Source organism: Pseudomaricurvus alcaniphilus, assembly GCF_011440395.1.
Lineage (GTDB): Bacteria > Pseudomonadota > Gammaproteobacteria > Pseudomonadales > Cellvibrionaceae > Pseudomaricurvus > Pseudomaricurvus alcaniphilus.
The window spans coordinates 1-45,108 of record NZ_JAAOIX010000017.1 but is presented as its reverse complement, the minus strand read 5'-3'; the positions used below and the strand labels follow the sequence as shown (position 1 = coordinate 45,108).

General features: G+C 56.5%; 33 protein-coding genes and 1 pseudogene. 23 read left to right on the top strand and 11 right to left on the bottom strand.

Going from position 1 to position 45,108, the window contains the following annotated elements:
• The 3 genes from G8764_RS21810 to G8764_RS21800 all read left to right on the top strand — a co-directional run.
• Positions 1 to 5,366 (top strand): beta strand repeat-containing protein (locus tag G8764_RS21810; RefSeq protein WP_166168367.1); only part of this gene is annotated, 5,366 nt, incomplete at its 5' end.
• Positions 5,363 to 8,299, top strand: a complete 2,937-nt coding sequence (locus tag G8764_RS21805; protein WP_166168364.1) for a response regulator — start codon at positions 5,363 to 5,365, stop codon at positions 8,297 to 8,299. The genes G8764_RS21810 and G8764_RS21805, both read left to right, overlap by 4 nt.
• Positions 8,300 to 8,373: 74 nt before the next feature.
• On the top strand, positions 8,374 to 10,161 hold the full coding sequence (locus tag G8764_RS21800) for a GGDEF/EAL domain-containing response regulator (protein WP_166168361.1): 1,788 nt from the start codon (positions 8,374 to 8,376) through the stop codon (positions 10,159 to 10,161).
• Between the two features lie 66 nt (positions 10,162 to 10,227).
• On the opposite strand, the gene G8764_RS21795 is transcribed toward G8764_RS21800, so the two are convergent.
• A complete protein-coding gene (locus tag G8764_RS21795; RefSeq protein ID WP_166168358.1) occupies positions 10,228 to 12,186 on the bottom strand; it encodes a S9 family peptidase in 1,959 nt (652 codons plus the stop codon).
• A 314-nt stretch (positions 12,187 to 12,500) separates the two neighbouring features.
• Here G8764_RS21795 and tilS point away from each other — a divergent pair, with 314 nt between their 5' ends.
• From tilS to G8764_RS21745, 10 genes are all read left to right on the top strand, one after another.
• Positions 12,501 to 13,859: a tRNA lysidine(34) synthetase TilS gene (tilS, locus tag G8764_RS21790; RefSeq protein WP_166168355.1), complete on the top strand. Its 1,359-nt coding sequence runs from the start codon at positions 12,501 to 12,503 to the stop codon at positions 13,857 to 13,859.
• 52 nt (positions 13,860 to 13,911) lie between these two features.
• On the top strand, positions 13,912 to 14,631 hold the full coding sequence (locus G8764_RS21785) for a dienelactone hydrolase family protein (protein WP_166168333.1): 720 nt from the start codon (positions 13,912 to 13,914) through the stop codon (positions 14,629 to 14,631).
• Positions 14,632 to 14,802: 171 nt separating this feature from the next.
• Positions 14,803 to 16,431 (top strand): CTP synthase, encoded by a 1,629-nt coding sequence (locus G8764_RS21780; protein ID WP_166168330.1) that lies wholly within the window; start codon positions 14,803 to 14,805, stop codon positions 16,429 to 16,431.
• 81 nt (positions 16,432 to 16,512) lie between these two features.
• Positions 16,513 to 17,364, top strand: coding sequence for a 3-deoxy-8-phosphooctulonate synthase (kdsA, locus tag G8764_RS21775; RefSeq protein WP_166168327.1), 852 nt, complete (start codon positions 16,513 to 16,515; stop codon positions 17,362 to 17,364).
• 167 nt (positions 17,365 to 17,531) lie between these two features.
• Positions 17,532 to 18,824 (top strand): phosphopyruvate hydratase, encoded by a 1,293-nt coding sequence (gene eno / locus G8764_RS21770; protein WP_166168324.1) that lies wholly within the window; start codon positions 17,532 to 17,534, stop codon positions 18,822 to 18,824.
• Positions 18,825 to 18,989: 165 nt separating this feature from the next.
• Entirely contained in the window at positions 18,990 to 19,268 is a 279-nt protein-coding gene (gene ftsB, locus G8764_RS21765; RefSeq protein ID WP_166168321.1) for a cell division protein FtsB, read from the top strand.
• Between the two features lie 15 nt (positions 19,269 to 19,283).
• Positions 19,284 to 20,000, top strand: coding sequence for a 2-C-methyl-D-erythritol 4-phosphate cytidylyltransferase (ispD, locus tag G8764_RS21760; protein WP_166168318.1), 717 nt, complete (start codon positions 19,284 to 19,286; stop codon positions 19,998 to 20,000).
• A 46-nt stretch (positions 20,001 to 20,046) separates the two neighbouring features.
• On the top strand, positions 20,047 to 20,520 hold the full coding sequence (gene ispF, locus G8764_RS21755) for a 2-C-methyl-D-erythritol 2,4-cyclodiphosphate synthase (RefSeq protein WP_166168315.1): 474 nt from the start codon (positions 20,047 to 20,049) through the stop codon (positions 20,518 to 20,520).
• A gap of 91 nt (positions 20,521 to 20,611) precedes the next feature.
• Entirely contained in the window at positions 20,612 to 20,920 is a 309-nt protein-coding gene (locus G8764_RS21750; RefSeq protein WP_166168312.1) for an ArsR/SmtB family transcription factor, read from the top strand.
• 5 nt (positions 20,921 to 20,925) lie between these two features.
• Complete coding sequence (locus G8764_RS21745; protein ID WP_166168309.1) at positions 20,926 to 21,258, top strand: rhodanese-like domain-containing protein; 333 nt, start codon at positions 20,926 to 20,928, stop codon at positions 21,256 to 21,258.
• Positions 21,259 to 21,322: 64 nt separating this feature from the next.
• Here the strand turns inward: G8764_RS21745 and xseA are convergent, their stop codons facing one another.
• Positions 21,323 to 22,678: an exodeoxyribonuclease VII large subunit gene (xseA, locus tag G8764_RS21740; RefSeq protein WP_166168306.1), complete on the bottom strand. Its 1,356-nt coding sequence runs from the start codon at positions 22,676 to 22,678 to the stop codon at positions 21,323 to 21,325.
• Between the two features lie 380 nt (positions 22,679 to 23,058).
• On the opposite strand from xseA, the gene guaB reads away from it, so the two are divergent.
• Positions 23,059 to 24,534: an IMP dehydrogenase gene (gene guaB / locus G8764_RS21735; protein ID WP_166168303.1), complete on the top strand. Its 1,476-nt coding sequence runs from the start codon at positions 23,059 to 23,061 to the stop codon at positions 24,532 to 24,534.
• A 167-nt stretch (positions 24,535 to 24,701) separates the two neighbouring features.
• On the top strand, positions 24,702 to 26,279 hold the full coding sequence (guaA, locus tag G8764_RS21730; protein ID WP_166168300.1) for a glutamine-hydrolyzing GMP synthase: 1,578 nt from the start codon (positions 24,702 to 24,704) through the stop codon (positions 26,277 to 26,279).
• A 229-nt stretch (positions 26,280 to 26,508) separates the two neighbouring features.
• On the opposite strand, the gene G8764_RS23110 is transcribed toward guaA, so the two are convergent.
• The 4 genes and pseudogenes from G8764_RS23110 to G8764_RS21715 form a co-directional block, all read right to left on the bottom strand.
• Positions 26,509 to 27,000 (bottom strand): DEAD/DEAH box helicase, encoded by a 492-nt coding sequence (locus tag G8764_RS23110; RefSeq protein ID WP_425049224.1) that lies wholly within the window; start codon positions 26,998 to 27,000, stop codon positions 26,509 to 26,511.
• A gap of 234 nt (positions 27,001 to 27,234) precedes the next feature.
• Positions 27,235 to 28,871, bottom strand: a pseudogene (locus tag G8764_RS23105) (TOTE conflict system archaeo-eukaryotic primase domain-containing protein); the annotation flags it as partial.
• Positions 28,872 to 28,897: 26 nt separating this feature from the next.
• A complete protein-coding gene (locus G8764_RS21720; RefSeq protein ID WP_166168297.1) occupies positions 28,898 to 29,434 on the bottom strand; it encodes a GNAT family N-acetyltransferase in 537 nt (178 codons plus the stop codon).
• On the bottom strand, positions 29,421 to 29,708 hold the full coding sequence (locus G8764_RS21715; RefSeq protein WP_166168294.1) for a type II toxin-antitoxin system TacA family antitoxin: 288 nt from the start codon (positions 29,706 to 29,708) through the stop codon (positions 29,421 to 29,423). Before G8764_RS21715 ends, G8764_RS21720 begins: the two co-directional genes overlap by 14 nt.
• A 174-nt stretch (positions 29,709 to 29,882) precedes the next feature.
• Between G8764_RS21715 and G8764_RS21710 the strand changes: the two genes are divergently transcribed.
• From G8764_RS21710 to G8764_RS21700, 3 genes are all read left to right on the top strand, one after another.
• Positions 29,883 to 30,281, top strand: a complete 399-nt coding sequence (locus tag G8764_RS21710; protein WP_166168291.1) for an antitoxin Xre-like helix-turn-helix domain-containing protein — start codon at positions 29,883 to 29,885, stop codon at positions 30,279 to 30,281.
• 16 nt (positions 30,282 to 30,297) lie between these two features.
• Positions 30,298 to 30,522: a hypothetical protein gene (locus tag G8764_RS21705; RefSeq protein WP_166168288.1), complete on the top strand. Its 225-nt coding sequence runs from the start codon at positions 30,298 to 30,300 to the stop codon at positions 30,520 to 30,522.
• A gap of 325 nt (positions 30,523 to 30,847) precedes the next feature.
• The gene (locus tag G8764_RS21700; RefSeq protein WP_166168285.1) at positions 30,848 to 31,993 is read left to right on the top strand and encodes a Fic family protein; all 1,146 of its coding nucleotides are present in this window, start codon (positions 30,848 to 30,850) and stop codon (positions 31,991 to 31,993) included.
• A gap of 121 nt (positions 31,994 to 32,114) precedes the next feature.
• On the opposite strand, the gene G8764_RS21695 is transcribed toward G8764_RS21700, so the two are convergent.
• The 5 genes from G8764_RS21695 to G8764_RS21675 form a co-directional block, all read right to left on the bottom strand.
• Complete coding sequence (locus G8764_RS21695) at positions 32,115 to 32,576, bottom strand: hypothetical protein (protein ID WP_166168282.1); 462 nt, start codon at positions 32,574 to 32,576, stop codon at positions 32,115 to 32,117.
• Positions 32,577 to 32,949: 373 nt separating this feature from the next.
• Positions 32,950 to 33,969, bottom strand: coding sequence for a hypothetical protein (locus tag G8764_RS21690; protein WP_207952037.1), 1,020 nt, complete (start codon positions 33,967 to 33,969; stop codon positions 32,950 to 32,952).
• Between the two features lie 63 nt (positions 33,970 to 34,032).
• Positions 34,033 to 36,765 carry a DEAD/DEAH box helicase gene (locus tag G8764_RS21685; RefSeq protein WP_166168276.1) on the bottom strand — a complete coding sequence of 911 codons (2,733 nt, stop codon included), beginning with the start codon at positions 36,763 to 36,765 and terminating at the stop codon, positions 34,033 to 34,035.
• Between the two features lie 116 nt (positions 36,766 to 36,881).
• On the bottom strand, positions 36,882 to 37,919 hold the full coding sequence (locus G8764_RS21680) for a YecA family protein (RefSeq protein ID WP_207952036.1): 1,038 nt from the start codon (positions 37,917 to 37,919) through the stop codon (positions 36,882 to 36,884).
• 89 nt (positions 37,920 to 38,008) lie between these two features.
• Positions 38,009 to 38,215 carry a hypothetical protein gene (locus tag G8764_RS21675; protein WP_166168273.1) on the bottom strand — a complete coding sequence of 69 codons (207 nt, stop codon included), beginning with the start codon at positions 38,213 to 38,215 and terminating at the stop codon, positions 38,009 to 38,011.
• Positions 38,216 to 38,860: 645 nt separating this feature from the next.
• Between G8764_RS21675 and G8764_RS23020 the strand changes: the two genes are divergently transcribed.
• The 5 genes from G8764_RS23020 (at position 38,861) to G8764_RS21650 (ending at position 44,425) form a co-directional block, all read left to right on the top strand.
• Positions 38,861 to 39,079: a hypothetical protein gene (locus G8764_RS23020; RefSeq protein WP_243748957.1), complete on the top strand. Its 219-nt coding sequence runs from the start codon at positions 38,861 to 38,863 to the stop codon at positions 39,077 to 39,079.
• Positions 39,079 to 40,314 carry a type II toxin-antitoxin system HipA family toxin gene (locus tag G8764_RS21665; protein WP_166168267.1) on the top strand — a complete coding sequence of 412 codons (1,236 nt, stop codon included), beginning with the start codon at positions 39,079 to 39,081 and terminating at the stop codon, positions 40,312 to 40,314. The genes G8764_RS23020 and G8764_RS21665 overlap by 1 nt, the downstream gene beginning before the upstream one ends.
• A gap of 157 nt (positions 40,315 to 40,471) precedes the next feature.
• Positions 40,472 to 42,844, top strand: coding sequence for a 2OG-Fe(II) oxygenase (locus tag G8764_RS21660; protein ID WP_166168264.1), 2,373 nt, complete (start codon positions 40,472 to 40,474; stop codon positions 42,842 to 42,844).
• A 783-nt stretch (positions 42,845 to 43,627) separates the two neighbouring features.
• A complete protein-coding gene (locus G8764_RS21655; RefSeq protein WP_166168261.1) occupies positions 43,628 to 43,897 on the top strand; it encodes a hypothetical protein in 270 nt (89 codons plus the stop codon).
• Between the two features lie 3 nt (positions 43,898 to 43,900).
• Positions 43,901 to 44,425, top strand: coding sequence for a helix-turn-helix transcriptional regulator (locus G8764_RS21650; protein WP_166168258.1), 525 nt, complete (start codon positions 43,901 to 43,903; stop codon positions 44,423 to 44,425).
• Positions 44,426 to 45,108 lie beyond the last annotated feature (683 nt).

Sequence of the window (45,108 nt, the reverse complement as noted above, 5' to 3'; positions counted from 1 at the left end):
GCGCGACGGTTGACGGCACTTTTGTCGTCGCGGGTGACGCCGATACCACCGACATCCACACCTTCGACATCACCAGCGCGCCTGCCGAGGGCAGCGTGGTCAACAACAACGACGGTACCTTTACCTTTGATCCCGGCAGTGATTTCCAGGACCTGGCCGACGGTGAAACCCGCGAAGTCAGCTTTACCTACACCGCGACGGATGATTCCGGCACCGGCAACGCCACCAGTGCTTCGGCCACGGTGACCGTCACCGTGACCGGCAGCAACGACCAGCCCACCGCCGGCGCGGTAGCCATCAGCGCCGATGAAGACGGCGCTACCGTCGACGGCACCTTCGTCGTCGCGGGCGACGCCGATACCACCGACAGTCACACCTTCGACATCACCAGCGCACCGTCTGAAGGCAGCGTGGTGAACAACAACGACGGCACCTTTACTTTTGATCCGGGCAGTGACTTCCAGGACCTGGCCGACGGTGAAACCCGCGATGTGACTTTTACCTACACCGCCATCGATGATTCCGGTACCGGCAATGCCACCAGTACGTCGGCCACGGTGACCGTCACCGTGACTGGCACCAATGACCAACCCACGGCCGGTGCCGTAGCCATCAGTGCGGACGAAGATGGCGCTACGGTTGACGGCACCTTTGTGCTGGCTGGCGACGCTGATACCAGCGACGGCCACACCTTTGATATCACCAGCGCGCCGGCTGAAGGCAGCGTGGTAAACAACAACGACGGCACCTTCACCTTCGATCCGGGCAGTGACTTCCAGGACCTGGCCGACGGTGAGACCCGCGATGTGACCTTTACCTACACCGCCATTGATGATTCCGGCACTGGCAACGCCACCAGTACGTCGGCGACCGTGACCGTCACGGTGACCGGCAGCAACGACCAGCCCACGGCCGGTGCCATAGCCATCACTGCCGATGAAGACGGCGCGACTGTCGACGGCACCTTTGTCGTAGCGGGTGACGCCGATACTACCGACAGCCACACCTTCGACATCACCAGCACGCCGGCTGAAGGCAGCGTGGTAAACAACAACGACGGCACCTTCACCTTCGATCCGGGCAGTGACTTCCAGGATCTGGCCGACGGTGAAACCCGCGATGTGACCTTTACCTACACCGCCATTGATGATTCCGGCACCGGCACTGCCACCAGTACGTCGGCGACAGTGACCGTCACCGTGACCGGTACCAATGACCAGCCGAGCGCCAGCGCTGTAGCCATCAGCGCCGATGAAGACGGTGCGACCGTCGACGGCACTTTTGTGCTGGCAGGCGACGCCGATACCACCGATAACCACACCTTCGACATCACCAGCGCACCCAGCGAGGGCAGCGTAGTCAACAACAACGACGGCACCTTCACCTTTGATCCCGGCAGTGATTTCCAGGACCTGGCCGACGGTGAAACCCGCGACGTGACCTTTACCTACACCGCGATTGACGACTCCGGCACCGGCAATGCCACCAGTACATCCGCGACAGTAACTGTCACTGTGACTGGTACCAACGACCAGCCCACCGCCAGCGCGGTCGCCATCAGTGCCGATGAAGACGGCAGCACCGTTGACGGCACCTTCGTCGTGGCCGGCGATGCCGATACCACCGACACTCACACCTTCAACATCACCAGCGCACCGTCGGAAGGCAGCGTGGTGAACAACAACGATGGCACCTTTACTTTTGATCCGGGCACCGACTTCCAGAATCTGGCCGACGGTGAAACCCGCGACGTGACCTTTACCTACACGGCCATTGACGACTCTGGCACTGGCAACGCGACCAGTGCTTCGGCCACGGTGACCGTCACGGTAACGGGGACCAACGACCAGCCGAGTGCCAGCGCGGTAGCCATCAGTGCCGATGAAGACGGCGCCACCGTCGACGGTACCTTTGTGCTGGCGGGCGACGCCGACAGCAGCGACGATCACACCTTCGATATCACCAGCGCGCCCAGCGAGGGCAGCGTGGTCAATAACAACGACGGCACCTTCACTTTTGATCCCGGCAGTGACTTCCAGGACCTGGCTGATGGAGAAACCCGTGACGTGACGTTTACCTACACGGCCATTGACGACTCTGGCACCGGCACTGCCACCAGTACATCGGCCACAGTGACCGTCACCGTGACCGGCAGCAACGATCAGCCCACCGCGGGTGCCGTAGCCATCAGTGCCGATGAAGACGGCGCGACTGTCGACGGCACCTTTGTCGTGGCCGGCGACGCCGATACCACCGACAGCCACACCTTCGATATCACCAGCGCGCCGGCTGAGGGCAGTGTGGTGAACAACAACGACGGTACCTTTACCTTCGATCCGGGCAGTGACTTCCAGGACCTGGCCGACGGTGAAACCCGCGATGTGACCTTTACCTACACCGCGATTGATGATTCCGGCACTGGCAATGCCACCAGTACTGCGGCCACGGTGACCGTCACCGTGACTGGCACCAATGACCAACCCACGGCCGGTGCGGTCGCCATCAGTGCGGACGAAGACGGCGCTACGGTTGACGGCACCTTTGTGCTGGCTGGCGACGCTGATACCAGCGACGGCCACACCTTTGATATCACCAGCGCGCCGTCTGAGGGCAGCGTGGTCAACAACAACGACGGCACCTTCACCTTCGATCCCGGCACCGACTTCCAGGACCTGGCCGACGGTGAAACCCGCGATGTGACCTTTACCTACACCGCGATTGATGATTCCGGCACTGGCAATGCCACCAGTACTGCGGCCACGGTGACCGTCACCGTGACTGGCACCAATGACCAACCCACGGCCGGTGCGGTCGCCATCAGTGCGGACGAAGACGGCGCTACGGTTGACGGCACCTTTGTGCTGGCTGGCGACGCTGATACCAGCGACGGCCACACCTTTGATATCACCAGCGCGCCCAGCGAGGGCAGTGTGGTCAACAACAACGACGGCACCTTTACCTTCGACCCGGGCAGTGACTTCCAGGACCTGGCCGAGGGTGAAACCCGCGATGTGACCTTTACCTACACCGTGATTGATGACTCCGGTACCGGCAATGCCACCAGCACCTCAGCCACAGTAACGGTGACAGTAACTGGCACCAACGACCAGCCCACCGCGGGTGCCGTAGCCATCAGCGCGGATGAAGATGGCGTTACGGTTGATGGCACCTTTGTTGTCGCTGGCGACGCCGATTCCAGCGACAGCCACACCTTCGATATCACCAGCGCGCCGGCTGAGGGCAGTGTGGTGAACAACAACGACGGCACCTTTACTTTTGATCCGGGCAGTGACTTCCAGGACCTGGCCGACGGTGAAACCCGCGATGTGACCTTTACCTACACGGCCATCGATGATTCCGGTACTGGCAACGCCACCAGTACTGCGGCCACCGTGACCATCACGGTAACGGGTACCAACGACCAACCCACGGCCAGCGCAGTAGCCATCAGTGCGGATGAGGACGGTGCGACCGTCGACGGCACCTTTGTTGTCGCGGGCGACGCCGATACCACCGACGGCCACACCTTCGATATCACCAGCGCGCCCGGCGAGGGCAGCGTGGTAAACAACAACGACGGAACCTTCACCTTCAACCCCGGCAGTGACTTCCAGGATCTGGCTGACGGTGAAACCCGCGATGTGACCTTTACCTTCACCGCGACGGATGATTCCGGCACTGGCAACGCCGCCAGTGCTTCAGCGACCGTGACCATCACGGTAACGGGTACCAACGACCAGCCGAGCGCCGGCGCGGTAGCCATCAGTGCCGATGAAGACGGCGCCACGGTTGACGGCACCTTCGTTGTCGCCGGCGACGCCGACACCACCGACAGCCATACCTTCGATATCACCAGCGCGCCCAGCGAGGGCAGTGTGGTGAACAACAACGACGGCACCTTCACCTTCGATCCCGGCAGTGACTTCCAGGACCTGGCCGACGGTGAAACCCGCGACGTGACCTTCACTTACATCGCCATCGATGATTCCGGTACTGGCAATGCGACCAGTACTTCAGCCACAGTGACTGTGACAGTCAGCGGTACCAACGACCAGCCGACCGCCGGCGCGGTAGCCATCAGTGCCGATGAAGACGGCGCGACCGTCGACGGCACCTTTGTCGTGACCGGCGACGCCGATACCACCGACAGCCACACCTTCAACATCACCAGCGCACCGTCGGAAGGCAGCGTGGTAAACAACAACGACGGCACCTTCACCTTCGATCCCGGCACCGATTTTCAGGACCTGGCCGACGGTGAAACCCGCGACGTGACCTTTACCTACACCGTTATTGATAATTCTGGTACGGCCAATAATGTCAGTACGTCTGAGGTTGTTACGGTAACAGTCACCGGCAGTAATGATCGGCCCCAGGTGTCGGCGCTAACCCTAAGCACGGAAGTTACTGCTAATAGCGTCAGTGGTACCTTTAACGTGACGGACGCGGACAGTTCGGATACCCACCAATTCCTGATTGTCAGCCAGCCTGCAGAAGGAATACTGGTCAATAATGGCGATGGCACTTTTACCTTTAATTTGAACGACGAGTTCAAGGATCTGGAACTCGGCGCTGAAAGGTCCGTGACATTTACCTATATCGCCATGGATGATTCGGGCAGTAACAACGACAGCGCCAATATTAAGACTGTGGTCATTACTGTTATCAACAACACCTACGTTGCGCCAACCGTAGAGCTTCCCACCGATACCGCTGCGACCAATGAAGATACCGGCACGGGGAAAAAGCCAGCCAATGACACTACGGATGATACCGATTCGCAGGAAGAGGGTGGCCCGGTCGATCAGGGGCCCACTATTGCTAATGAAACCATCATCGTTTCTGACCTGACACCCACCGATGGTGGCCCGGCATTGGCGCCAACCATTGATATTGATAACAACACCGACGGGTTGTTTGAGGCCGAGCGTGATGGGTTGCGCGAACTCAACGACAAGCTAAGTGTTTTTGTGCCGGCAGAACTGGCCGTAGTTGAGTCCATGCAAAAGCAGTTCATGTTATACAACGAACCGCTGGAGCTGGTGAAGTCCGATAACTTTATGCGGCAACTGGATCAAATGCGCGAAATGATTGATCAGCAAACCGGTAGTCGCGACAACCTGGTGGGCAGTGCCTTTGGAGTTTCCGCGGGCTTGACCGCCGGGTACGTTGTCTGGTTGGCTCGCAGCGGTGTGCTGCTCAGCAGCCTGATGTCATCGCTGCCTATCTGGCGCTTTATTGATCCCCTGCCAATACTGGGTGGCACGCCTGTGGCGACCGCCCAGGACGATGAAACACTGCAATCCATGGTGGCTTCCACCGAGCTCAGTGAACGTGATGCGATTCAAGAAGGAGAATCACAGTGAAAGCCTGGTTCAAAGCATTACCCAGTCCCAGTCCCAAGGCTCGAATCGCGCTGGGTTTGTCCTCCATTGCCGTGAGTTTGTTGTTGGTGGCGGGTCTGGTGGGGCTTATCCCCAACAAGGACGCGCTGGTCATGGAAGGGCGCGCAGCGGTGGCGGAAGCCATCGCCGTGAATACCTCGGTATTTATCACCCGTTCAGATTTGTCGCGGATGGAGTCCAATTTATTGATCCAGATGCAGCGTCATCCGGAGCTGAAATCAGCCGGTGTGCGGCATAAGGATGGCCGCCTGGTGGTCGCAACCGGCGATCACCGCCAGGTCTGGAAACCCATGGAAGAGGGCAAGTCCACTAATGGCCAGCTGATTGTGCCTATCTGGGAAGGGGATGTGCTCTGGGGCAGCGTGGAGTTAACCTTTACCCCACTGCGTGGCGAGGGGCTGGTGGGGTATTTGCAGGACCCGTTTTTGCAATTACTGTTCTGTGTCGGGTTGCTGAGTTTTGTGATTTTTTATTTTTACCTCGGCAAAATGCTGGAGCAGCTCGACCCCTCCCAGGCGATTCCGGAACGGGTTCGATCGGCGCTGGATACCATGGCGGAAGGCTTGCTGGTGCTTGATGCCAGGAAAAATATTGTGCTCGCCAATGAGGCTTTTGCGACGCTGGTCAATGCGGATGCTGCGGCGTTATTTGGGGTTAAAGTGTCGAGGTTTGAATGGCAAGTGGACAATGTGGCCGCTAACGATGATTACAAGTACCCGTGGGAAACTACGCTCGAGGAAAATCGGGTGCAGCGCGGCCAGATCGTGCGCCTGCCCACCGCTGCAAATAATCTGCGTACCTTTATGGTGAACTGTTCCCCGGTGCTCGGGGGAGACGGCAACGCCGCCGGCGTGATGGTCAGCTTTGACGATGTCACGGAGCTGGAAGAAAAAGAAATCGAGTTGCGCAAATCCAAGGAAGAAGCAGACTTGGCGAATCGTGCCAAGAGTGACTTCCTCGCCAATATGAGCCATGAAATTCGCACTCCCATGAATGCTATCCTCGGTTTTACCGAGGTGCTGAAGCGCGGTTATGGCAAGAACCGCCAGGAGAGCGCCAAATACCTCAACACCATTGCCTCCAGCGGCGAGCATCTGCTGGGCTTGATCAACGATATTCTGGATTTGTCCAAGGTCGAAGCCGGCCAGATGGAAGTGGAGCAAATCAGTTGCTCCCTGCACCATGTGATTCACGAAGTGATCCAGATTATGCGGGTCAAGGCGGATGAGAAGCAATTGACCGTTCGCTACCAGCCGGATGGCCCAATGCCCGAGCAAATCCTGTCGGATCCGGCTCGGGTGCGGCAGATTCTGACCAACCTGATCGGCAACGCGATTAAATTTACGGAGCAGGGCGGTATTACGGTGACCAGTAAAATGGTGCAGCGCGGCGATGAAAATTTTCTGCAGCTGGAAATCATTGATACCGGTATTGGCATGTCCGAATCCCAGGCCAGCGCGATTTTCCAGCCCTTTGTACAGGCCGACAGTTCCATTACCCGGCGCTTTGGCGGTACCGGTCTGGGTTTGACCATTAGCAAGCGTTTTGCCGAAGCGCTGGGCGGTGATATTTCCGCTCGCAGTGAGCAGGGCCAGGGTAGTACGTTTACCGTCTTGCTCAAATACGAAAGTGTGGCTGGTGCCAGCCTCTTGTCACCTGAACAACTGTTGCAGGTTGAGCACGTCGCCAGCGAAGCCGAGCACGTGTCCTGGAAGTTCCCCGCCGCCAAAGTCCTGGTGGTGGATGACGGACAGGAAAACCGCAACCTGCTGGAGGTGGTGTTGGCCGATGCGGGCTTGCAGGTGGATGTGGCTGAAAACGGGCAGCAGGCCTGCGAGGCCTTGTTCAGCAGCCCATACGACCTGGTGTTGATGGACGTGCAGATGCCGGTGATGGATGGCTATGAAGCGGCGGCTATGATGCGAGAGAAGGGTTATACCTTGCCGATCGTAGCGTTGACCGCCCACGCCATGAAGGGCGCAGAGGAAAAATGTTTGCAAGCCGGCTACTCCGGTTATATGACCAAGCCGATCAATATTGAAAAGTTGATGACCATGCTGGCGCAGGAATTGGGCGGTGTGGCAGTGGCTGAGGAAGCGGAGCTTGAGGGCACTGACTCCACTATTGCCACCGCCGATCGCCAGTCGGCCGCCACGACAGAAGCAGCACCCCTGCGCTCTACCCTGGCCTTGACCAATCCAACCTTGCGTTCCATTGTCGAACGCTTCGTCACCCGATTGGGCGAGCAACTGCAGTTGATGCGTGCGGCCTATGAGGGCGAGCAAATGCCAAAGTTGGCGGAGCTGGCACATTGGCTCAAAGGGTCCGGCGGCTCGGTGGGCTTTGCCGATTTTACCCAGCCGGCGGCGGAGTTAGAGGAGGCGGCGAAGAGCGGTCAGCGAGAGCAAGTATCGGCACTCCTGGCCCAGCTGGCTGCGCTCTATGAACGAATTGACCTGTTAAAGACGGGCACCGCCAGCCAGGTCGAGGCGGCCAATGGGGGCACAGTGGTTGCACCGGGCAACAGTGCGGACAATGACAGTGCGGATAATATTGTCAATATCAAGAGCTACCCATCCCCCGAGCGCATTCAGTCGACGCTGGCGGCCAGTTCAAGCCGGTTTCATCCGATTATTGTCAAGTTTCAGCAGCGGTTGGAGCAGCGCCTGGTCGACGTCGAGGCCAGTTTGGCCGCTTGCGATTTCGAAGAGGTGGCGCAGTTTGCCCACTGGTTAAAGGGCTCGGCGGGAAGTGTCGGCTACAGCATGTTTACCGAGCCCGCGCTGGATCTGGAACTGGCCGCAAAAGAGGCTAACGCCCCGGTTGCCAAGGCGATATATAAGCGCATTGCGGAAATGGTAAAGCGTATAGAGCCCATATCGGACGTGTCGTAATAAAGGCCTAACGGGCTCCCCATGGCGTGCCCGTCGACCTATGCAATTAACGTAAATTCAGGGTATAGAGGGTTATGACAGTAACAGCCAGCAACACATCCAGCGTGCACAAATTGCACAGCGATTTGAAATCTTCGCTGATTATGATGGTGGACGATGAACCTATTATGATGGAGTTGGTGCAGGCGTTTTTGGAGGGCGAGGGTTACTCGAAGTTTTTGACCCTTGAAGATTCCACCATCGCCTTGCAGACCATGAAGGAGCGCCGGCCGGATGTGCTGTTGCTGGACCTGAATATGCCGGTGGTGGATGGTTTTGACATCCTGCGCTCATTGCGAGCGTCAGCTGAGTTTTCCCGGCTGCCCATTATTGTGCTCACGGCCAACAGTGATTCGGCCAGCAAGTTAAAGGCGCTCGAGCTCGGCGCTACCGACTTTCTGGCCAAACCGGTAGATCCCAGTGAACTTGCCCTGCGCCTGCAAAATACCCTCAGTATGAAGACCTATCACGAGCAGTTGATTTATTTTGACGCGCTTACCGGGCTGCCCAATCGGCGTATGTTTGTCGACCGGCTGAAATGGGTGCTGGAGCGAGGCAAGCAGACTGAGGCGACCGTGGTTCTGGTCAATATTAACCTGGACAACTTTAAAAAGATTAACCAGAGCATGGGCATGCTGGCAGGTGATGCTGTATTGCAGCAGTTTTCCGAAAGCTTGTTGGCGCAAGTGCACAACCAAAGCCTGATTGAGAGTGACGATGACAGCGATATTCGCTTTTCCCTGTATCGTCTGGGCAGTGCGGAATTCACCTTGCTACTGCCTGCCATTGAAGACGCCACTACCATCAAACGGTCCATCCATGCCGTCAATACGGCATTGGCCAAGCCGGTAGTCGTCGGCCAGCATGTGTTTAAAATGACGGCCAGTACCGGTATCGCGATTTCGGCGGCGGGAGAGGTAGAAGCAGATGACCTGATCGGCCGTGCCACGGATGCGACCCTGGTGGCCAGTGAATCCGGTGGCAATTGTGTGCGCCTGTTTTCCGAGGAAATTCGCGCACTGTCCAAGCAGCGCATGGAACTGGAGATCGATTTGCGCAACGCCGTTGCCAATGGCCAAATGCGCTTGTATTACCAGCCCAAGGTCGCCGCTGATACACTGGTTGTTATCGGTATGGAGGCGCTGCTGCGCTGGCACCATCCCACCCGCGGAGTTGTTTCACCGGGAGTATTTATTCCCCTGGCGGAAGAGCTTGATCTAATGCCGTCGCTGGGCGAGTGGGTAATTTTTGAAGCCTGCCGCCAGCTGGCGGAGTGGTCCAGCCGGGGAATGCAGGATGTCAAACTGGCAATCAATGTGTCGCAGCAGCAGTTAGGGGATGAGCGAATTATCGAGAGCCTGTCCCGGGCGCTGGATAAGTACGAAGTCAGTCCGAGCAGTCTGGTGATCGAAATCACCGAAAGCCTGGCCATGGGTGATTCGGACTTTATACTCGATTTGCTCAACCAGATTCGCGAGCTCGGCATCCGCTTGTCGATCGATGATTTTGGTACCGGTTACTCCTCCCTGAGCCACTTGGCCCAGCTGCCAATTCACGAACTGAAAATTGATCAATCGTTTCTGCTCGGACCCCAGGATACACTCAAGATGACGGTGATCATCAAGACAATTATCGCCATGGCCCACAGCATGAATCTAACCGTGGTTGCGGAAGGAGTGGAAACCGCTGAGCACCTGGAACTGCTCAGGCGCGAGCGCTGCGATATTATCCAGGGTTTCTATTTCAGCAAACCCCTGCCGGCGGATGAGTTTTTTAAGTATTTCAACGGTTGGGGCAGCCACGATATCCAGCTCGACCTGTGACACGATTAACGGTTGCGGGGTTGTAAATCGTGTTTCTGCTAATTCGTCATGCACACTTCATATCAGCTATGTTCGCTGCACTGGTTTGCGCCGCGGCAGGTTGTCAATCGCCACCGGCTCGATCTCGGCCGGAATAGGGAAGTCGAATACCTGGCCGTAAAAGCTCCACTCTGCCTCCAGGCAGCGCTGGATGCTGGCGGCGCCGCGAAAGCCGTGGCCCTCACCGGGGAAGGGCACGTAGGCAACCGGGATACCTTTTGCCTTTAACGCCTGCACCATGGTCTCGGCCTGGTCCGGTGGCACGACCTTGTCCTCCAGCCCCTGGAAAAAAATAACCGGGCAATTCAGTTGCCCGGTGTGACAGAGTGGCGAGCGCTGCAGGTACAGCTCGCGCTCTGCCGGGTACTCCCCGACCAGTGAGTCCAGGTAGCGGGATTCGAATTTATGGGTGTCGCGGGCCAGGGTTTCCAGGTTGCCGATGCCATAGAGGCTGGCGCCGGCGCTGAAGGTTGCGGCAAAGGTAAGCGCCGCCAGCACCGTGTAGCCGCCGGCGCTGCTGCCCTTGATGATCAACTGGTCCGGGTTGACTAAGCCAAGGTCAACCAGGTGCGTGGCAGCGGCACAGACGTCCTCCACATCGTGTACGCCCCAGGCCCTCTTGAGCTGGTCCCGATAGTGGCGGCCGTAGCCGGTACTGCCGCGATAGTTGACATCCATCACGGCAAAGCCGCGGCTGGTCCAATACTGGATCTTTAAGTTCAGCCCGGTTTCCGTGGCACCGGTGGGGCCGCCGTGGCTGAGTACGACCAGCGGTGGCTTGTCGCCGGCGGGGGCACTGACCTTGGGGTTGCAGGGCGGATAGAAGAAGCCGTGGGCTTGCGCGCCCTTGCCGCTGGGGAAGGTCATTGGCTGGGGCTGGCTGAGCCAATCAGCCGCCAAATCACTTTGGCTGGAGCAAACCACTTCCTGCGCTGTGTCGCCCAGCAGGTAAAGCGTGGTGAAACGGGTGTGGCTGGCGGCGAGGAAGGCGCCGCGGTTATTGCAGCACTGCACCTGGCTGATATCGCAGAAGGGCAGCTCGAGGCGGGTGAGGGTCTGCCGTTCGAGGTCGATACGTGCCAGGTACCATTGCCCCTGCTCGGTAAAACAGGCGAGCATTTCCCGGGCCGATAAAAACCCGTAAGTCGACATGCCAAACACCCACTGCGGGGTGGCAAACTCCCCGTTGAGTGGCGCTACCGGCGCCAGCCCGTCGGCGTTAACCCGGTAGATATTCCACCAGTTGCTGCGATCGGACACCAGGTACAGGGTGCCGTCCGGGCTCCATTGGGGCTGGAATATGGATTCGCCCTTGCCGCCGGCAACTATTACCCCGCTACCGACTGAGCCATCGGCAGTGACCGGGGCGCACCAGCACTGGCTGCTGTCCCAGGGCATGGCCGGGTGATCCCAGCACAACCAGCTCAGTTGCGAGCCGTCTGGCGACAGGCGCGGATTGGAAAAGAAATCGTGACCCTCTATTAGTACGGTCACCGCCAGCGGCTCAGTCAGGGAGATGGCGACGATACTGTTGCGCGTTTCCGCGCCGCTGTCACTGTGCTCCTCGCGCACACAGAGCAGGCGCTGGCGCCGGCCGTCGTAACAAAAATCGGCGTAGCGCCAGGGGCCGGTGGGCGTCAGCGGTTGTGGTGCGGCGCCGGTGCTGGCTGGGTCGCTGTGGGCAACATAGACCCGCTGGTCTTCGGCCTCGACGAAAAAAACCTGCTCGGCCGCCACCAGGTAACTGCCGCCACCGTATTCGTGGGCGCGACTGCGCACATTGCAAGCCGCGGGCAACACCTCCAGGGCGGGGCCGTTATCGGCTTGCTGCATCAGAACCGAGCGTCCGCCTTCCTGGGGCCGGGATTCGAGCCAGTAAATGCCAGCGTCGGTAAGCTGTGGCTCGCCCAGGCGCACGCTCTGGCGGGTTAGCAGGTCACTGCTGATGGGGGACGGCCAACTGCCGTAGGGAATTACCTTGCTCATACTTGTTTACTCAAAACCATTTTACTGAAAGCCATGGACTAAATATTTGTTATCAGGGTCTACTGCGGTATCCGTATTCGTACCTTTATAAAAGCGTAGATATAAGTACCAATACCCAAACCGGGCTGCCAGTGATTGCGGCGCAGAGAGTGTGGCGACGCCCTAGCGGGGCGGAAAACTGCCGTCACTGCCAAGCAGCTGCTAGAATAGCGGCATTTGCGGTGCCGGTGCTTGAATTGCCCCGGCGGTCTCCCGCACCCACCGTCTCCTACTACACTGGTGTGCTCCTTCTATAATGGTTTGCCAACGCGATAATGGATAGCCCTGTCGACACATTGCAACAGTTTGTCGCCCAGCGGCCACAAGTGCAACGCTGGCTGGTGGCGTACAGTGGCGGTCTCGATTCCACGGTGTTGCTGCACTGCCTCGCCCGCTTGAAGTTGACGCAGCCGCTTCTCGCCATTCATGTGCATCACAATTTGTCGCCCCGGGCGGACAGCTGGCAGGCCCACTGCCGGGCCACCTGCGCCGCACTCGGTATCACCTTCCACACCGCCAATGTGCAACTGACCGATACCGGCAAAGGCCTGGAGGATGCGGCGCGCACGGCGCGCTACCGGGTGTTCAAACAGCTGCTGCAAGCGGGGGACGGCCTGTTGCTGGCCCATCACCGCGACGATCAGGCGGAAACCCTGTTGCTGCGCCTGCTGCGCGGCAGTGGTCCCAAAGGCCTGGCGGCCATGCCCGAGCAGCGGCCACTGGGTCGTGGCAATTTGTATCGCCCCTGGCTGGGGTTGGAGCGGGCCCAATTGCTGCAACTGGCGCAGCAGTGGGGTATCGACTGGGTCGAGGACGAAAGCAACCTGTCCCAGGACTTCGATCGCAACTACCTGCGTCACCAGGTAATGCCCGCGCTGCAGCAGCGCTGGCCCGGATTCAGCCAGCGCTGGCAACAGAGCGCGCGACTCTGCGGGCAGTATGATGCCCTGGCCGAACAGGTGGCCGCGCAAGACTTGCAGCTGGCCGAACCGCGGCCGGAGCGCTGCGGCGCCAGTCTTGACCTGCCCGCGGTCAAAGCGCTGGACCCGTTCCGGCGCGGTAACCTGCTGCGTCACTGGGTCGCCAGCCTGGGGCTGGAAATGCCCGAGCAGGTGCACCTGCAGGAGATTGAAACCCAGCTGATCAACGCCGCTGAGCCGGACGTTGCCGAGGTGCGCTGGGGCAGGCTGGCGCTGCGCTGCTACCGCCAGCGCTTGTACGCAATTCCCCAGTGGCGCGAGCCCGCTCCAGCTCCCCGGGCCTGGTCCGGGGCGGAGCCTGTCCACTGGGGCTGCTGGCAGTTGTCGCTGCAGCCGGTAAACGCTGGTGGATTTAGTATTCCGGCCGCCGGTTTCACCCTGGCCCGGCGCCAGCCGGGTGAGCGCTGCCAGCCCAGCTGGCGCAACCATTCCCAGACCCTGAAAAAGCTGCTGCAGGAAGTGGGGCTGGAGCCCTGGCTGCGCGACCAGGTGCCGATCCTCAGGGCCAGCGGCAGCGATGCGATTGTCGCGGTGGGCGATTTATGGGTCTGCCGGGACGCCCTGGTGGAGCAGGGGCCGGGCTATCGCTTGCAGTGGTGCTATCGGCCGCGGGACGCAACGGCAGACCACAGCGGGCCGTATCCGGGGGAGTGATAGCGGCAATTTTATTATCCAATCAACAGTTCAATAGCGGAGTTAAGCAACAATGACGATCAAGACTCAAACGGTGCAATACAGCCACGCCGGTGTGAATTTTGAAGGTTTTATGGCCTGGGATGATGCGCTCGCGGGGCCGCTGCCAGCGGTGGCTGTGGCCCACACCTGGGCCGGCCGCGGCCAGCTCGAGTGTGACAAGGCGGTGCAGTTGGCCCGGCTCGGCTATGTCGGTTTTGCCCTGGATGCCTATGGCGATGGTCGGGTTGGCAGCGGCCCCGAGGAAAATGCCGCGCTGATGAACCCACTGCTGGAAAACCGGGCGTTGCTGCAGGAGCGCCTGGGCAGCGGCATCGCGGCATTGCAGGCACAGCCTCAGGTCGAGGCCGGTAAGGTTGCTGCCGTGGGCTTTTGTTTTGGCGGCCTGGCGGTGCTGGACCTGGCTCGAGTGGGCGCCGAGGTACTGGGAGTGATCAGTTTCCACGGTTTGCTGAAGGCACCGGACAACACCGCTGGCAACAGCATCGCCGCCAAGGTGCTGGTGCTGCACGGCTATGACGATCCCATGGTGCCGCCCCAGGATGTACTCGACCTGGCCACCGAGATGACCAGCGCCGGGGCCGACTGGCAACTCCATGCCTATGGCCGCACAGTGCATGCCTTTACCAACCCCGCCGCCAATAATACCGCCATGGGTACGGTCTACAACCCCACCGCCGATCGTCGCTCCTGGCAGGCGGCCCGCAACTTCCTCGCGGAGCTGTTCGGTTAAACCGCGGGCAGGTGATCCGGCGGGCGTATTTTTGTCAACCTTGCGATTGAGGCAGGGGATGGTTTCCGGTAGACTGGCGTCCCTTCTGGGGGGCCGCTTCTGGCGGCGTTGATCGATGCTTCTGTACTGCCCCGCAACCGAATTTTGACCCTTTAGTCAGCAAGGTTTTTCATGACTCGCTATATATTCGTAACCGGTGGTGTTGTTTCCTCTTTGGGCAAGGGCATCGCCTCCGCCTCCCTGGGTGCCATTCTCAAGGCCCGCGGCCTGAAAGTTACCGTACTCAAGCTCGACCCCTATATCAATGTCGATCCGGGCACCATGAGCCCGTTCCAGCACGGCGAGGTGTTCGTCACCGAAGACGGCGCCGAGACCGATCTCGACCTGGGCCACTACGAGCGCTTTATCGGCGCCAAGATGAGTCGCCGCAACAACTTTACCACCGGCCGGGTCTACGAGACGGTGCTGCGCAAGGAGCGCCGCGGCGATTACCTGGGCGGTACCGTGCAGGTGATCCCCCATATTACCGATGAAATCAAGCGCCGGGTGCTGGAAGGTGGTCGCGATGCCGACATCGCCCTGGTGGAAATCGGCGGTACCGTGGGCGACATCGAGTCACAGCCGTTTCTCGAAGCCGCGCGGCAATTAAAAATCGAGCTTGGGCGCGAGCGTGCCCAGTGGATTCACCTGACCCTGGTGCCCTATATCGCCACCGCCGGTGAAACCAAAACCAAGCCCACCCAGCACTCGGTCAAGGAGTTGCGCTCCATCGGGGTGCAGCCGGAAATCCTGATCTGTCGCTCGGAAATTGAAGTGGATGCGGATTCGCGCCGCAAGATCGCCCTGTTTACCAACGTCGATGAGCGCGCGGTAATCCCGCTGCCCGACGCCAAGACCATCTACTCGATCCCGCAATTGCTCAAGGATTACAAGCTCGACCAGATCGTGCTGGATAACTTCGGCGTCGAGGCCCCGGAAGCCGACCTGTCCGACTGGGCCAGGGTGGTCGACGGCAAGTTGAACCCCAGGCACGAAGTGACTGTCGCCATGGTCGGCAAGTACATGGATTTGCTGGATGCCTACAAGTCCCTCAATGAAGCCCTGATTCACGCCGGCGTGCACACTCTCACCAAGGTCAATGTGAAGCATATTAACGCCGAGGATGTGGAGCAAAAGGGCACGGTACTGCTGGAGGATGCCGATGCGATTCTGGTGCCCGGTGGTTTTGGCGAGCGGGGCATGGAAGGCAAGTTAATGGCAGTGCGTTACGCCCGGGAAAACAAGGTGCCCTACCTGGGTATCTGCCTGGGCATGCAGTCGGTGGTCATCGAGTTTGCCCGCAATGTACTGGGCTGGAGCGACGCCAACAGTACCGAGTTCAATCGCGCCAGCAAGCACCCGGTCATCGGCCTGATTACCGAGTGGACCACCTCCGAAGGTGAGGTGGAAAAGCGCGATGAAAAATCCGACTTGGGCGGCACCATGCGTCTCGGCGGGCAGGAGTGTCGGCTGGTGGCTGGCAGCCGGGCGCGGGATATTTACGCTGAGGATGTGATCGTAGAGCGCCATCGGCATCGCTACGAGGTCAACAACAACTTCGTCGACAGGATGCAGCAGGCAGGGTTGAAAATAGGCGGCTGGTCGGCCGATGACAATCTGGTGGAGATGGTGGAATTGGAAGATCACCCCTGGTTCATCGGCTGTCAGTTTCACCCGGAGTTCACCTCCAGCCCATTGACCGGCCACAAGTTGTTTACCAGTTTTATCCAGGCTGCCTTGCGCAATAGCCAGGCCCGGTAACTGGCCGAAGCCGGGCTGCTGCCCGGCGGGGCGCACCCGGGTGCAAACTCAATTCTGGGCTTAATCGAAAACGGATAACCTATGAAAAACAAGACCATCAATATTCAATCTGTTGCGGTTGCCAACGACAAGCCTTTTGTGTTGTTCGGCGGCATGAATGTACTGGAGTCCCGCGACCTGGCCATGCAGGTGGCTGAGCACTATGTGAACGTGACCGGCAAGCTGGGTATCCCCTACGTCTTCAAGGCCTCCTTCGACAAGGCCAATCGCTCCTCGATTCACTCCTATCGCGGGCCGGGGATGGAAGAGGGACTGAAGATCTTCGCCGAGATCAAGCAGACCTTTGGTATTCCAGTGATTACCGACGTGCACGAGATCCACCAGTGCCAGCCGGTGGCCGAAGTTTGCGATGTGATCCAGCTGCCGGCCTTCCTGGCCCGGCAAACCGATCTGGTGGCCGCCATGGCCAGGACCGGGGCGGTGATCAATATCAAGAAGCCCCAGTTCCTCAGCGCCGGCCAGATGAAGAATATCGTGGAAAAATTTGCTGAATGTGGCAATGAAAACGTATTACTCTGTGAACGGGGCAGCTGTTTCGGTTACGATAACCTGGTGGTGGATATGCTCGGTTTTCGTACCATGAAAGAGGTCAGTGGCGGTGCACCACTGATTTTCGATGTCACCCATGCACTGCAGTGTCGCGACCCGCTGGGGGACGCCTCTGGTGGTCGTCGCCAGCAGGTGGCTGAGCTGGGCCGTGCCGGTATGGCCTGCGGATTGGCGGGCCTGTTTTTGGAAGCGCACCCCAATCCCGACCAGGCCCGGTGCGATGGCCCCAGTGCTTTACCGCTGGCAAAGCTGGAACCTTTTTTAACTGAAATGAAAGCAGTGGACGACCTGATCAAGAGTCTGCCACCGCTGGATATTAGCTAGTTCCCAGCCAGGCGCTCAGTTTTGTCATTCCCGCGCAGGCGGGGATCCAGTAAGTGCTTGAAACCTGTAGATTTCGGGCACTGGAAGTGACACTAAATTGAGCTCGCAGCTTATGGGTGGGCTGGCTAGCCACAGGCAAATTTAATTCAACTTGGAGAAACTCTGTAATGAGCAAGATCGTAGATATTAAAGCCTTTGAAGTGCTTGATTCTCGCGGCAACCCCACTGTTAGTGCCGAAGTCATCCTGGATTCCGGTGCGGTAGGCTCGGCCTGTGCACCTTCCGGAGCCTCCACCGGGTCCCGCGAAGCCCTGGAGCTGCGCGACGGTGATAAATCCCGTTACCTGGGTAAGGGTGTGTTGAAGGCCGTTGCCAATATCAACACCACCATCAAGGATTTGCTGGCCGGTATGGACGCCGCTGACCAGCGCGCGCTGGATAAGGCCATGATCGATGCCGACGGCACCGAAAACAAGGCCAACCTGGGCGCCAATGCGATTCTCGCCGTCTCCCTGGCTGCGGCCAAAGCCGTTGCCATCGAGAAGAAAATCCCTCTCTATCAGCACATCGCCGACATCAATGGCACGCCCGGCCAGTACAGCATGCCGGTACCGATGATGAATATCATCAACGGAGGTGAGCACGCCGACAACAACGTCGACATCCAGGAGTTTATGGTGCAGCCCGTGGGCGCCAAGTCCTTCTCCGAGGCACTGCAAGTGGGCGCGGAAATCTTTCACTCCCTGAAAAAGGTGTTGAGCGCAAAAGGCCTCAATACTGCAGTGGGCGACGAGGGTGGTTTTGCCCCCAACCTTGCCTCTAACGCCGACGCCCTGGCGGTGATCAAGGAAGCCACTGAAAACGCTGGCTACAAGCTCGGCACCGACGTGACCCTGGCGCTGGATTGTGCCTCTTCCGAGTTCTACAAAAACGGCCAGTACGACCTTGCGGGTGAAGGCAAGGTCTACAGTTCCGAGGGCTTCAGTGATTTCCTCGCCGAGTTGTGCGATCAGTACCCGATCATCTCCATCGAAGACGGCCAGGATGAGTCCGACTGGGACGGTTGGAAGTACCAGACCGAGAAGCTGGGTGACCGGGTTCAGCTGGTAGGCGATGACCTGTTCGTGACCAACACCAAGATCCTGAAGAAGGGTATTGAGATGGGCGTTGGCAACTCGATCCTGATCAAGTTCAACCAGATCGGCTCCCTGACCGAAACCCTCGAGGCCATCAAAATGGCGAAAGACGCCGGCTACACCGCGGTGATTTCCCACCGTTCCGGTGAAACCGAAGACACCACCATTGCCGATTTGGCGGTGGCGACGGCGGCTGGCCAGATCAAGACCGGTTCACTGTGTCGCTCTGATCGCGTGGCCAAGTACAACCGTCTGCTGCGCATCGAGGCGGAGCTGGGCAATGCCAAGGCGCCTTATCGCGGCCGCGCTGAATTCAAGTCCTGAGGACTGGCTGACGGCTGCATAGACCCTCGCTGCGCCTGGCGCGGTGAGGGCAGCTCGACAGATTGCTTAATGGGTCGGTATTTCCGGCCCATTTTTATTTCCACTACAGCTATACTGGTTCGCATAATTGCCCCTACCTGATTCCGGAAACCGTACCTCGACCGTATGAAATGGCTCGCCTTGACACTCCTGGTTCTACTCGCGGTGCTGCAATACCGGCTCTGGGTCGGCGACGGCAGCCTGGCGGCGGTAGTGCGCCTGCAGCGGGCAGTACAGAGCCAGGACCTGGAAAACCAGCGCTTGCAGCAGCGCAATGAAATTCTGGCCGCTGAGGTGAGGGGGCTTAAATCGGGCCTGGACGCAGTGGAAGAGCGGGCCCGTGAAGACCTCGGCATGATCAAGCCGGGGGAGACCTTTTATATGGTGGTGGAGCCGGAAGAGTAGCGCGTGACCAGGCCAATGAATTCCAGTATTGCAACAACTCGCTTCTGGGCCGTGGTGCCGGCGGCGGGAGTCGGCGCCCGTATGGGGGCCAGCCAGCCCAAGCAATATCTGCGCATCCACCACAAAACCATACTCGAGCATACCTTGGAGCTGCTGCTGCGCCTGCCCGGTCTACAGGGGCTGGTGGTGCTGGTCAGCCCGGATGACGACGGCTGGCGCGATTTGCCGGTATTTTCCCAACCCCGCATTGAAGTGGCGGAGGGCGGTGCCGAGCGCAGCGATTCGGTATTGAATGGCCTGCGCTTGCTGCGCCAGCGGCTGCAGCCCTCGGATTGGGTGCTGGTGCACGATGCGGCGCGCCCCTGTGTAACCATCGACGACATCGAGGGCCTGCTGGCGGCGGTCGCCGAGCACCCGGTGGGAGGCATTCTCGGCGCGCCAGTCAGCGATACCCTGAAGCGTGCCGACGCAGATCGCGGTATCCGGGAAACCGTTGACCGCAGTGCGCTCTGGCGCGCGCTGACGCCGCAACTGTTTCGTTTTGCGCCGCTGCTGCAGGCCCTGCAGGATGCCCTGGAACAGGGGTTGGTCATCACCGACGAAGCCTCGGCGCTGGAGGCGGCCGGGTTTACCCCGCTGATGGTGGAGGGGCGCAGCGACAATATAAAAATTACCCGGCCGGAAGACCTGCTGTTGGCGGAGCTGCTGCTGCGCCAGCCGGAGCGCCGCTAAACTGTAAACCTGAATTTAAAGCCGCAAGCAAACGGGAGACTAGCTGGTGAGAATTGGTCATGGTTACGACGTGCACGCCTTTGGCGCGGGGGAGAAGATCGTGATTGGCGGCGTGGCGATACCGCACAGTCACGGCCTGATCGCCCACTCCGATGGCGATGTGCTGTTGCACGCACTGTGTGATGCCCTGCTCGGTGCTGTGGCACTGGGCGATATTGGGCGTCACTTTCCCGATAACGATGCCAGTTTTCGCAACGTCGACAGCCGCGCCCTGTTGCGCATGGTGTTCGCGATGGTGAAGGGCAAGGGCTACCGCCTAGCCAATGCCGACATGACGATTGTCGCCCAGGCGCCGCGCATGGCACCCTATATCAATGCCATGGTGGAGCGAGTGGCGGCGGATCTCGAGGCGGAGTTGGAGCAGGTCAATATCAAGGCTACCACCACGGAAAAGCTCGGCTTTACCGGCCGCAAAGAGGGCATTGCCGCCTATGCCGTGGTACTGCTGGAGTCAGTTTAATAGCAGAGGCGAGATTTGTTTCTGGCAATCTTTCTCAGTTCTTCTAGTTTAGATCTATCTAATATACTATTGTGTTCCCGAGGTAAGGGTTATGGGTGCGGATATGTCCGATCTGCTGCAGCATGCCGGTGCAGCTGCCGCGTTGTTAAAGCAGCTGGCGAATCAAAATCGATTGATGATTGTCTGCACTCTGCTGGGCAAGGAGTTGTCTGTGGGTGAGTTGAACCAGACTGTGCCGCTGAGTCAATCGGCGCTGTCCCAGCATCTTGCCAGCCTGCGCGAGGCGGAGCTGGTGAGCACCCGGCGGGAAGGGCAAACCATCTACTATCGCCTCAATGGCGACAAGGCCCAGCGGGTGGTGAGTTTACTGAAAGATATGTACTGTCCGGATCGAGGTTAATACTGATGAGTTACCGCAGCATTTCTGTACAAGAGTTTAGCGAGCAACTGCAAAACCAGGCGGTGCCCCTGTGTATCGACGTCCGCAATGAAGACGAGTTTGCCGGCCGGCGCTGCCGCGGCAGCGTCAATGTGCCGCTGCCGGGTATCGATGCCGGCAAAGTACAAAAGCTGATCGATGATGCGGGGCTGGGTGCGGATCAAACCGTCTACCTGATCTGTATGGCCGGCATGCGCAGCCAGCGGGCGGCAGAAATACTGGCCGGAAAACTCACCAACCCGGTGTTCTTTGTCAACGGCGGAGGAGTCGACGACCTGCACCCGGATCATCACGAATAACCAGCGTCGCGCGGCGCTGGGGTGATGATGGTGCTGCTGGCAGGTCCTCTGCGATGTCGCGCTTTTATTCCACAGTGTCGACTGTGGACACCAGCTTGCCACTGCCCAGTCGGGTAATGATTTGATCGCCGCTGTTGATGTCAGTGCTGCTGCGAATCACCTTGCCGCTGGTGTCGCTGGTCAGTGAGTAGCCTCGCTGCAACACGCTGAGCGGGTTGACGCTGTCCAGCAGTGCCGATTGCTGGCCCAGGGCCTGGCGCTTAAGTTGCAGCACTTGTTGCACGCTGGCATTGAGCCGGCGGCCCAGCTGTTCAACCTGTTTGACTAAAGTCTCTACCCGGGTGCCCGGGTTTTCCTGCTGGCAGCGGCCGGCCACGTTGTCCAGCCGCACTGCCAGGCGTTGCAGCCTGGCTTGCACGACCTGGCGCAGGCGAATCTCCAGGTTGTCCAGGTGCTGGGCCTGGGCTTGCAGGCGCTGGGCCGGGTGTTGCAAGCGCGAGCTGCGCGCGCTGAGGCGATGGCGGTCTTCGCGGATGCGGGTGTTGATGGCTCGCAGTAACAATTGCTGGTAGCGGGCAAACTGCTGCAGCATCTCGTTGCCGTCCGGGGTGCACAGCTCGGCGGCGGCAGACGGTGTAGGCGCGCGCAGGTCGGCGACAAAATCGGCAATGGTGGTGTCCACTTCGTGGCCCACGGCGCTAATCACCGGGATGCGGCTGGCAAATATCGCCCGCGCCACCGACTCTTCATTAAACGGCCACAAATCCTCCAGCGAGCCACCACCGCGGCCGACGATCAGCACGTCGCAATCGCTCTGGGCGTTGGCCAGTTGCAGGGCGGCGACAATCTCTCCCGCCGCCGCACTGCCCTGCACGGCCACCGGGAACAACGATACCGGTATGGCCGGAAAGCGCCGCTGCAACACGTGCAGGATGTCGCGGATAGCGGCGCCAGTGGGCGAGGTGATGATGCCGATATGGCGCGGCAGGCGCGGCAAGGGCTGCTTGTAGGCCGGGTCGAACAGGCCCTCCTGCAGCAGCTTGTGTTTCAATTGTTCGAAGGCCCGTTGCAGGGCACCAAAGCCGGCGTCCTCCAGGTGCTCGACGATCATTTGGTAGTCGCCGCGGCCCTCGTAGAGGCTGACCCGCCCGCGCACCAGCACTTGCTGGCCGTGTTGCGGCAGCTGCCTGACGGCCTGGTTGCGATTGCGGAACATGGCGCATTTGACCTGGGCATTGGCGTCTTTGAGGGTGAAGTACCAGTGGCCGGAGGAGGGGCGGGCGAAGTTGGAGATCTCCCCCTCCACCCACAGCAGGGGCAAATGAGTCTCCAGTAACTGGCGGGCGCGGCGGTTGAGCTGGCTGACCGTGAGAATATCGCGCTGGATCTGTAGGGGTTCGACGTCTTTCATGGCCGGCATTGTCGCACCGCTCGCGCGTGGATGAAAGCGGCAGGCGGAGGGAAAGCAGCCGCTTTGGCAGGGGTGGCCTTGGCTGCCGCCGAAAATCCTGGCTGTCATCAGAATGACCCGGAAAACAATCAATAATCAACGGCTTACAAGTGGGGCCGTTGGGCTTCGCAAACGCAGGGGGCATTCCTCTTTGGCCGCGATTGGCATATAATTGCGGGTTTATCCCGGAACAGCAATGGCGGCGTTGGCCGCCAGACCCACCGGTGATGCGACAGTGGCGGGCAGCCGCGGCACAGAATATGCCGGCGAGTCACATCCTGCCATACACGCCCAGCGTTGTGGGCCCGGGTCAAGTCGGCTGTTCAATCCAAATACAGGTTGGATCCTTTATGTTAAGAATTATTCAAGAAGCACTCACCTTTGATGATGTGCTTTTGGTGCCCGGCTATTCCCAGATAACGGCCAAGGATGTGTCGCTGAAAACCCAGTTGACCCGCGATATCCGGCTCAATATTCCGCTGGTGTCGGCGGCTATGGATACGGTGACCGAATCCCGGTTGGCCATTGCCATCGCCCAGGAGGGCGGCATCGGCATCGTCCACAAGAGCATGTCCATCGAGGAGCAGGCGGCCCAGGTGCGGGCGGTGAAGAAGTTTGAAGCCGGCGTGGTCAAGGACCCCATTACCATCGAGTCCAACGCCACCATCGCTGACCTGGTTGCACTGACCCAGATGAACAATATCTCCGGGGTGCCGGTGATGGAAGACGGCAAGCTGGTGGGTATAGTTACCGGCCGCGATGTGCGTTTTGAGTCCAATATGGACGCCAAAGTCAGCAGCATTATGACCCCCAAGCAAAAGCTGGTGACCGTAAAAGAGGGCGCTGAAGCAGACGCCGTGCGGGAACTGCTGCACCGCCATCGGATCGAGAAGGTGCTGGTGGTCAACGACAATTTTGACCTGAAGGGCCTGATTACCGTCAAGGATATCAACAAGGCCGAGCGCTACCCCAGTTCCTGCAAGGACCCGGAAGGTCGCCTGCGGGTGGGGGCGTCAGTGGGTACCAGCCCGGATACCGATGACCGGGTGGCGGCGCTGGTTACCGCCGGCGTGGATGTGCTGGTGGTGGATACCGCTCACGGCCACTCCAAAAACGTGCTCGATCGGGTGCGCAAAATCAAGCAGCAATACCCGGATATGCAGGTGATTGGCGGCAATATCGCCACCGCCGAAGCGGCCCTGGCACTGGTTGAAGCCGGCGCCGATGGCGTCAAGGTGGGTATCGGTCCGGGCTCCATTTGTACTACCCGTATTGTCAGTGGCGTGGGTGTGCCGCAGATTACCGCCGTGGCCGACGTGGCTGCGGCACTGGAAGGCACCGGTGTGCCGGTGATTGCCGACGGCGGCATCCGCTACTCCGGCGACCTGGCCAAGGCCATCGTGGCCGGCGCCCACGCAGTGATGATGGGTTCCATGTTTGCCGGTACCGAAGAGGCACCGGGCGAAGTGGAGTTGTACCAGGGTCGTACCTACAAGGCCTATCGCGGCATGGGCTCACTGGGGGCCATGGCCAAGACCCAGGGGTCTTCCGACCGCTATTTCCAGGACGCCAGCCAGGGCACCGAAAAGCTGGTGCCGGAAGGCATTGAAGGGCGCGTGCCCTACAAGGGGCCGCTGGCGGTGATCGTTCACCAGATGATGGGTGGCGTACGCTCCGCCATGGGTTACACCGGTAGCAGCGACATCGCAACCATGCGCACCCAACCGAAGTTTGTGCGCGTCACATCCGCGGGCATGGGCGAATCCCATGTGCACGATGTGCAGATCACCAAGGAAGCGCCCAACTACCCGGTGGGCAGCCGCTAGACATTGTGCACCGCGGCCGGTTGTTGCCGGCCGCGGTGCTCTCTACGTCAGTCAGGTAGTCGCAGTTTGCAGGTAAGCATCAGCAGGTAGCCAAGCAGGTACCAGTAAGCGCCGTTGGCAACCCAGCAGGCGGTGCACTCATATTTTAACGCTCTCGAGATAGCTCAATGACCCAGGACATTCACGCTCAACGAATTCTGATTTTGGATTTCGGCTCCCAGTACACCCAGTTGATTGCGCGCCGTGTACGTGAGGTGGGGGTTTTTTCCGAAATCCGCGCCTTTGATATGAGCGAAGAAGAGATTCGCGAATACCGCCCCAGCGGCATTATCCTGGCGGGCGGGCCGGAGTCGGTTACCGCCGGAGAATCGCCGCGGGCTCCGGAGGTGGTGTTTACCTTGGGCGTACCGGTACTGGGCATTTGCTACGGCATGCAAACCATGGCCGAGCAGTTGGGCGGAGCGGTGCAGTCGTCCAATATCCACGAGTTCGGTTTCGCCCGGGTCAAGGTGCGTGGCAAAAGCGCCCTGTTGCACGATATTTGTGATCACGTCGAGCACGACGGCAGCGCGCTGCTGGATGTGTGGATGAGCCACGGTGACAAAGTCTCGAAAATGCCCGCCGACTTCGAGTTGATGGCTTCCACCGACTCCTGCGAAATCGCCGGTATGTACTGCGAGAGCAAGCGCTTTTACGGCCTGCAGTTCCACCCGGAAGTGACGCACACTTTGCAGGGCAAGCGCATCTTCGAACACTTCGCGTTGGAGATTTGCGGCTGTGAAGTGCTCTGGACCGCGGCTAACATTGTTGAAGACGCGATCGAGAAAGTGCGCCAGCAAGTGGGTAGCGACAAGGTATTGCTCGGCCTCTCCGGCGGCGTTGATTCCTCGGTGGTGGCAGCCCTGTTGCACAAGGCCATTGGCGACCAGCTTACCTGTGTGTTCGTCGACAACGGTTTGCTGCGCAAGGATGAAGGCGACCAGGTGATGGAAATGTTTGCCCTCAATATGGGGGTAAAAGTCATTCGCGCCGATGCCGAGGCCTTGTTCCTGGGCAAGCTGGAGGGCATCGCTGATCCGGAAGCCAAGCGCAAGGTGATTGGCAACACCTTTATCGAAGTGTTCGACGCCGAGGCGACCAAATTAAAAGACGTTAACTGGCTGGCCCAGGGCACCATCTACCCCGATGTGATCGAGTCCGCCGCCGCCAAGACCGGCAAGGCCCATGTAATCAAATCCCACCACAATGTCGGCGGCCTGCCGGACGATATGGCCATGCAGTTGGTGGAACCCCTGCGCGAGCTGTTCAAGGACGAGGTGCGCAAGATTGGCCTGGAGCTGGGCCTGCCCTACGACATGGTCTACCGTCATCCCTTCCCGGGCCCGGGCCTCGGTGTGCGCATCCTCGGCGAAGTAAAAAAGGAATACGCCGATATCCTGCGCGAGGCCGACGCCATCTTCCTGGAAGAGCTGCACAAGGCCGACTGGTACCACAAGACCAGCCAGGCCTTTGCCGTGTTCCTGCCGGTGAAATCCGTCGGTGTGGTGGGCGACGCCCGCCGCTACGAGTGGGTCATCGCCCTGCGCGCGGTGGAGACGGTGGACTTTATGACCGCTCGCTGGGCGCACCTGCCCTACGAGCTACTGGAGACGGTTTCCAATCGCATTATCAATGAAATCTCCGGTGTATCGCGGGTGAGTTACGACGTGTCCAGCAAGCCGCCGGCGACGATTGAGTGGGAGTGACCGTATTTTTTAACTCATTGATTTATAAGAATTTATACAATCTGGTTGATAATATAATCTGCATTATCAATGGTATTTTTCATGGTATCTATTGCGCGCTGTAAAGTAATGAGCAGTGATACCATGGGTGGTAAATTGTTGCTGACATGGTATCAGCGAACATGAAGTGAGGGCGTCCAGGAATAATATGGACGCCTGCTACATCAGCAAAGTTTCCTGTCGTTCTGCCTCATTCAGGTTGGCTGATTCTTCTGGCGATAGATAGTAGGGTATAACCCATCGCCTTGTAGCTCTTCTCGCGCTTGTTGAACATACGCTGGAGCATGGCCAGGCCACAGTCAACGTAGTCATGAATCCTCACGCGTGTTTTACCATCGGATTCCCGATGAATTCTTCCCGCATACTGTGCCAGTGTGCCTTTCCAGGCGATGGGCATTGCGAGAAACAATGTATCCAGCCTGGGTAGGTCAAAACCCTCACCCACGTACTTGCCGGTGGCGACTATGACCTGCGCCGAATGTATATGTTCATCTACTCGCTTGCGTTCAGCGGCGTTCATTGCGCCTTTTAATACGACGGAATCAATACCGCTTTCTTTAAGAAGGTTGTTAATGATCTCGGCGTGTTCGCGCCTCTCAGTGAGGACGATTGGATGCCTATTTTCGTGAACACTACCAATCACATCTGACACTATTTGTTGCGTTCTCGCTTCATTTTCCATTATCCAGCGGTATGCATCTGTAATTTTTGGTCGTTCTTCAGTTCGGGTAAGATGCTGTGGTGGTGTATCATAAAGTTGGTGTATTTGAATCTCCTGCTCGAACTTTTCGTCGCCTGTTTTTTTTACTTTGTGGCGGATAGGGCCGGCAGCCATAAAAATAATTTTCTGGTGTCCGTCCTGCCTTTCAGGGGTGGCGGTCAAGCCCAGAACATATTTTGCTCGAACTTCGTTTAATACCATCTCAAAGCGTGGTGCTGATACGTGGTGGCATTCATCAACGATGATATGACCGTAGTCCTGAACGATAGGTGAGACTGTATTGTCTTTCTTATTGATCAGGCTTTGATAGGTCGCTACATCAATGATACTCGTTGGCTTTTTCTTTCCTCCGCGAATAATGCCGATTTCTGTTTCTGGCAAGAATGAACGCAATCTCTCCTGCCATTGATCAAGCAACTGGCGGCTGTGTACAAGAATAAGTGTGTTTGTCTTGCGTTTGGCTATCATTCCAATAGCGGTTACGGTTTTTCCAAACGCAGTAGGTGCATGTAGGATTCCTGCATCGTGTTTGCTCATTTCCCTAACAGCAACTTGCTGGCTTTTCCGTAAGGTTAATGATGGCTTTATACCTGAAAGCTGAGTGCCAGGCTCTCGTTTGTCATCGATCTTTACGTTGATTCGGTTCTCATTCAACAGCGCGAGTGCTTCATCCATGCAGCCGCGTGGCAAAGCCAAGTAACCTTGCTCGATGCGTGCACAAGAAATAAATCGCGGGATGCCGTGGGTGGAAAAGCGAAGCGCCTGTGTCTTAAAGAAAACCGGATTGGAAAAGCTGGCCAAACGCCTTAATCTTGCCAAGAGGGCACTTGGTAGTGCTTTAATCTCGAAATAGATGTGGTTGGCGAGTGTTATCGTTATCTGTTGAGGTGAGTTTTCCAGAGCCAGTGGCTTGGACTTGGCTGTGATCTCCCAAGGAGGGCGGTTGTCGGCGACCCCCTGTTCAGAAAGCAGGCTGTTATTGGAGGAAAGCTGCGAAAGTAGCTTGCTAATCTCTTGTTTGGAAAGATTTTTTATCTGAGTAAGATGTTGCCATTGGTCGTCAATGATATTCAATTCTGTGTCGACAAATGAACTGTTGCCCGAACGCCTTGCTTCACGCTGTAGCGGTAATGCGATCAGGATGCCGAACCCTCCTTCTGGCAGAATGTCCTGATTGGGAAACAGCCTGTCGTAAGAGTCGAAGGATAGATTTGGGTAAATCTCCATGGCGGCATCGAGAAGTCCAAAACCCAGCAAGCGCGCTTCATTGGCCGGAATTCGATCTTTGAAAAATACCCATAGGTGGGCGCCATTGCCCGAACGTGAGATTTCTATAATATGAGGTACGCTGTATCTCTCACAGGCTCGGGACATCGCTTTTACTTCTTCTTGCCAGTTCCCTTTGTCGAAATCGGCGGCCAGCAAATAACAGGTATTGTCCTGGAGCAACGGGTAGAGGCCCACGACCTGTAGCCTGCTAAGTGACGATAGATGACCTGATCGTTTAACACGCTAAACTGGCGATGACTGCATTCCTGGCATTTAATACGCGGCTTGTTGCAGATTCCCCTTGCCCACTCGTTGTCACAGGCGACGGAGTAGCCGCTTCGCCCTAGTTGGTTTTGCCAGCGATTGGCAAAAATGTCGGTACGACCACGAAACAGTCTGCTGTAAATTGTTATTTTTTGCTCTGGAGTGAGGAAGTTTGATACAGAGGCTGTGGGCTCGGGTTTGCGCAGTTGTTCCCTGCGATCTATGAGCTGCTGTTTTTCCCGCTCGAGCTCCGCCAATCTTGCATCGATAGCGGAGATATCTCCATACTTATTCTCCATAGCGTCTTGGTCTGATATAGGCCAGTTTACAGTGACTCAAGCGACGTTATAGGCAAGAACAGTTTCATGGGGTTGTCCGTTAACGGTAAGAAGAAGTCGAACGACTGGTAGAAAGCCAACGCATCCTGGTCGAGCACATCGAGAACAACGCCCAGAGCGGGTATACCCTTCGGATTGCTTGCTATTTGATAGGCATGTCTAAGTGCGTATACCAGCGTTTTTGCGCCCAAGCCTTGCCGGTGAAACCGTCGGTCGATGCCAAGTTGAGCAAGCAGGATCACCGGAACAGGGTAGCGCGGCAGTCGGGATGGGTCAGGTAGTTCTTCACAAACCAGGGTCTGATGGGCCAAGGTGTAATAAGCCGCTACATGAGATTTTCCTGGGCTTTCTTTGCCGATATAGGCTTCGGGTGTATAGGGCAGAACAAAAGTCCGGTTGAGGTTCAGTGCCATATTCTTTGCCGCGTAGCGGCGCAGATAGGTGTTAATGGCATCCTTGCCGCAATCGAATGATTTAACATTGATCGCCCTGGTATCCAGGGGCAAAAACTCAGGGCTTGGCATTCAGCACGAAGCCCTCTTGGTCAAGTGCTTGTGCCGCCTTACGGAGTTTGGCCGTAGGCGCTGGCGGATTGTCACAAGCCTCGCAAAAGGCATCAAACTGCGCGTTGGCCAGTTGGATGCTACTGTAGGCTTCCAATACCTCAGGCGCATGTTGCTTCACCAATTGCGTAACATAGGCCTTGATGCTGGTTAAGCCCGACGCGCGTGCAGCGCGCTCTGCCAGTGCATAGGTTTCTTCATCCCACTGCATTTCATAACGTAAAATTTTGGACATGGCGACCTCCAAACTCTGGATACGGAATATCTCCGTAATCATTTATTAGTATTACGGGTTTTATCCGTAAAGGCAAATAGTTTGTTGTCGGAGGTAAGTTGCACCCGTAATTGACTGTAACAATACAGTATGAGAGTCTGTGTTACTGTATTGTTACAGCTTTAAAGGGTGGATATGAAGGCAGAATTGGGGCAGCTATTGCAACCTTACTCAATCGAACCTGGTTCCTTGCTACCAGAGATATTCAATATTTTTGCGTTGTGGCATCTTAGCGGGCACGAGCAAATGACTCTGCTGGGTCTGAGCAACGAAAAGACGCTCTACAATTGGAAAAATCAGCCAGACAAAGCGAAGTTGACCCGGGACTTTCTGGAGCGGGCCAGTTATATCCTAGGCATTTATAGGGCGTTACAGATTCTCTTTCCCGATACGGAGTGCAGCGATCAGTGGCTTCACTCGCCGAATGACAATCCGATGTTCTGTGGCTCGGCACCAATGGAAAAAATGCTAGGTGGTTTCGTCGTCGATTTGGCTGCTATAAGGGAGTTTCTCGATAGCCAGCTTTCGGAGTAATAGCAGGGGCTATCACGTGAAGATGTTTTCTGCGTGCGGGGTTGGAGGGCCGGCGATGAAGCTGGATTTGGGAGATTATCTTCAGATACGCCGTAAAATGGCGCATTCATCCGCTCAAAATAAATATTTTTTACAAGAAATTTCTGAGCATGGTATTTTTCATGGTATTGGGTGTTTCATGATTTTTAACTTTTTGATAATAAATAGAAAAAATGTCTTGTTTACAATCGGGTGGGAGTGACAAGAATTCGTAACAGGTTGATTAATAGTAATAAAAACAATCCAGTTGATAATATAATCTGCATCACCAATGGTATTTTCCGCGCGCTGTAGAACGAAAAGCAGCGATGCCATGAGTGGCAGATTGGCGAAATCATGGTGTCAGCGGTCGGCACTCAGATATCGCCTTTGGAGCGAGCGTGGCGTGATTTAGGGCTATAAACACGCCAAATATCCATTTAAAATGGCGCGAATAAGTGCTAGAATCGCGCCATGACAAAGTGGCAGGACAGACAGTTTGCACGGCCGAAGGCCGCCCGTCAGGGTGCGGTACATGGACGTGCCGCATGAACTGGATATGGCAACAGCCCGACTGGCCAGGTTTTCGCTACGACAATCGCGCGCTCAATGATCGGGAACTTGAATTTCGCCTGAACTCAGAGCGCCTGGCTGGCAGCTTTGATGCGCTACCGATGGCGTCTCAAGAGGATGCCACGATTGACTTGATGCTGTCCGAGGCCATCAAAACCAGCGCCATTGAGGGCGAGGATCTGGACAGGGAATCGGTCAGGTCATCGCTACTTTCTTTGATTACCTCGGATACGCTACCGGACAACACAGATCAGAAAGCTGCCGGGGCTGCATCGCTGCTGGTGAGCGTTCGCAAGAATTGGCAAACATCCCTGACGCATGACCTGCTGGGCAAGTGGCAGTCCATGGCTGTCCCGGAGCAGCGCTACACCACTATTCTGCGTGGCGCATATCGTAACGATCCTTCACCGATGCAAATCGTGAGCGGGCCTTACGGGCGGGAAAAGGTTCACTATGAGGCCCCACCAGCGACTTTGGTGCCTGATGAAATGGCGAGGCTTATCGACTGGTACAACCAAACCAGTCCTTTGAGCGGGGATAAGACAATACACGGGATCGCAAGAGCAGGTATTGCTCATCTTTGGTTCGAGGTGATTCACCCCTTCGATGATGGTAATGGTCGAGTCGGCAGGGCAATTGCTGACCATGCGCTTTCCCAGTTTCTTGGTTATCCAACCACGGCCTGTCTTGCCACGGCGATAGAAGGGGATAAAAAAACCTATTATCTGCAACTGGAGAAAGCGAGTCGAGGAAGCCTGGATGTTAATGTTTGGCTGGATTATTTTGCAGACACAATAATCAAGGCACAGGAGATTGCCAGGGAAGAGGTGGGTTTTGTATTGGCCAAGACACGATTCTACGAAGTCTATGGTGACCAGCTGAGTGACCGGCAGGCCAGGATGGTGTCGCGGGTATTCGCTGAAGGTCGAAAGGGCTTTGAAGGCGGAATAACGACCAAAAAATATGGAGCGATTACCAAGTGTCCGAATCGAACAGCCAGCCGTGATCTTTCTGACCTGGTCGCCAAGGGTATCATCATCCCGTTACCGGGTGGTGGCAGAACAACCCGATATGAGTTGACGATCGTGGAACCGGCTCAGTCTGGCCTGATGAGGAAATGATTCTCTTCAGAGTGTGCCGATTAAGGATTTATGGCTCTATCCGCTCGCGAAGGACTTTCAGTCAGTGCTCACCCAGTGATCCGGAGGGGTGTGGACGCCGAAAGTTTACAAATTCGATGATTTAACTTATTGATAATAAAGAGTAATAGGAGGGAGTACCTATTTTCAGCAGGTGCGCGCGCTCGGCTTTTCCCAGATAGGCCGTGTGATTGGGTCGGTATCGGTCAAGGAAGTTGCGCTCATACCCTACCGGCGTTCGCGACTGCAGAGGCTTGCGTATGATTTTCCGGATTTCGGCGGCTGGGCGGGAGAACTGTATGCCGTCTGTTGGTTGTTCTCGGAGTGCTATCTGAACGTTGTCCCTGTGGTCGGCACCCTTGGGCATGTACCTGGCCCACCGCTTTTCTCCGGTTTTGATGAGTCGACCTTCATCCACCAGGTACTTCAAGCGGTACTGGAGTGTGCGTCGAGGCAGGGATACCTTGAGCGCATCCAGAATAGCTTGAATTCCGATGCCCTCCGGGTGAGCGGATACGACCGCCTCGATTTCGTGCAGTTCCTTTTCAGGGATTGGCTTTGCCATGAGCGAGTAGGTTGCGCATTGAAGCTTTGCGCAATTAAAACATGTTTATGCGCAATAATCGATTCTATGCGCAGTGATTGCTGCGCATAGGCCAGTTCGCTGTGTTCGGTCGAGAGAGTGCAAAGTCCTTAGGTTTGGAGAAGAATTTCCGAACATGGTATTTTTCATGGTATAGCGATAATTAATATTCCTGCGCTCGTTCCGTAGATAATCTGATAAAGTATTTCATACGAGTTCCCCCCCCAATTTGACGCACTCAGTCTTCTAAAGACGGATCTGATCCATGCGAGCAATTTTTTAGTAACCAGGCGAGGTATTGCTGCCAATCGAACCGGTTGCTTAGGGCATTTCGTGTTAAGCACAGTTCCACCTGTCAGTCCCGTTCTTTCAGGACTCTAAAACCTGCAATTCCTCCGTCGCCTTTGATGGCTTCACGATATTTTGTTACCGATTTATCCAGGATGTGGATTCCAGAAAAAGCCATTGAATCATCGATCTTCGGTGCAAAGTAGATCGACTGACTGTCTTCATCCAATATGTGACCAACAGTCTGTATGCGCTCTTTCAAATAAGGGAATCGACTCTGGATCATGTAAAGATCGTTGTCATTACGAGCTTTCGGGCTGGAAATATCGGAGAGCATAAAATTGATACTACGTTTCAGGTCTGGCGCTAACGCACTCTCAATCCCAGCTGGTCCCAGTTCTGCCCAACTGCCTTCTCCGGTTACGGGGATGGGCTTTCCGGAGGAGACAAAATATCGTGTTGCCCAAACTTCTGATTGTCCGGAAGAGTCCGAAAGGCTCGCCTTCAGAAGTATGAACGGGATGGCATCGCTGTCGTTCACATAGGTCAGGATCACTGTTGTAAATACCGAGAGCACCGGAAGAGACGGAGCTTTCGACGTTACAAAAAAGTCTGCAAATTGGTTGGTGTTGATGATTTCTCGTGCCATGTGAGTTGCCAATGTAGTTAGATTAATGCGCGCGACTTCTTCCATGCCCTCAAGATTGATCTTGCCTGTGCCTCCCAGAACCCTTCCGCCTGTCCCGCCCCCACCCATGAGAACGGCTGCTGCCACGGTGGCGCTAACCCAGCCAGGTCGGCCCGTGTCAGGAACATTACCAACTTGTTCAGGCTGGCCGACAATTACCAGCTGACTTTCAGGTACAAAATACGCATTCGCCGGAACATCTGTCCAGCCGAGGAGTTGACCTTCAGTAAACTCGACAACCACAGGACGCGATTGCTCCGGTGCAGCGCTAATCAGCCCATAGCTGCTACAACCTGTCAGAACGAAACACAGGAATGCTGCAACCAGGAATGGAGTGCGAGCGCTAACACCTTGCAGATGCAAGGTTTCGTCAAATCCTCGAATAGCCGATCTCTTCATATACTCGAATGGGCGATGCCACTCTCGCGGGGTTATTGATTCAACAGTACGTCATGAAACCAACTAAGCAGAAGACTGCATGGCTGCCTGTATGGCATCCAGTACTTTGCTTGCTGATGCGAGACTTTCTTTTGCGGCAGCTTCACTGAGGCTGTCACGCTCATGTCGCAAGGTTGCTACCAGTGACGTTGTCTGGCCGGGTAGCTGGAAGGCGGTTTGCAGTTGGTTGACCTGCGACATATTGACGGGCGCGTCGGTGTTTTCACCGGTTTTCAAAGCAGCTGCCGACAGCGCAGCATCCAGGGCAGCATTTATGGGGGCGAGTGCCTCTCTGATAAACCTGCCTTCTGTCAGTAGTTGGGCCATGCGTTTTTTCTCTGCTGCAAGTTCAAGGTATTTCCGGATTTGACCTTCGCGGCGTTGTTGCTCTCGCAAGGCCTTTTGTTGATCACTGTTTACTGTATTGGCACCGTTTTGGGCGGCTTGGGTGAACTGGATAACACCAGCCTCAGCCAGGCGTTGCAGGGTTTCATAAGTTTTGCGGTCCAGCGTTTCCAGATGGGGCGAAGAGCCCTGATAGTGCTCGCCGATGTATTGCTGCAATTGACGGGGGAGTTCTGGGTCTGTGTCGTCGGTCACCGCCAATAGGGTATTGCCGCGCTGTTCCAGGTGCTGGAGCTTGTCGCCGAGGTCGGCGAAAACAATTTCGGTCAGTCGCTCGAACGCGGTGCGCCGTGGCGCGGGCGTGGACAGCAGTCCGTTGAGACGTTCCATAAAGGCACCGCGACCGACGCTAATGTCCATCTCAGTGCCGTCAGGGGCACCGTCGACCACTGCGTCGGCAAGGCTCGTCTTGTGGCGCAGCACATCGAGCATACGGTGCTCGATGGTGTGTTCACTGACCAGATTGATCACCGACACCGGATGTTTTTGGTGCTTGCGCCAGGCGCGGGCGATCCGTTGTTCCAGTTTGGCGGGATTCCAGGGCAAGTCGAGATTGACGACAACACGGGCGATTTGCAGGTTGAGTCCGGTCGCCGCCGAATCGGTGGCCAGAAACAGGCGGCACTGCGGGTCATGTTTGAAGCGATTGATCTGTTGGCGGCGTTTTTTGGGGGTAAGGCTGCCGGTATGCCAGGCGTAATCGATGCCGGCTTTGGCCAGCCGATGCGCCAGCAGATTCAGCATACGCTCCCATTCCGAGAAGACGATGATCTTGTGGGTGGAATCGCCGGGCAGTTCCGCCAGTATCCGTTCCAGTTCATCAAGTTTGGGGGAGGCCTGAGTTGTTTGGTCCAGAATATAAGCGCTGTCGCAGGTCATGCGCATACAGCTCAGCGAGAGCATTAACAGGTCGCGTTCTTTTTTCGTTAAGGGGCGTTTCTTGGCGGTGGCGCTTAACTGCGCCACGGTTCTGTAATGTTCTTCATAAAGATCGCTCTGCTCCCGGGACATGGGAACATAATAGTGATGGATGCTGCGCGGCGGCAATTCGCCTTCAACATCTTCCTTGCGCCGCCGCAGCATGATGGGTTGCAAGCGCTCGTGCATGCGATCCAGGTTTTTGTAGCCGATGGCCTGACCCTTGTCATCCAGTTGATGGAAATCCCTGTTGAAGCGGAATAAAGGCCCGAACAGCCCCGGATCGAGAAACTGGACAATGGAATAGATCTCGTCGATGCGATTTTCCAGCGGCGTGCCGGTCAGCACAAACGCATAGGGGCTATGCAACGCCTTGATGGCGGCGGCGGTTTTGGTCTGCCAGTTCTTAATCCGTTGTGCTTCATCCAGAATAATCAGGTCTGGCTTTAACACCTTGTTGATAAAATCCCCGTCGTAGAGCATTTGCTCATAATTCGCGAGGTAGAAAAAGGCGGGTTGGCGATAGAGAGCGTAGCGGTTTTTCCGTGACCCCTGAATGATGTGCGCGCTGAGATCCGAGAATTTGTCAATTTGCTCCAGCCACTCACTTTTCAGCGATGCAGGGGAGATGACGAGTACCTTTTGCAGCGGGTCCAGCCGGTTCAACAATTCCGCGCCGGCGATGGCCTGCACGGTTTTACCCAAACCCATTTCATCGGCCAGCAGGGCACGGCCGGTAAAGGCCAGGTGCATCATGCCCTCTTGCTGATAGGGATACAGGGGTAGTTTGACCACATCCAGGCTGGTTCGGCCGCTGTGTAGATCCCGTCTAAACCGGCGCTGCGTTGCGCGCTGGTCTGCGGCCCGCTGCAGTTGCTTCAACCACTCCTGCAAGTGGACAGAAATGCGCAGTTGCTGGCGCACACGTTGGGTTTCATTGCTCAGCCGGTCGCGCAGCGCCGCCATGGACTGCAGTGGGTCGCCGTACAAGCTGTCTGTTTCGTCGAAGTAAGCGCGAAGCAGTTGTCTGATTCGCGTATTCTTGCGCAGGGTGGCGGGGTAACGGATTTTGATCCGACCATCGCGGCCATCCCGGTAAATCTCCACCTTGGTATTGGCCGGCTGCCCCTGCCGATACCGGCGTTTGTTCATATTCAGCAGCACCGCTTCGATATGTTTGCAGGTGCCCAGGCCATTGACCTGGAAGTCCTTGCAGGCGCAGCTGTTTATGGGAGTATCCATCGAGCGTATCTCGACTTGGTAGGCACCGCCCTCGGGCCGGCTGACCAGCCAGTCAGTGAACACTTTATCCTCACCGGATTTTCTGCTGATCGCAAAGTTTTCCTGCTCCGCCCTGACTATCCGGCGGGCGATTTCATCCTGATCAGTTGAGTTCCAGCCGGAGGGTATTTTATGGGTTGATTTTTTGGGCATGGTTGCGGCGTCTTATCGGGTAGATGGGTTCAGGTAGTCGAGCTGTTGATGCAGGACAGCGGCCTGTGCTGGCCATGCGGGCGAGCATAACAGCCACCTTTTTTCACCATAAGGCTTTACACCATGAGCTTTGACTTGGGAAACTGAAATTGAACCGTTTGGCCCAGCAGTGGCAAGGACTTTACCCGGTAATCACGACACAGGAGTTCGTCGGAGATCGTTTCTACTTCAGCAAGCCCGAAAAAGCCCGTGAAGTCCACCAGTGTGCGCCAGGTATAGCAACGGCGAAGTTCCTCCTCGGGGGTATATGTCGGACTTGGCGGGATGTCATCCAAGACTATCGGGAATGCCTGTAAAAATGCATCCTCATAAAATGCTTGCGACCGCGAGGCATCGCCATAGCGAGTCAGCAGATACAGGGAGAATAAAAACGCGTGCTGGATAAAAGGTAATTCCACATGGCCGTCCCGGTAGGCCCAATTGAACTGTTCGACATAGGCCCTGAACAGCCTGGGATACGCGGCTGCCAGACCGCCCTCGGCCAGCAGCCGGCGGCAGTCGCGACTGAGGATAAACTTGCCTTTGTGTTTACGGATCAGTCCCGCCAGTTGCGCCACCAGCCGGGTAGTATGCAGGTCGTAGAAGTCGTCTTCACGGTTGATATTGCCAAAGCGGGTGCGTTCCTGGTAGGTATCTTTCCCCCAGTAGGTCAGGGCGGCTGCGCGGCAGAAGTTGCGCGGCAGGTTGCCCTTGGCGGTCGGTTTCAGGCCCTGCTCGCCGATGGCCTCTGTCAATAAGCCGAACAGCCGCAGAATCGGCGCGGTCGGTTGCGTATCGAGTAATTCCGGGAAGCGTACCAGTTCTGGCGAGTCGAACGGCTGGTTTAGTAAGCGGTGCATTTGCTCGGATGAGAGGCCGTGGAACTCTTCTCGCGGTCGCTGATTTTGTTGTTGGGTATGTCGTGTGACAAATACCTGCGCCTCTTCCAGTGAGCTGAACTGTTGATCTTCCAGTGCGTTGCGCAAAGCCTCGGACGCGCTTATTGCCCCTTGATTGGGGGACGCGCCGTTCTCCTTGCCCAAGCAGCAGTGCTTGAACTTCTTGCCACTGCCGCAGGGGCAGGGATCATTGCGTCCGACGGAAGTTGCGCTCATGGAGTCTCCCTGCACGATAGGCTGAGGGTGTCGCTCATGAGGTTTTTCCTCTTCAATTAGTGGCGACCAAACGTCCTGCCACGCCAAAATTACGATGGTTTTACCTGGTGCCGGGCAAAGATCCCAGCATGCAGGTTGAGGCTTTCATTTTCAACCATTTCGCTGAATGGTTGCCGGTCTTGTTGTGCAATAGTCTTTTCGGCCCATTTGGCAATGTGGGTTAGGTCTGTTTTTCTGTCTTGTCGTTCGAGCACGATGGTTTGAGCGATATCCCGCGGTGCAGAACGATACTGCAAACGGAATGGATCCGGTTCGCCGAGTGACTAGCTGACCGCAGCATAACGTGCAACCGAGCGCTCATAGGCCCAGATAGTATCCGGAGGCGATGTAGTGGCGGTGCTGGGTGAAATCAAACAACGGCAAATAGGCGCGCTTTTAGTCCAGCGTTAACAGCCTCGTTCCTGTGGTCCGTAGCCGACCTGTTGCGCGGCGACTTCAAGCAATCTCAGTGTGGTCGAATCATCACGAATCAGAATGGTTCGTTTGCCTGCTTAGAGGTGATTCAAAGTAGGGGCGGCATCTATAATTATTGGAGGTTATATAACTTTAAGTGTTCATATTTAAACTATAAAATATCTTAAAGGTTTATATATGGTTGTTAGGGGTGGGTTGACTTGCTGGAAGGTAGGTGGTCAAATATGAATGTTTATTGAGTTTTTTAGTTCATATTTGGTAAAGGTAATATGTCTGCTACAGATGGAAAGCGCTCAGGTACCCAAGTTGCGTTGCCGAGGCCCGTGGAGCGTGCCCTGCGTAACCTGGGGCAAGACATCTCGGCTGCGCGCCGTATGCGCCGGTTGAGCCAAGGAGAGCTGGCGCAGCGTATAGGGGCCTCCCTGAGCACAGTCAGACGCATGGAGGATGGGTACCCAGGTACTGCATTGCATACCTTCCTGCGCACCTTGCAGGTGCTTGGCCGGCTTGAGGCCCTGGTTAAGGTGATGTCGCTGGAGAATGACGAGTTGGGGATGGAACTGGTGCGGGAACAATTGCCGCAGCGGGTGCGCGCCCGTGGTAGCAAGTCACGCCCCGGCCGTTCTGCTGATGCCAAATCAAGCGGTAAGGTCACTCCTCACCCCGATGAACTGGAGGGATTCTGATGGCAGGCAACCTACCCAGACGGAAGGATCTTGAAGTCCATCTGGGCACCAGCGGCTTGGTGGTGGGGCGCTTGTATCTGGGCAGTGGTAAACGCAGCGCGTTCAGTTACGACGAAGCCTGGCTGCAGGATGCGCGGTTTTTCAACTTGTCGCCTGACCTGCAACCCGTGCCCGGGGTACAGCACCCGCAAGGGGTGTTCTTTCATGCGCTGGAAGATACCGGGCCGGATGTCTGGGGTGAGCGTGTTATTCGCCGTGCACATGCGAAATTGCGTCAGAAGGATTGTAGCTTGGCACAATTGGCACCTGTCGATTTTCTCCTGTGGGTGGATGACGAAGCGCGTGTGGGTGCGCTTCGACTTTTCGATACACTAAGCGGTATCTATTTGAATTCAGGTAGCGCACAGTGGCATGTTCCACCATTGGTGGAACTGGGTAGGGTTTTAAAGGCAGCTTTGGCGCTGGAGGATGGCAAGGAGAGCGAGCAGGACCTGCAGTATTTGCTTGGCCGCGGCACTTCGCTGGGTGGAGCTCGGCCCAAGTCCACCGTACGTGACACGGATGGTGCTCTGGCACTGGGCAAGTTCCCGAGCCAGGCGGATCAGCGAGACGTGATTCGCGGCGAGGTGTTAGCCATGAACCTGGCGGCCAAAGCCGGTATTCGCACGGCGCAGGCGCGAGTGGAACTGATCAAGGATACTCCCGTGGCGATTATTCGGCGCTTTGATCGTGCCGCCGATGGTGGTCGTATTCCCTACATGTCGGCCGCGACGATGCTGCAAGTCAGTGGTCGTGACGACGTTCATGCCTACACGGAAGTAGTGGACGCGCTGCTACAGGACGGTGCTGACCCAATTGCCGATATACAGGAGTTATGGCGTCGATTGGTCTTCAACTTTCTTATCTGCAATACGGATGATCACCTGCGCAACACCGCTTTTTTGTACGATGCCCGCAACCACGGCTGGCGCTTGGCGCCGGCCTTTGACCTCAATCCGATGCCGGGTGATCGCCGTGAGAGTAAAACCTGGTTGACCGAGGACTCTGGTCCGATCGATAGTCGCGAGGTACTCATAGAGGGAGCGCCTTACTTTAGGTTGAACCGCGAAGAAGCAATGGAGGCCTGGGAAGAGGTGGCTCGGGTGGTGGCAAGTTGGCGTTTCCTGGCCAAGGAGTTGGGTATGCGAAGTACGGATCTGATTGATTTTTCGCCTGCATTTGACCTCGATTTATAAGTCGCTTTGGCGGGGTTTTTGAACGCATTTTTTATGCTATGCGCTCTTTGTCAGGGATCGTCGTACACGCCCTACAATTAACCGGTTTTGCAGGTATGCGACAGTCCTCATGCGGTGTGTATAATCGCGTCCGGTGACATGAATAACAGGAGTCAGCATGGCAAATATGGGGAACATACTATCCGCCCTGACAGACATCAGCCAGCAAGGCTCGTTTTGCGCTAGGCAAACCGCGTCCTGCGAAGGCCTGCAAATCAAGATAAAGGGTTTTCCCACCAATGCCGGTAAGCTGAAGCTACCCTTATCCGCCCGGGCAACCAAGTCTCTCATACGCCTTGCCAGGCCCGCAAAATTCGGCTGGCAGGATCAGACACTGTTGGACCCACAGGTTCGCGACGTGTGGGAGGTGCCAAAGAGCAAGGTGCAGATCGATAATCGCGTCTGGAACAAGACCCTAAATCCGTTGCTGGAACAGTTCAAGGCAGAACTTGGGCTTTCCGCCGGCGGCAAGCTGAAAGCGCACCTGCATAACCTGTTGGTCTATGAACCCGGCCAGTTTTTCAAGCCCCACCAGGACTCGGAAAAGGTCGATGGCATGGTGGCAAGCCTCGTGGTGGTGTTGCCCTCCTCCTACCGTGGGGGAATGCTGGTCGTCGATCACCAGGGTGAAAAGAAGCGTTTTCAGGCCCCACGTGCGACCGGCGACAAGTTAACGTTAATCGCCTTTTACGCCGATTGCCACCATGAAGTCAGGCCGGTAACGGAGGGTTATCGCATCACCCTGACGTACAACTTGGTGCTGGATAACTCGAACCGGACCGCGTCGCCCGTTCAAAGTGCCGCAACGGTGGATGCACTGGCCAGTGGCCTCAGGCGCTACTTCCACGCGCCGGCGACCAGAGATGAAAGCGACGGTTCCGGGAAGACAACTCAACCCAGGAAGTGGGTATACCTGTTGGGTCACGAATACACTCAAAAGAGCCTTTACTGGGATCGGCTAAAAAATGAAGACCAGCCTCGTGTGGACGCGCTGCGCGTCGCATCTGATGCGTTGGGGCTGGAAAGATACCTTGCGCTGGCGGATATTCAGGAAATTTGGGATGCCGAAGAGGAAGATAGCCGAAGGGACTACGGTTATCGGCGGAGAGGCTACTGGTATGACGAATACGACGATGATAATGAGGAGGAGAAGGAAGATGAAGCAATCTCTGCCGATGAATATATTTTGCACGATCTCATCGACAGCGACATCACACTACAACATCTGATCGACGAGAATAACCGCCAAGTGGATATCGGCGGGCTGCGTTTATCGGATGAAGAAATCTGCTGGACCAGGGACACAGACGATTTCGACCCATTCAATACTGAGTACGAAGGTTATATGGGCAACTATGGCAACACCCTGGAGCGGTGGTACCACCGGGCGGCAGTCATACTCTGGCGCAAGGAAGACCATTTTGCCGTCTTATGTGAACTCGACGCCAACAGGGCAGCAGGAGAAATACTGCGATTAGCCAAAAAGAAAACTACCCTGCCAGAGGCGCGAATGCGGGTGGAAAGTATTTTGCCCTATTGGGTCCGACACGCACGATGGTCAAGTGATGGCAAGCTGGCAGCTACGGCATACAAACTTGCCCTGCAAATACAATCCGCCGAGCAGGCGCAACTGCTGTTGTCGCCACTGGGATTGGCCTCGCTAACCCCCGGGACGGCGCAAGTGCTAGTGGCACTGGAAAAGACATATGACACACCCTGGTGTCTGTCGGTGTTTGAATCCTGGTCGAAACCGGCGGAGCATGACTACCGTCGCCCCGAGGCGATTCCGCAGCTTTCCTCGATAGTAAGGATACTGATGGAGACGTCCAAGGGACAGTGCGGATTAATGAAATGGTTACTTAACTTTCAATACGCAACCCTGAAAGAAGATCACGACTCAAGAAAGGCGCATTCAAGCCTGGTCTATCTCAAAAGAGACGAACCCAGCCGAACGAAGCAGATATCCGATCTTCTGCAGGCCGGTTATCACGCCGGCCAACCGACGATTCATCAGCAAACGCTGGACTATGTCATAAACAACCCGGTGTTGTTTTCAAGGGCCGCGCTCGCGGATATCCTTCTGCATCGCTCAAAAATGCTGAAGGACACTGACTTTAAGGCATGGGGATATGGGCATTTGCTCAACCATGCCGTGGCTCAACTTGAAGCCCGCATCGCAAAGGGAAATCGTGAACAAGACGACTGGTCGATCGAGACCGCATCAACCTGTGGTTGCGAAGACTGCAAACAACTCAATGCATTCCTGTCGTCCCGCACGACCACCGTACTGACTTGGCCGCTGAACAAAGAGCGCCGGCGCCACATACACGGGACGATAGATGGCATGGGGGTTCCGGTCACTCATAACACCCGGCGGGAAGGTTCACCCCACAAGCTGATACTGACCAAAACGGAGAAGCTGTTTACACGGGATCAGCAGGAACTGGAGGATACACGGGCCAGGCTGACGAAATTGCGGGCATTGGCTTAACAGGTCTTTCAGAAGAAGGCATATCATGGGTTTTGACACCGAGCCAACAGGCTAGAAAAAACAGCGCTTTCCGATCTTCACGGCGCATGGATAAATCTGAGAGAGGCCACCACCACCGGTGCGGCTATTGACGAAATCACGCAACTCATCGGTCAGGGATAGATTCATTTCGGCCTTCGGGCTTGAGGATTCATGTGCGGCACTTGTGGGGCAGTAATTGCCTGAATCTGGAACAGCAGGCCTTTCTGGTGATCACCGCGGATCCGCTTCATAATGAATTGTCTGCAGAATTATTTGATAATGGTATTTTTCATGGTATTTATTGCGTGTAGCAAGGCAGACAGCATCGATACCATGAGAGGCGAATTGGTGCTGTCATGGTATTGACGGCGTTCAGATTTCTCTTCTCGTACGGGTGTGGCGTGATTATGGCCCATAATCACGCCTACACTAACCTATAACATGCGTCTCGCGTCCCGATTTAATCGCCTCGGCACTCTTGTTGAGTGCATTCAGCCTCTTCGGTGAGTTCCTCGGCAACGGCCCATTTGGCAATGTGGGTTAGGTCTGTTTTTCTGTCCTGTCGTTCGAGCACGATGGTTTGAGCGATATCCCGTAGAGCAGAGCGATACTGCAAGCGCTCGATTTACCCCAGATAAGCTGTGTGGTTGGGCCGGTACCGGTCGAGGCTTGCGTATGATTTTTTGGATTTCGGCGGCTTGATGGCACCCGAGGTTGTCACTTGACAACCTCGGGTGCCATCCCCATACTTGGAGACAAGGAATGACTCGTTCACCACATCCGAAGAAGGAAATTGAAGCCGCGCTCAAGCATGCGGAAGAGGAGGGCTGGCGAGTCGAGGTGGGTGGTAGTCATGCCTGGGGCAAGATCTACTGCCCCTATAATGACGATGAATGTCGCTGTGGTGAGTTCTGTATCGCCAGTGTGTGGAGCACGCCGAGAAACCCTGGCAGTCACGCACGAGCGCTGCGCAGGGTGGTGGACAAGTGCTCCACTCACCAGCGCCGGGGCGATACGGAGTCGGAGGCTTGAGTTATGGAATATATTTTTACATTGAAATACCAATTGGCTGACCACGACAGCGATTTGGACGGTATCGTCGAATGGTTGGGCGCCGCTGGTTGTGATGACGCTCTCGTCGGTGTAGGGCAACCCGGTCGCCTGGCGCTGGAATTCTCCCGCGAGGCAGACAGCGCTGAAGAAGCAGTTCGAACTGCCCTGGCCGATGTCAAAAACGCTGTTCCTTCTGCACGCCTGATTGAGGCTGCCCCCGACCTTGTCGGGCTGACGGATGTGGCCGATATTGTGGGAATTTCCCGGCAGGCGATGCGCAAGCTTATGGTTGCCCACCGTGGAGCGTTCCCCATTCCGGTCCACGAAGGTAGTGCCTCAATCTGGCATCTGGCGGAGGTACTGGGTTGGCTGAAGGCGCGAGGGGGCTACCAGATTGATACTGGCATACTGGAAATCGCGCAAGTGGCGTTGGAAGTGAACATCACCAAGGAGGCAATCCGGCACCCGGTGAGCAGACGGGGCGACTTGGAATTGCTGACGGTATAGCCTTCGCCTCAATTGTTGCGAGAGCTGTCGGGCGGGCAATGTGCTGCCTAACGTTCGGGCCCGGGGCATCACCTTTCCTGTCAATTCGGCCAAACCGCCGTCGTCCTAAATACATTTCCTCGAACGATTTGCCTTAGTCTTTGGCAATTCATCGCTGTTGAACCCCATCAAGGCTAATGCGGAGTCGCTGCGCGTTTAGTGTCTCGAAAGTTCCCAGAGATCCGGGTTCTTCTCCCAGTTATCAAACCATCAGACCTGTGAAATCTCCGCTGTTCTGGCAAGCTGAATGGAGTTTCCGTTGCCGCCAGGTGAGAATCATACCGTTGACAACGGCGAGTCTCAGCCCGCGGGATAACACACATAGCCATAAAATAGATACAAATAAATAGTGGGTGTTTTTAACTGTGTATCTTTTTTCCAAAAATAGACAGTTAGTCAGCAAAAGAAAAATCTACCTCAAAAGCCCAAAATCAGTCTCTAAAAAAAATAAATTGATCCCAAAACAGCCTTATATGAAATTTTAGTATAAGAATCTGGCTTTTAGTGATGAAATAGTCACTTAGTGTATGTGCCACTCCAAAAGCGCGGTTATTTGCCGCTGTCGTAGTTCGAAACAGTAACGACTCAATTTCTACAGCTGCTTAGAACGTAGCCGGTTGCGCCGATCCGGGGTGGTCGGTTCA

Excerpts from the sequence above, each read along its gene's own strand:
- G8764_RS21800 (WP_166168361.1), top strand. The coding sequence starts at position 8,374 with ATGACAGTAACAGCCAGCAACACATCCAGCGTGCACAAATTGCACAGC.
- G8764_RS21795 (WP_166168358.1), bottom strand. The coding sequence starts at position 12,186 with ATGAGCAAGGTAATTCCCTACGGCAGTTGGCCGTCCCCCATCAGCAGT.
- tilS (WP_166168355.1), top strand. The coding sequence starts at position 12,501 with ATGGATAGCCCTGTCGACACATTGCAACAGTTTGTCGCCCAGCGGCCA.
- G8764_RS21785 (WP_166168333.1), top strand. The coding sequence starts at position 13,912 with ATGACGATCAAGACTCAAACGGTGCAATACAGCCACGCCGGTGTGAAT.
- G8764_RS21780 (WP_166168330.1), top strand. The coding sequence starts at position 14,803 with ATGACTCGCTATATATTCGTAACCGGTGGTGTTGTTTCCTCTTTGGGC.
- kdsA (WP_166168327.1), top strand. The coding sequence starts at position 16,513 with ATGAAAAACAAGACCATCAATATTCAATCTGTTGCGGTTGCCAACGAC.
- eno (WP_166168324.1), top strand. The coding sequence starts at position 17,532 with ATGAGCAAGATCGTAGATATTAAAGCCTTTGAAGTGCTTGATTCTCGC.
- ftsB (WP_166168321.1), top strand. The coding sequence starts at position 18,990 with ATGAAATGGCTCGCCTTGACACTCCTGGTTCTACTCGCGGTGCTGCAA.
- ispD (WP_166168318.1), top strand. The coding sequence starts at position 19,284 with ATGAATTCCAGTATTGCAACAACTCGCTTCTGGGCCGTGGTGCCGGCG.
- G8764_RS21750 (WP_166168312.1), top strand. The coding sequence starts at position 20,612 with ATGGGTGCGGATATGTCCGATCTGCTGCAGCATGCCGGTGCAGCTGCC.
- G8764_RS21745 (WP_166168309.1), top strand. The coding sequence starts at position 20,926 with ATGAGTTACCGCAGCATTTCTGTACAAGAGTTTAGCGAGCAACTGCAA.
- xseA (WP_166168306.1), bottom strand. The coding sequence starts at position 22,678 with ATGCCGGCCATGAAAGACGTCGAACCCCTACAGATCCAGCGCGATATT.
- guaB (WP_166168303.1), top strand. The coding sequence starts at position 23,059 with ATGTTAAGAATTATTCAAGAAGCACTCACCTTTGATGATGTGCTTTTG.
- guaA (WP_166168300.1), top strand. The coding sequence starts at position 24,702 with ATGACCCAGGACATTCACGCTCAACGAATTCTGATTTTGGATTTCGGC.
- G8764_RS23110 (WP_425049224.1), bottom strand. The coding sequence starts at position 27,000 with ATGGAAAATGAAGCGAGAACGCAACAAATAGTGTCAGATGTGATTGGT.
- G8764_RS21720 (WP_166168297.1), bottom strand. The coding sequence starts at position 29,434 with ATGCCAAGCCCTGAGTTTTTGCCCCTGGATACCAGGGCGATCAATGTT.
- G8764_RS21715 (WP_166168294.1), bottom strand. The coding sequence starts at position 29,708 with ATGTCCAAAATTTTACGTTATGAAATGCAGTGGGATGAAGAAACCTAT.
- G8764_RS21710 (WP_166168291.1), top strand. The coding sequence starts at position 29,883 with ATGAAGGCAGAATTGGGGCAGCTATTGCAACCTTACTCAATCGAACCT.
- G8764_RS21700 (WP_166168285.1), top strand. The coding sequence starts at position 30,848 with ATGAACTGGATATGGCAACAGCCCGACTGGCCAGGTTTTCGCTACGAC.
- G8764_RS21695 (WP_166168282.1), bottom strand. The coding sequence starts at position 32,576 with ATGGCAAAGCCAATCCCTGAAAAGGAACTGCACGAAATCGAGGCGGTC.
- G8764_RS21690 (WP_207952037.1), bottom strand. The coding sequence starts at position 33,969 with ATGAAGAGATCGGCTATTCGAGGATTTGACGAAACCTTGCATCTGCAA.
- G8764_RS21685 (WP_166168276.1), bottom strand. The coding sequence starts at position 36,765 with ATGCCCAAAAAATCAACCCATAAAATACCCTCCGGCTGGAACTCAACT.
- G8764_RS21680 (WP_207952036.1), bottom strand. The coding sequence starts at position 37,919 with ATGAGCGCAACTTCCGTCGGACGCAATGATCCCTGCCCCTGCGGCAGT.
- G8764_RS21665 (WP_166168267.1), top strand. The coding sequence starts at position 39,079 with ATGGCAGGCAACCTACCCAGACGGAAGGATCTTGAAGTCCATCTGGGC.
- G8764_RS21660 (WP_166168264.1), top strand. The coding sequence starts at position 40,472 with ATGGCAAATATGGGGAACATACTATCCGCCCTGACAGACATCAGCCAG.
- G8764_RS21655 (WP_166168261.1), top strand. The coding sequence starts at position 43,628 with ATGACTCGTTCACCACATCCGAAGAAGGAAATTGAAGCCGCGCTCAAG.
- G8764_RS21650 (WP_166168258.1), top strand. The coding sequence starts at position 43,901 with ATGGAATATATTTTTACATTGAAATACCAATTGGCTGACCACGACAGC.